The sequence below is a fragment of the Hymenobacter terrigena genome, assembly GCF_054776515.1.
The window spans coordinates 401,286-458,161 of the sequence record NZ_BAAHBU010000001.1 but is presented as its reverse complement, the minus strand read 5'-3'; the positions used below and the strand labels follow the sequence as shown (position 1 = coordinate 458,161).

General features: G+C 61.3%; 50 protein-coding genes (2 of these 50 cut by a window edge). 10 read left to right on the top strand and 40 right to left on the bottom strand.

The genetic code is table 11. The annotated features are described in order from the left end of the window. The 6 genes from ACYU7Q_RS01755 to hutU all read right to left on the bottom strand — a co-directional run. Window positions 1-2,507, bottom strand: the 5' portion of a protein-coding gene (locus ACYU7Q_RS01755) for a glucosidase family protein (RefSeq protein WP_460607714.1). The gene continues 136 nt to the left of window position 1, outside the view; only the first 2,507 of its 2,643 coding nucleotides appear in the window; the start codon lies at window positions 2,505-2,507; its stop codon lies off the left edge, out of view. A gap of 149 nt (window positions 2,508-2,656) precedes the next feature. Beyond that, window positions 2,657-3,598 (bottom strand): phosphatase PAP2 family protein, encoded by a 942-nt coding sequence (locus ACYU7Q_RS01750; protein ID WP_460607713.1) that lies wholly within the window; start codon window positions 3,596-3,598, stop codon window positions 2,657-2,659. A gap of 427 nt (window positions 3,599-4,025) precedes the next feature. Further along, window positions 4,026-4,835 carry a hypothetical protein gene (locus ACYU7Q_RS01745; RefSeq protein WP_460607712.1) on the bottom strand — a complete coding sequence of 270 codons (810 nt, stop codon included), beginning with the start codon at window positions 4,833-4,835 and terminating at the stop codon, window positions 4,026-4,028. 63 nt (window positions 4,836-4,898) lie between these two features. Beyond that, complete coding sequence (locus ACYU7Q_RS01740; RefSeq protein ID WP_460607711.1) at window positions 4,899-5,252, bottom strand: hypothetical protein; 354 nt, start codon at window positions 5,250-5,252, stop codon at window positions 4,899-4,901. A gap of 207 nt (window positions 5,253-5,459) precedes the next feature. After that, window positions 5,460-6,221, bottom strand: a complete 762-nt coding sequence (locus tag ACYU7Q_RS01735) for an NADPH-dependent F420 reductase (RefSeq protein WP_460608724.1) — start codon at window positions 6,219-6,221, stop codon at window positions 5,460-5,462. A gap of 116 nt (window positions 6,222-6,337) precedes the next feature. Continuing rightward, window positions 6,338-8,113, bottom strand: coding sequence for a urocanate hydratase (gene hutU / locus ACYU7Q_RS01730; protein ID WP_460607710.1), 1,776 nt, complete (start codon window positions 8,111-8,113; stop codon window positions 6,338-6,340). 140 nt (window positions 8,114-8,253) lie between these two features. Between hutU and ACYU7Q_RS01725 the strand changes: the two genes are divergently transcribed. Further along, window positions 8,254-8,526, top strand: a complete 273-nt coding sequence (locus ACYU7Q_RS01725; protein ID WP_460607709.1) for a hypothetical protein — start codon at window positions 8,254-8,256, stop codon at window positions 8,524-8,526. Window positions 8,527-8,539: 13 nt separating this feature from the next. On the opposite strand, the gene ACYU7Q_RS01720 is transcribed toward ACYU7Q_RS01725, so the two are convergent. Together ACYU7Q_RS01720 and ACYU7Q_RS01715 are read right to left on the bottom strand one after the other, a co-directional pair. Beyond that, window positions 8,540-10,465 (bottom strand): sensor histidine kinase, encoded by a 1,926-nt coding sequence (locus ACYU7Q_RS01720; protein ID WP_460607708.1) that lies wholly within the window; start codon window positions 10,463-10,465, stop codon window positions 8,540-8,542. 112 nt (window positions 10,466-10,577) lie between these two features. After that, window positions 10,578-11,390, bottom strand: a complete 813-nt coding sequence (locus ACYU7Q_RS01715; protein WP_460607707.1) for a DUF4097 family beta strand repeat-containing protein — start codon at window positions 11,388-11,390, stop codon at window positions 10,578-10,580. A gap of 227 nt (window positions 11,391-11,617) precedes the next feature. Here ACYU7Q_RS01715 and ACYU7Q_RS01710 point away from each other — a divergent pair, with 227 nt between their 5' ends. Continuing rightward, the gene (locus ACYU7Q_RS01710) at window positions 11,618-12,634 is read left to right on the top strand and encodes an MBL fold metallo-hydrolase (protein WP_460607706.1); all 1,017 of its coding nucleotides are present in this window, start codon (window positions 11,618-11,620) and stop codon (window positions 12,632-12,634) included. A 6-nt stretch (window positions 12,635-12,640) separates the two neighbouring features. Here ACYU7Q_RS01710 and ACYU7Q_RS01705 read toward each other — a convergent pair whose 3' ends face one another. The 6 genes from ACYU7Q_RS01705 to ACYU7Q_RS01680 form a co-directional block, all read right to left on the bottom strand. Continuing rightward, entirely contained in the window at window positions 12,641-13,552 is a 912-nt protein-coding gene (locus tag ACYU7Q_RS01705) for an arginase family protein (protein WP_460607705.1), read from the bottom strand. 54 nt (window positions 13,553-13,606) lie between these two features. Further along, entirely contained in the window at window positions 13,607-14,317 is a 711-nt protein-coding gene (locus ACYU7Q_RS01700) for a hypothetical protein (RefSeq protein WP_460607704.1), read from the bottom strand. A gap of 83 nt (window positions 14,318-14,400) precedes the next feature. Next, the gene (locus tag ACYU7Q_RS01695) at window positions 14,401-15,366 is read right to left on the bottom strand and encodes a hypothetical protein (protein ID WP_460607703.1); all 966 of its coding nucleotides are present in this window, start codon (window positions 15,364-15,366) and stop codon (window positions 14,401-14,403) included. A gap of 110 nt (window positions 15,367-15,476) precedes the next feature. After that, the gene (locus tag ACYU7Q_RS01690; protein WP_460607702.1) at window positions 15,477-16,271 is read right to left on the bottom strand and encodes a hypothetical protein; all 795 of its coding nucleotides are present in this window, start codon (window positions 16,269-16,271) and stop codon (window positions 15,477-15,479) included. Window positions 16,272-16,344: 73 nt separating this feature from the next. Next, window positions 16,345-16,884 (bottom strand): hypothetical protein, encoded by a 540-nt coding sequence (locus tag ACYU7Q_RS01685; protein WP_460607701.1) that lies wholly within the window; start codon window positions 16,882-16,884, stop codon window positions 16,345-16,347. Window positions 16,885-17,181: 297 nt separating this feature from the next. After that, a complete protein-coding gene (locus ACYU7Q_RS01680) occupies window positions 17,182-17,691 on the bottom strand; it encodes a hypothetical protein (protein WP_460607700.1) in 510 nt (169 codons plus the stop codon). Between the two features lie 175 nt (window positions 17,692-17,866). Here ACYU7Q_RS01680 and ACYU7Q_RS01675 point away from each other — a divergent pair, with 175 nt between their 5' ends. Beyond that, the gene (locus tag ACYU7Q_RS01675; protein WP_460607699.1) at window positions 17,867-18,643 is read left to right on the top strand and encodes a LytR/AlgR family response regulator transcription factor; all 777 of its coding nucleotides are present in this window, start codon (window positions 17,867-17,869) and stop codon (window positions 18,641-18,643) included. Window positions 18,644-18,666: 23 nt separating this feature from the next. On the opposite strand, the gene ACYU7Q_RS01670 is transcribed toward ACYU7Q_RS01675, so the two are convergent. Continuing rightward, entirely contained in the window at window positions 18,667-20,748 is a 2,082-nt protein-coding gene (locus ACYU7Q_RS01670; RefSeq protein WP_460607698.1) for an ATP-binding protein, read from the bottom strand. Between the two features lie 249 nt (window positions 20,749-20,997). Between ACYU7Q_RS01670 and ACYU7Q_RS01665 the strand changes: the two genes are divergently transcribed. The 4 genes from ACYU7Q_RS01665 (at window position 20,998) to ACYU7Q_RS01650 (ending at window position 24,561) form a co-directional block, all read left to right on the top strand. Continuing rightward, a complete protein-coding gene (locus ACYU7Q_RS01665) occupies window positions 20,998-21,504 on the top strand; it encodes a hypothetical protein (RefSeq protein WP_460607697.1) in 507 nt (168 codons plus the stop codon). A gap of 144 nt (window positions 21,505-21,648) precedes the next feature. Then, the gene (locus ACYU7Q_RS01660; protein WP_460607696.1) at window positions 21,649-22,383 is read left to right on the top strand and encodes a YebC/PmpR family DNA-binding transcriptional regulator; all 735 of its coding nucleotides are present in this window, start codon (window positions 21,649-21,651) and stop codon (window positions 22,381-22,383) included. Window positions 22,384-22,512: 129 nt separating this feature from the next. Beyond that, window positions 22,513-23,592 carry an acyltransferase family protein gene (locus tag ACYU7Q_RS01655; RefSeq protein ID WP_460607695.1) on the top strand — a complete coding sequence of 360 codons (1,080 nt, stop codon included), beginning with the start codon at window positions 22,513-22,515 and terminating at the stop codon, window positions 23,590-23,592. A gap of 135 nt (window positions 23,593-23,727) precedes the next feature. Next, window positions 23,728-24,561, top strand: a complete 834-nt coding sequence (locus tag ACYU7Q_RS01650) for a class I SAM-dependent methyltransferase (RefSeq protein WP_460607694.1) — start codon at window positions 23,728-23,730, stop codon at window positions 24,559-24,561. A gap of 79 nt (window positions 24,562-24,640) precedes the next feature. Here ACYU7Q_RS01650 and ftsZ read toward each other — a convergent pair whose 3' ends face one another. The 13 genes from ftsZ to mraZ form a co-directional block, all read right to left on the bottom strand. Further along, on the bottom strand, window positions 24,641-26,134 hold the full coding sequence (gene ftsZ, locus ACYU7Q_RS01645) for a cell division protein FtsZ (protein ID WP_460607693.1): 1,494 nt from the start codon (window positions 26,132-26,134) through the stop codon (window positions 24,641-24,643). A gap of 110 nt (window positions 26,135-26,244) precedes the next feature. Continuing rightward, window positions 26,245-27,648, bottom strand: coding sequence for a cell division protein FtsA (ftsA, locus tag ACYU7Q_RS01640; RefSeq protein ID WP_460607692.1), 1,404 nt, complete (start codon window positions 27,646-27,648; stop codon window positions 26,245-26,247). A gap of 84 nt (window positions 27,649-27,732) precedes the next feature. Continuing rightward, window positions 27,733-28,491: a cell division protein FtsQ/DivIB gene (locus ACYU7Q_RS01635; RefSeq protein ID WP_460607691.1), complete on the bottom strand. Its 759-nt coding sequence runs from the start codon at window positions 28,489-28,491 to the stop codon at window positions 27,733-27,735. A 156-nt stretch (window positions 28,492-28,647) separates the two neighbouring features. Continuing rightward, a complete protein-coding gene (gene murC / locus ACYU7Q_RS01630) occupies window positions 28,648-30,045 on the bottom strand; it encodes a UDP-N-acetylmuramate--L-alanine ligase (RefSeq protein ID WP_460607690.1) in 1,398 nt (465 codons plus the stop codon). A 61-nt stretch (window positions 30,046-30,106) separates the two neighbouring features. Next, window positions 30,107-31,204, bottom strand: a complete 1,098-nt coding sequence (gene murG / locus ACYU7Q_RS01625; RefSeq protein WP_460607689.1) for a UDP-N-acetylglucosamine--N-acetylmuramyl-(pentapeptide) pyrophosphoryl-undecaprenol N-acetylglucosamine transferase — start codon at window positions 31,202-31,204, stop codon at window positions 30,107-30,109. A 60-nt stretch (window positions 31,205-31,264) separates the two neighbouring features. Next, window positions 31,265-32,437 (bottom strand): FtsW/RodA/SpoVE family cell cycle protein, encoded by a 1,173-nt coding sequence (locus tag ACYU7Q_RS01620; RefSeq protein ID WP_460607688.1) that lies wholly within the window; start codon window positions 32,435-32,437, stop codon window positions 31,265-31,267. An 89-nt stretch (window positions 32,438-32,526) separates the two neighbouring features. Next, the gene (gene murD, locus ACYU7Q_RS01615) at window positions 32,527-33,891 is read right to left on the bottom strand and encodes a Mur ligase family protein (RefSeq protein WP_460607687.1); all 1,365 of its coding nucleotides are present in this window, start codon (window positions 33,889-33,891) and stop codon (window positions 32,527-32,529) included. 2 nt (window positions 33,892-33,893) lie between these two features. After that, window positions 33,894-35,114, bottom strand: a complete 1,221-nt coding sequence (mraY, locus tag ACYU7Q_RS01610; RefSeq protein WP_460607686.1) for a phospho-N-acetylmuramoyl-pentapeptide-transferase — start codon at window positions 35,112-35,114, stop codon at window positions 33,894-33,896. A gap of 24 nt (window positions 35,115-35,138) precedes the next feature. After that, on the bottom strand, window positions 35,139-36,611 hold the full coding sequence (locus ACYU7Q_RS01605; RefSeq protein WP_460607685.1) for a Mur ligase family protein: 1,473 nt from the start codon (window positions 36,609-36,611) through the stop codon (window positions 35,139-35,141). A gap of 83 nt (window positions 36,612-36,694) precedes the next feature. After that, complete coding sequence (locus ACYU7Q_RS01600; protein WP_460607684.1) at window positions 36,695-39,184, bottom strand: penicillin-binding protein; 2,490 nt, start codon at window positions 39,182-39,184, stop codon at window positions 36,695-36,697. Further along, entirely contained in the window at window positions 39,181-40,110 is a 930-nt protein-coding gene (locus tag ACYU7Q_RS01595; RefSeq protein ID WP_460607683.1) for an FtsL-like putative cell division protein, read from the bottom strand. The genes ACYU7Q_RS01600 and ACYU7Q_RS01595 overlap by 4 nt, the downstream gene beginning before the upstream one ends. A gap of 9 nt (window positions 40,111-40,119) precedes the next feature. Further along, the gene (gene rsmH, locus ACYU7Q_RS01590; RefSeq protein ID WP_460607682.1) at window positions 40,120-41,043 is read right to left on the bottom strand and encodes a 16S rRNA (cytosine(1402)-N(4))-methyltransferase; all 924 of its coding nucleotides are present in this window, start codon (window positions 41,041-41,043) and stop codon (window positions 40,120-40,122) included. 9 nt (window positions 41,044-41,052) lie between these two features. Further along, on the bottom strand, window positions 41,053-41,526 hold the full coding sequence (mraZ, locus tag ACYU7Q_RS01585; RefSeq protein WP_460607681.1) for a division/cell wall cluster transcriptional repressor MraZ: 474 nt from the start codon (window positions 41,524-41,526) through the stop codon (window positions 41,053-41,055). A 316-nt stretch (window positions 41,527-41,842) separates the two neighbouring features. Between mraZ and ACYU7Q_RS01580 the strand changes: the two genes are divergently transcribed. From ACYU7Q_RS01580 to ACYU7Q_RS01570, 3 genes are all read left to right on the top strand, one after another. Further along, window positions 41,843-42,286 carry a hypothetical protein gene (locus ACYU7Q_RS01580; protein ID WP_460607680.1) on the top strand — a complete coding sequence of 148 codons (444 nt, stop codon included), beginning with the start codon at window positions 41,843-41,845 and terminating at the stop codon, window positions 42,284-42,286. A gap of 149 nt (window positions 42,287-42,435) precedes the next feature. Further along, a complete protein-coding gene (locus ACYU7Q_RS01575) occupies window positions 42,436-44,781 on the top strand; it encodes a TonB-dependent receptor (RefSeq protein WP_460607679.1) in 2,346 nt (781 codons plus the stop codon). A gap of 93 nt (window positions 44,782-44,874) precedes the next feature. Beyond that, window positions 44,875-45,255 (top strand): heavy-metal-associated domain-containing protein, encoded by a 381-nt coding sequence (locus ACYU7Q_RS01570; RefSeq protein WP_460607678.1) that lies wholly within the window; start codon window positions 44,875-44,877, stop codon window positions 45,253-45,255. 192 nt (window positions 45,256-45,447) lie between these two features. On the opposite strand, the gene ACYU7Q_RS01565 is transcribed toward ACYU7Q_RS01570, so the two are convergent. The 12 genes from ACYU7Q_RS01565 to ACYU7Q_RS01510 form a co-directional block, all read right to left on the bottom strand. Continuing rightward, window positions 45,448-46,056 carry a hypothetical protein gene (locus ACYU7Q_RS01565; RefSeq protein WP_460607677.1) on the bottom strand — a complete coding sequence of 203 codons (609 nt, stop codon included), beginning with the start codon at window positions 46,054-46,056 and terminating at the stop codon, window positions 45,448-45,450. A 285-nt stretch (window positions 46,057-46,341) separates the two neighbouring features. Beyond that, window positions 46,342-47,082, bottom strand: a complete 741-nt coding sequence (locus ACYU7Q_RS01560) for a fatty acid desaturase family protein (RefSeq protein ID WP_460607676.1) — start codon at window positions 47,080-47,082, stop codon at window positions 46,342-46,344. Continuing rightward, window positions 47,082-47,411 carry a DHCW motif cupin fold protein gene (locus tag ACYU7Q_RS01555; RefSeq protein WP_460607675.1) on the bottom strand — a complete coding sequence of 110 codons (330 nt, stop codon included), beginning with the start codon at window positions 47,409-47,411 and terminating at the stop codon, window positions 47,082-47,084. The genes ACYU7Q_RS01560 and ACYU7Q_RS01555 overlap by 1 nt, the downstream gene beginning before the upstream one ends. Window positions 47,412-47,428: 17 nt before the next feature. Continuing rightward, on the bottom strand, window positions 47,429-48,280 hold the full coding sequence (locus ACYU7Q_RS01550; protein ID WP_460607674.1) for a 4-hydroxy-3-methylbut-2-enyl diphosphate reductase: 852 nt from the start codon (window positions 48,278-48,280) through the stop codon (window positions 47,429-47,431). Between the two features lie 142 nt (window positions 48,281-48,422). Next, window positions 48,423-48,899, bottom strand: coding sequence for a hypothetical protein (locus ACYU7Q_RS01545; protein WP_460607673.1), 477 nt, complete (start codon window positions 48,897-48,899; stop codon window positions 48,423-48,425). A gap of 247 nt (window positions 48,900-49,146) precedes the next feature. Beyond that, entirely contained in the window at window positions 49,147-49,989 is an 843-nt protein-coding gene (locus ACYU7Q_RS01540; protein WP_460607672.1) for a phytoene/squalene synthase family protein, read from the bottom strand. A gap of 9 nt (window positions 49,990-49,998) precedes the next feature. Continuing rightward, complete coding sequence (locus ACYU7Q_RS01535; protein WP_460607671.1) at window positions 49,999-51,486, bottom strand: phytoene desaturase family protein; 1,488 nt, start codon at window positions 51,484-51,486, stop codon at window positions 49,999-50,001. Window positions 51,487-51,607: 121 nt separating this feature from the next. Beyond that, entirely contained in the window at window positions 51,608-52,162 is a 555-nt protein-coding gene (locus ACYU7Q_RS01530; protein ID WP_460607670.1) for an RNA polymerase sigma factor, read from the bottom strand. Window positions 52,163-52,386: 224 nt separating this feature from the next. Beyond that, entirely contained in the window at window positions 52,387-53,286 is a 900-nt protein-coding gene (locus ACYU7Q_RS01525; RefSeq protein ID WP_460607669.1) for a MerR family transcriptional regulator, read from the bottom strand. Window positions 53,287-53,304: 18 nt separating this feature from the next. Beyond that, window positions 53,305-53,778, bottom strand: a complete 474-nt coding sequence (locus ACYU7Q_RS01520; protein WP_460607668.1) for a sterol desaturase family protein — start codon at window positions 53,776-53,778, stop codon at window positions 53,305-53,307. 128 nt (window positions 53,779-53,906) lie between these two features. Further along, window positions 53,907-54,713, bottom strand: coding sequence for an enoyl-CoA hydratase/isomerase family protein (locus ACYU7Q_RS01515; RefSeq protein WP_460607667.1), 807 nt, complete (start codon window positions 54,711-54,713; stop codon window positions 53,907-53,909). Between the two features lie 220 nt (window positions 54,714-54,933). Then, window positions 54,934-56,876: the 3' portion of a ComEC/Rec2 family competence protein gene (locus tag ACYU7Q_RS01510; protein ID WP_460607666.1), read on the bottom strand. It continues 337 nt past the right edge of the window; 1,943 of the gene's 2,280 nt are visible here — the last part of the coding sequence; its start codon lies off the right edge, out of view — the gene reads right to left on this strand; it ends in the stop codon at window positions 54,934-54,936.

Sequence of the window (56,876 nt, the reverse complement as noted above, 5' to 3'; positions counted from 1 at the left end):
GTCTGGTGGATTTCGGTGTTGCCGTGGGCGGGGCGGCGGCCGTTTTCATCCTTGAGAAAGAGGCGGGCGAGGCGGCCGGAAAGCGCATCGGCTACCTGGGCCAGGGTGTGCAGCTGGCCCGAGCCGGTGGGGTATTCTATCGTGAAATCGTCGCCGTAGTAGGTGTGGTAGCGCTGCAGCGACTCGATAATCAGGTAATTGACCGGAAACCAGACCGGCCCGCGCCAGTTGGAATTACCGCCGAACATGTCCGACTCCGCCTCGCCGGCCACGTAGGACACGGAGAAGCTGTCCTCGTCGCCGACGTGGTAGTGGTAGGGATGGTCGAGGTGGTAGCGGGAGAGCGAGCGGATGCCGAATTCGGAGAGGAATTCGGTTTCATCCAGCATGCGGGTGAGGATGCTGCGCAGGCGCTTGCGACGCATGAGGCCCATGAGGTGGCGAGTAGCCTGGCCGGGCACTTCCCAGCGGCTCACCAGTTCGGCCAGGCGCGGGCGGCGCTTGATGAGGGCCAGGGCGCGGGCGTGGAATTCGGGCACGGTGGCGAGCAATTCATCATCGATGACTTCGACCGCGAAGAGCGGGATGAGGCCCACCATGGAGCGGATGCGCAGGCGGGTGCGCGAGTCGTCGGGAGCGTGCAGCACATCGTAGTAAAACCTGTCCTCATCGTCCCAGAGGTTGAAATGGCCGCCGCCCCCGCGCGTCATGGCATCGGCGATGTGGAGAAAGTGCTCGAAGAACTTGACGGCCATTTCCTGGTACACGGGCGTGGTTTGGGCCAGCTCCAGGGCCATGCGCATGAGGTTGAGGGAGAACATGGCCATCCAGCTGGTGCCGTCCGATTGCTCGATTTTGCCGCCGGTGGGCAGCGGGGCCGAGCGGTCGAACACGCCAATGTTGTCCATGCCCAGGAAGCCGCCCTCGAAGATGTTGCGCTCGTCGCGGTCCTTGCGGTTTACCCACCAAGTGAAGGTCATCACCAGCTTCTGGAACACGGCTTCGAGGAAGGCGGTGTCGCCCTGGCCGTCGTGCAGCTTGCGGTCCATCTGGTACACGCGCCAGGTGGCCCAGGCATGCACGGGGGCGTTCACGTCGCTGAAATGCCACTCGTAAGCGGGCATCTGGCCGTTGGGGTGCAGGTAGCCGTCCTGGCAAAGCAGGCGGAGCTGCTGCTTGGCAAAGTCGGCATCCACCATGGCCAGGGGCAGGCAGTGAAAGGCCAAATCCCAGGCGGCGTACCAGGGGTATTCCCACTTGTCGGGCATCGAGACGATGTCGGCGTTGTGCAGGTGGCGCCAGGTGGCGTTGCGGCCTTCGAGGCGCTCGGGCGGCGGCGTAGGGCGGGCGGGGTCGCCGTCGAGCCACTGGCTGACGTCGTAGTAATAGTACTGCTTGCTCCAGAGCATGCCGGCGAAGGCCTGGCGCTGCACATTGCGGGCGTCGGCGTTGGTGAGGCCCTCTTGGATGCAGTTGTAGAACTCATCGGCCTCCTGCCGGCGCAGAGCAAATAGCTGGTCGAAATCAGCGAACGGGGCGGCGTGCTCGGGCTGACTGAGGCGCAGCCGTACGGTTTGAGGCCGGCCGGGCTCGACCACAAACTGGTAGCGGGCGGCGGCCTTGGTGCCGTGCTGGGCGGGGTTCACGGCCGTGGTCTGGCCCTCCACGATGTATTCGTTGATGCCGTCTTTGAAGTAGCGGCCGGCCTTGTTTTTCTTCTTGCGCTTCTTGCCGAAGAGCGTGGGACTGGTTTCGTTTTCGCAGAAGAGCAGCTCGGCGGGCTGGTCACAGTAGAGCTGGTAGCGGCCAAGGTCGCGGTGCTCGGCGGCCATCGCATCGGGCTGAATGCGGCGGATTTCGGGGCGGTGGTCGTCGTAGCCCAGCGTCCAGGTATTGCGAAACCAGAGCTGGGGCAGCACCGTGAGCGGCGCGGCTTCGGGACCGCGGTTGTGGATGGTGAGCTGGACGAGGATGTCCTGCGGACCGGCTTTGGCGTATTCAATGAAGACGTCGAAATAGCGGTTTTCGGCGAAGATGCCGGTGTCGAACAGCTCAAATTCGGGCTCCTGGCGGGTGCGAGCAGCGTTTTCGGCCCGCAATTCCTCATAAGGGAAAGCGGCCTGCGGGTACTTGTAGAGCATCCGCATGTAGGAGTGCGTGGGGGTGCTGTCGAGGTAGTAGTACTGCTCTTTCACGTCCTCGCCGTGGTTGCCCTGGCCGTTGGTGAGGCCGAAAAGACGCTCCTTGAGCTGGTTGTCGGCCCCGTTCCAGAGGCCGATGGCAAAGCAGAGGCGCTGCTGGTCGTCGGAGAGGCCGCCGAGGCCTTCCTCGCCCCAGCGGTAGGCGTAGGCGCGGGCGTGGTCGTGGGTGATGTAGTTCCAGGCGTCGCCGTGGGGGCTGTAGTCTTCGCGCACGGTACCCCACTGGCGCTCGGTGAGGTAAGGGCCAAATTGCTTCCAGTTAGCAGTTTTCTCGCGGGCTTCGGCGAGTCGTATTTGTTCTTGCATAGCAGGTCGGGGCGAGCAGGGCCGGGCGCGAAAAACGCGGCGCGGGCGCTACTGGCGAGGTTAGCGGGAAATCGGGCTTACGGGATTGGGCGGGCGGGCGGCCATGTAGCACGGACTTTAGCTTCGCTGACTTTCAGTTGTAGTCCGCGCTACAGCGACCGCATCAGCCGGATGCCGCCATACGCGTAGCCGTTCAGATTCAGCCCCTGCACGGGCACCATGGAAACGCCCGTGCCGTGCAGCCGCTTATAGAAATGCAGCGTCACCAGGCCCACCGCCGCCCCTACCCCCACGCCCACGGCCGAATCGGTGAAGCGCTGCGGGGGCACGTTGGCGGGGTCGAAAACCGTGTCGTTGCGGTGCAGGCGGGGCACTACTACGCCCACGGTGGCCCCCACGGCGTAGCCCACCAGGTTATCAGACAGGAAGTGCTTGCCGGCCCGAATGCGGAAGTAGGCCACCACGGCGGGCACGGCGGCAGCGGTGCCCCACACGTAGGGTTCGGCTTTGGAGCCGGGGTTGAAATCGTGAAAAACCTGGGCGGCGAAGAAGGTGGCGGTGGCCGTGTGGGCGGTGTGCCCGCCAAAAAACGAATCGGTGGCCACGGGGCCGTGGCGCAGCTCGCCGCCCTCGGGGCCGTAGAGGTAGGGCCGGTAGCGGTACACCGTGCCCACAGTGAGGGTGAAGAGGGCGGCGGTGCTGCTCAGGGTTTCGAGGTAGAGGCCAGCCACCTGCCCGTAGCGGCCGTGCACGTTGGGCTGGAAGGCCAGCAGGGCGGGCACCAGCGCCAGGGTGCCGTAACAAAAGCCGTCGCTCACAAGCTGGGCGCGGGGGCTGAACCGGCCCGCCGAAAACCGGTCGAGGGCCGGGATATTGGCGGGGTCCAGGGCGGCCAGGTCGGCGTCGGTGGCGGTGTGCTTGTGCTGCACCAGCAGCAGCCCGGTGCCGCTGAGGCCCAGCAGCCCGGCCGTGAGGGGGGCCTCCACGGCGAAGCGGGTGGTGTAGGGCGAGGGGGCCTGCTGGGCGCGGGCGGCGGGGCCGGCGCTCAGCCACAGGGCGCCGGCGAACACGAGCGGCGGACAGGACTTCATGGAGCGAAGGTGGGACTTATTGCTGGGAATCAGCTCAACAGCTTCAATACCTACCTATACTCCGTTCTCGAACCTCACGGATAAGAACATTAAGGCCGGCAACGCCCTCTGGGAATACATCGTGGACGTGCTGGGCACGGGCGCGCTCATGTACAAGGAAACTACAAGGAAACGAATCCGAAAAAAGCAAAAACCTACACCGTGGCGACGCTGCTCAAGCGCATGCGCAACGAGCACAGCGGCGGGGAAGAGGGGGCGTAAGCGGGTTGGAATGGAAAACAAACGGCCCCGCTGCGGTTGCAGCGGGGCCGTTTGTTTTGACTACCCTAGATAGGTGGACTTGGCAGAAACTGCCAAGCCACCTACAGCACCTCGCTCCTCCCAAATTATAAAAATATCATTTGTGGAAGACTAGGGAGTTGCTTTGTTAACGAAGTAGAGGGTTAGGCTGTCTCTTTGCATTTGATTTAATTGTCATGGTTTGCCCATCACAGTTTTCAAACAATTCATTTCGCCACTCTACACCGTTGAAATCAGTCAGGTCATTGGATTCAAGACCTTGGAAATAACGTTTTTCGTTGTGAATCAACCCAAATGAACGTGCACTTAAGTTACGGTACAAACCTACTAACTGCGGTGCACCTCCGCAAGTTTTATTTTTAGTATTGATTAGAAACTCATAGAAGCAATGAAATACTGCCCTACTTACTTTGCCATCACCAATATTATATCTCAGATATCTATCCAAGAACTCTTCATCTCCTGAGCCAATTACAAATATTTTTTCTGAATAACCTTTAAAATCAGAATTTTCGACCGTCCATTGACCAGTCGTCTTTAACCAGCGGATTTTTCTACAAAAGAAATTCTTATCAGATATTCTTGAAGCATGTATTATTTGAATACTATCATTTACAATATCTTTAACTTGACTAGGATACTGTTGGAATACCTGTTTTATTTTATTGTAAAACGCATTAAATTTTTCTTCAAAATCCCACGCTTCATTGAACAACATTCCTGAATCAATAATATTGACAATCTGATTCAAAACAATCGATGGAAATAGAACGTCACCAGAGTAAGCAAATATATCAGGGTAGTTCACACAGCCGAAGACCTTCCTTGCATAATCGAAAGACGAACCGTTACGCCAACTAATTCTACTATCTGACAACAAATAAATGGATGATGGGCCTCGAGAGTCATATGCAATCCAAGATACTACTAAGGTCATGTTTATTAAATTAGATACTGTGGGTTCAAAAGACTCTATCAGCTGTACACATTTTCGCAGTTACTAATTTCTAATCATACGGCCATCATATTTATCGTGACATGATTTACATAGCAATAGCACACTGTGTCTGCTATGACGCCTTCTCAACTCTTGTTCAGCTTCAAACAAATCTAAGCAACCATTCTTAGCCAGCAAATTAAAGACTTCTTCAACAATCTGCGCTCTAGACAATGTTGATACGTGAGCCGCTTCAAGTTGCTGCTCTCCCCTAAATTCACACGGCTCTTCTGGAACACCTTCGCATTGATTATTTGCTTCCATTTTCCATGGTTTTGAAACACTCTGAACAAGGTTCCGAACAAACGGCCCCATGTAACGTTTGAATTCCTCAATTGTACCGACAAATTTTGCCATGGCCGTAGCTTTTTGCATTCACTTAAGAAAAGTGCCACTAATCTATTAAGAGCAGCCCTAAGCTACACCAGTTTCTCAAGAAGCAGCTAAGGGGCGCAAGGCTAGCAGGGGCCGTGAAACACCGCAACTACCAGCGGCCAGCGCTGCACTAGGGACACAAAAAAAGCCCTGCCGAGCGGCAGGGCTTTTTCATTTTCCGGCAATAGCTTATTTCAGCGAGATGCCTTGGACGGCCATGGCCTGTTCGGCCTTGGCTTGGTTGGCTAGGTACTCGGCGTGCTGGGCTTCGGTGCGCTTGCTGCCGAGGCTGGCGTAGTGCTCGCGCAGTTTGTCGGCGGGCATATCGGTGCCGTAGGACGGGGTGCCGGGCTGCTGCCGCCACGACTCGTGCAGGGTGCCGGCGTCCACGGCGTCGAAGCCCAACTCTTCTACCAGGGCCATTACTTTTTGCTTGGCCGCGGCATCGTCGCCGGCTACGGGCAGGGCAATGCGGCCGGGCGTGCCGGCGGGCACGCCCTTGTTCTGGAGGTGGTCGGCGTAGATGTTGTTGAACACCTTCACTACAGGGCGGCCCAGGTGCTGCTGCACCCACTCGCTTTCCGTGAGGTCGCCGGTTTCGAGCTCGGCGATTTTGCCGTCGCGCAGCATGGGGTAGTAGTTGCTCGTGTCAATGATGGGCACCTCGGCCGGCACGCCCGCGAAGAGGTCTTTGGGCAGGTCGGGAATGTTTTTCAGCGGGATGGTGACTACGATGAGGTCGGCGCCCTTGGCCGCTTCTTCGGCGGTGACGGGGGTAGCGCCGGTTTTCTGGGCCACATCGCCCAGCGTTTCAGGGCCGCGCGAGTTGGCGATTTTAACCGAGTGGCCGAGGCTGACGAGCCGCACGGCGAGGGCGCTGCCGATGTGGCCGGCTCCGATGATTCCAATGTTCATACTGTGAAAGTTTAGGAGGTTCGTACGGCCACGAATTGCGGCCGCAGGTAGCTAAACAGCTTCGGCGGCAACTTGCTTTTTCTGGCGGATAATTGCCAGTGAGGAAGGCTATAAAAACGTCATGCTCATCTGGCGAACCCCGCCTCTACTCCCTACTGCATCGAAGGAATCTTCGCGCCGCGCTCGCGGGCCACGTCCTGGGCTAGCTCGTAGCCGGCATCGGCGTGGCGGAAGATGCCCATGCCGGGGTCGGCGGTGAGGACGCGGCGCAGGCGCTCGGCTTTTTCGGGGGTGCCGGTCGCTACTATCACCATGCCGGAGTGGGTCGAGTTGCCGATGCCCACGCCGCCGCCGTTGTGCAGGCTCACCCAGTCGGCGCCGCTGGCGCAGTTGGCCAGGGCGTTGAGCAGGGGCCAGTCGGCCACGGCGTCGGAGCCGTCCTTCATGCCTTCGGTTTCGCGGTTGGGCGAGGCCACCGAGCCGCAGTCGAGGTGGTCGCGGCCGATGACGATGGGAGCCGAAACTTCGCCCCGCGCCACGAGGTCGTTGATGACGAGGCCGAATTTCTCGCGCTCGCCGTAGCCCAGCCAGCACACCCGCGCGGGCAGGCCGATGAAGGGCACTTTGGCCTGGGCCTTCTCAATCCAGCGGGCCAGCAGCTTGTTGTCGGGGAAGGTTTCGAGCAGGGCGCGGTCGATGCGCAGAATGTCGGCCGGGTCGCCGCTGAGGGCGGCCCAGCGGAAGGGCCCCTTGCCCTCACAAAACAGCGGGCGAATGTAGCCAGGCACGAAACCGGGGTACAGAAACTGGCCGTTTTCGTCGCGCACGTTCAGGCCGCCTTTTTCGGCCTGGCCGCGCAGGTTGTTGCCGTAGTCTACGGCGATGGTGCCGCGCCGCTGCATCTCCAGAATGGCCTCCACGTGCTTCACGATGGACGCCAGGGCCTGGCGCTTGAACTCTTCGGGGTTGGCTTCGCGCAGGGCCAGCACCTCCCCTATTTCGCCTTCCGGGATGTAGTCCATCAGGTCGTGGGCCGAGGTTTGGTCGGTCACGATTTCGGCCTGGAAGCCCAGCTCCAGCAGGCGCGGCAGGATGGTGGCCGCGTTGCCGGTGAGGCCGACGGACCATCCTTTGCCGTCGGCTTTGGCGCGTTCGCAGAGCTCCAGGGCGTGGGTGAGGTCGCGGGCCTGCTCGTCCACGTAGCCTTCGCGCACCTTCTGCTTCACCCGCTCGTCAATCGGCTCGATGACGAGGCAGGCGCCGTCGTTCATGGTCACGGCCAGGGGCTGGGCGCCGCTCATGCCGCCCAGGCCGGCCGTGAGGGTAATGGTGCCGCGCAGGCTGCCGCCGAAATGCTGGTCGGCCATGGCGGCAAACGTCTCATAAGTGCCCTGCAAAATGCCCTGGGTGGCAATGTAAATCCAGGAGCCGGCCGTCATCTGGCCGTACATCATCAGGCCCATTTTATCCAGCTCGTCGAAGTATTCCTGGGTGCTCCAGGCGGGTACGAGGTTGGAGTTGGCGATGAGCACGCGGGGGGCGTGGGGCCAGGTTTTGAGCACACCCACAGCCTTGCCCGATTGCACGAGCATGGTTTCGTCGGCTTCCAGTTCCTTCAGCGTTTTCACAATGGTCTGGTATTCCTTCCAGTTGCGGGCGGCGCGGCCGGCACCGCCGTACACAATCAGCTCATCGTAGACCAGCGAAACGGCGGGGTCCAGGTTGTTTTCCAGCATCCGCAGAGCGGCTTCGGCTTCCCAGGTTTTGCAGCGCAGCTCGGTGCCGTGCTTGGCCTTCACGGTTTCTTCGGGCTTGAACTCGTAGAACATCGGGCGCTTGCCGTCGTGCTTGGGCAAGGGCGCGCCGGTGGCGGTGGAGAGAGAATTGGCTTCGAGGTTGAGCTCGGGCGTTTGGGTGGCGAGGGTCATTGGGTGGGTTTTTGGGTGGTGCGGCGAAGATAGGAAAGTGGCGATAAGCAACGGCACCGAACGCTAATTTTACCGGTTGTAGGGGCGGGGTTGTCCCCGGCAGGGCTTGTCCCCGCCCCTACAACGTTCAATCACTCCCCATGAGCACCGACTATAAACCCATCGACTGCAACTTCTACGACCTGCTGGAAGCCGCCGCTACCCAGCGCCGGCGCGTTGATTTGCAATACTTCAACGACTTGCGCCAGCTCTGCCTCGGTTCCGGTGTCATCGACACGCTTTTCATCCGCGACAAAGTCGAATTCATGCGCCTGAAATCGGGCGAAGAAATTCGGCTCGACCACCTCATCCGGCTCGACGACACCCCCGCGCCGCTCTACGCCGACTACCCCGATTTCAGCTGCGGCTGCTAAATACCACGGAGAATCAGGCTGCGGCGGCGGGCAATGTCATCGTTAATTCCGTGAACTGGCCTTCCTCGCTTTCCAGGGTGAAGGTGCCGCCGTGGCCTTTCGTGATGATGTCGTAGCTCATCGACAAGCCCAGGCCGGTGCCTTCGCCGGTGGGCTTGGTAGTAAAAAACGGCTGAAACACCTTTTGCTTCAAGGCGTTCGGCACACCGATGCCGTTGTCCCGGATGTGGATTTCGACCCGCTGCCCCGCCCGCTTCGTGCTGACGCTCACCTCGGGCTGGTAGCCGGCGGGGTGGCCTTCCTGCTTTTTCTGCACCGCGTAGAAGGCATTGCTGAGCACGTTCAGCAGCACCCGGCTCACCTCCTGCGGCACGGCCAGCACGCGCCCCAGGCGGGGGTCGAGATGGGTGGTAAGGCGGGCCTGAAACGTCTGGTCCTTGGCGCGGGCGCCGTGGTAGGCCAGCTGCGCGTACTCCTCGGTCAGGGCGTTCAGGTCGACGGATTCCTTCTGGCCCGTGCTGGTGCGGGCGTGCTCCAGCATGCCGCGCACGATGGCGGAAGCGCGGCTGCCGTGCTGCCTGATTTTTTCAAGGTTTTGCTGCACGTCGTCCAGCAGGTCCTGCTCCAGGGCGGGGTCGCGGGGCTGCTGGTGCTGGCACTCGCGCAGCTCGGCCACCAGCTCGTTGCTGACTTCCGAGAAGTTGTTGACGAAGTTGAGCGGGTTCTGAATCTCGTGGGCGATGCCGGCCGTGAGCTCGCCCAGGCTGGCCATTTTTTCGGATTGGATGAGCTGGGCCTGGGTGGCTTTCAGCTCGGTCAGGGTGTGTTGCAGGGTTTCCTTCTGCTCGCGCAGCTGGCGGTTGGCCACCCGCCGGGCGCGGTTGGTGCGGATGAGCACAAACGCCACGCCAGCCAGCAGCGCAATGCAGGCCACCAGCGCCACCACAAATTGCTGCTGCCGGCGGGCGGCCTGCTCGCGCACCAGCCGCTGCCGGGTGAGCCGCTGAATCTGGGCTTCTTTTTTCAGCAGGTTTTGCTTGTATTCCAGCGCGGCCAGGCGGCGGGTGGTGGCCTCCATGGTCAGGCTGTCCTTGTAGGCGCTGTACTGCAGAAAGTAGCGGTAGGCCTGGGCGTAGTCGCCCTCTTTGGCGTAAGCCTGGCTGAGGGCCTGGCTGCTGTCGCGGCGCTTGCGGCGGGCGGCCAGCTGGCGCACCACCTGCGGCGGGCTGGGCTCACGAATGAGCAAGGTATCGAGCCAATGGTCCATCCGGCCCAGCTCCACCCGGATATCGTGGCCGTGCCAAGGCGCCTGCATGGGCAGCTCCGCCCCTTTGGCGGCCGCCCCCAGCCTTCCCCGCACCCGCTGTTTTTCGAGCCGGGCAATGGCCGCAGCATCAAAAGGGCTAAACTCGCTGTCTTTCAGAATCCGAACTACTTTCGGCCCGGGCGCGCTGCGGCCCATGGCCTCGCCCAGGGCTCCCAGCAGCGGCCCATACGCCCCGGCCGCCGGGGGCGCCAAGCGGCCGGAGCGCCGCTGGAGCCGGCTGATTTGGTTCATGGCCCAGCCGGCTTCTTTCAGGTCGCGCAGCTGCCCGGCCAGCGCTTCGGCTTGCTTCAGCAGCGCGTCGGCCTGCGGGGATTCCTCCTGCAACTGCAAGCTCGCCAACTGAGCCAGGGCCACCACCTGGCCGGGCAGGTACCCCAGCCGGCGGGCCTCGGCAAGCAGCGAATCCGTCGCCTCGGCCGAGGTGACGGGCACACTCAGCGCCGCCCTTAGCCGCAGCACTTCTTTCGGCAAAGGCATGGGCGCACGTGGGGGCACCGGCGGCCGTTCGGTGCTGTCGGCATCGGGCACGTCCTGCGCTCGCGCGGGAATTCCCCTCAGCCCCAGCATGAGCATCAAAAGAAACCAGCCACTAACGCGACGAAGCTGCTGCATGGGAAGGAGCGCGAAACGCGCCTGAATAAACCTACACGCTATTACCAGTAAATATATTAATTTATATTTTCTTGTATTTTGCGTCGTAGAAGCGGTTCCCGGGCGGTGGCCGCTAGTCCCGCTCCTGGTCCACGCTGATGCCGCCGTTGGTGGTCACGGCGCGCACCGGGGCGCCGCCCTGGCCGAGGCTGGCTTCCACTTCCTTGTGGAACATGCCCGATTTCGTCACCGGCAGCTCGGTGCGGATGCCGCCCATGTTGGTGCTGGTGTAGAGCCGGGCCGAATACGTGCGGGGCAGCTTCCAGTGGATGCCGCCGTTGGTAGTGCTCACGTCCAGGCCTTTGCCGTCCCACTTGCTGCCCGTGAGGGTGATGTTGACGCCGCCGTTGGTGGTTTCGCCTTTCACCTGGCCGCCCAAATTGGCGAGGTTCACGCCGCCGTTGGTGGTTTCGAAGGTGATGGCCGCGTTGAGGTTATCGAGGCTGATGCCGCCGTTCACGGTGTTGAGGGCCAGGGCGGTGGTGCGGGGCACGAAAATTTCGTAGCTCACGCTCCAGTTCTTGTCTTGGTTGGGGTCGGTGGCGCGCAGGGTGTTGTTGGCGGTGCCAATGGTGATGCGCTTGACGCGGGCCGTGGCCTCTTGTTCCGAAGTGGCCCAGGCCTGCACGCGGGCGCGGATGCGGACATTGGGCCCGTCCCAGCCGTGAACGGTGATGCCGCCGTTGGGGTCGGCGTTTACGCTCAGGGGCTGGCCGGCGGGGGCGCTCATGGTCAGGTCGCGGGTTTCGCAGAAGCCTTTCATCAGCTTGTCGCCCCGGTTCCAGGAGTTGTTTTCGCAGGTGGTTTTGAACTGGGGCTCGGTCGTTTGGGCGGTGGCGGCGAAGGTGCCGCACACCAGAGCGAGTGCAGAAATCAGGTTTTTCATGGGGTTGGGAAATGAAGATTGGAATGACGAAAAAAAGATGCGCTACGAGCCGGGCCAGTTGCCTGCGGAGGCGGCCAACACGATGATTACCGGGCTTTGGCCGATACGTTACATGGCCCAGCCAAACTATTTTTTACCCGGCCAACAAGGCGCTCACGGAGCCGAAAACATATCCCGACGGGGAAATCTGCGTACAGATTTGCTCCACCAACCTTTTCCCCTGCCCCATGGATACTGTAGCCGCCGGCGTCACCCAGCTTCGCATTCAGCGCTTTGTCAACGTTTATTTCGTCGAAACCGGCACCCCCGGCGAGTGGGTGCTCATTGATACCGGCCTGCCCGGCAGCATGAAAACCATCCTCGCGGCCGCCAATAAGCTCTTCTACCCCGGCTCCCACCCTGAGGCCATCATCCTCACCCACGGCCACCTCGACCACCTGGGCTCGGCCAAGGAACTGGCCGACCACTGGAATGTGCCCGTCATCGTGCATCCGCTGGAGCTGCCCTACGTGACCGGCCAAGCCCTGTACCCGCCCCGCGACCCCACCGTGGGCGGCTCGCTGGCCTTCATGAGCCGCTTCTTCCCTACTCAGCTGCCCAACCTGACCGACCGCGTGCAGGCCCTCGACGCCGACGACCCCAGCACGCCCTTCCTCATGAATTGGAAGTGGTTTCATGTGCCCGGCCACGCGCCCGGCCAGCTGGCCTTCTTCCGCGAAGCCGACCGCGTGCTGATTGGCGGCGACGCCTTCGCCACCACCGACCACGACTCGGTGCCGGCCGTGCTGCTGGGCGTGCCCAAAATCAGCCGCGCCGGCACGCCGTTCAACTACGATTGGGAGGCCGCGCGCAAGTCCGTGCAAACCCTGGCCGCGCTGGAGCCCAATGCCATCGGCTGTGGCCACGGCCCGGTTATCACTGGCCCGGAGGCGGCCACTGGCCTGCACCAGCTGGCCGATAATTACCCCATTCCCACCCACGGCCGCTACGTAAATGAGCCGGCGCGCACCGATGCCAGCGGCGTGGAGCACCTCCCGCCCGCTCCCAAAGACACGCTGCCGCTCAAAGCCGCCATCATCGGCGGTAGCCTGCTGGCGGCCGGCGCAGCGTGGCTGCTCACCGGCGGGCGGCGCAAAACCAAGAAGTCAAAAGCTTACAAGAAGGCCTACAAAGCCGCCAAAAAATCGGGCAGCTATAAGTCCTTTACTCCCCCACCGCTCTACCGGGGTGGCGTGGGAAGCTAAACGCAGCTAGTTTTTCAACTGCCCCGCCACGCCCGTCAAATAGGCGGTGATGATGGTGGCGGCTAAGCGGGCGGTCTGGTTGTCGCGGTCGTAGAGCGGATTCAGCTCCACGATTTCGAACAGCCGGACCGCTTCTTTTTGCCCGGCCAGAAACGCGGCTTCAACTGCCTGCCGGGGCGTAAAACCATCGGCGCTGGGGGCCGAAACGGCCGGGGCGAAGGCTTCGGCGCAGCCATCAATGTCGAAGCTCACGAAGGCGGGGCCAGCCGTAGCGGCGCGTTGCAGGGCACGGCTAACGTACAGCTCCATGCCCGCCTCTTGCACATGGGCCAGGGGCACGATATGAGCCTGCTGCTGGTGCAGAAACTCAATATCTTCCCGGGTATTGAGGTTGGAATGCAGACCAATTTCGGTGAACCGCTCGCCCGGCAAAACCCCCTCGCGCAGCAGCCGCCCAAACGGCGTGCCGCTGCTGATTTCGGCCTTGTCTTTCACGTCGGCGTGGGCATCGAAATTGATACCGCCCACCGGCTGCCCGTCATTCGCATCAAACAGGCCACGCACAGTGGAGTAGGTGCCGTCGTGCGAGCCGCCCAGCACCACCACGCGCGGGTACTGGCGCAGCAGCTGGCCCAGCCGCTCCCGGATGTGGGCGTGGTTCCGGGCGTGGTCGGGGTGGCGCAGGGCAAGGTTACCGGCATCGGCAATACGCAGATTATCAAGGCTGATATCGTGCTCCAGGTTGTAGGTTTTGTGGTAGCGGCGCAGCTCGCGGCGCATGGCGGCGGGGGCACCGGCCGCACCCGCCCGGCCGCCTTCCAGCACGGTACCGAAATCGAGGGGCAGGCCCACGAGGCAGACGTCGGCTTCGGGCAGTTCGGCGGCGGGGCGGATGAGGTCGCGAAGGAATGTAGGCATGGGGCCAAAAGTACGGAACCGGCCTGACGGGGCAGCCGGAGCGGCACTTCCGGACTACTGCCGCGAATAGGCCATGCCGTTGAAATTGAACAACGTGACCTTGCCTTTGCCGTCGCCCACCGGGTAGGCCACGTCGCGCACCGTGTGGCCCTGCGCATCGGTGAGGGTCAGAAACCAGCCATCGAGCCGCCAGTGGCCGGCGTTGGCCGAGGTGCCCCCGGTTTCGGCCACGCTGCGGTCCGTCACGGAGGCAACAGTGGCTACGCCACTGCCCTGGTAAGTGCCGTCGGCCTTGAAGATGAGCGTTTTCGAAACCGTGGCCTGCCCCATCGCCGAAGCAACCGTGGAGGTACCGCCTTCAAATTTTCCCACCAGCTGGCTGGGGCTCTTGAACGAACCCACGGCCGAGAAAATGCTCGCCCCGCTCCAGCTGAAGCCGCCGCCGAGCATGTTCATTTCGGCTGTTTCGGGCTTGGGATAGCCGTTCCAGGCTATGGACAGCGTTTTGCCCGTCACCGAGTAGCGGCCCTTCGATTTGGCAGGCGTGGCGGCCAGCTCGGCCGCACTCAGGCCTACAGGGTTTTCGTAGGCCAGGCCATCGGGGCCGAAATAGTAACTCATGGTCATAAAGTTGCCCAGCACCGACTTCGTCACGAAAAACAGGCCCACCGGCTTATTGCCGACCATATGGCCGGCCACCGGCGCCGGGCCGGGTGCCACGGCCGAATGCGCCTGAGCACGGCCCGCACTTAATAAACTCAGCACGACGACACGAAAAATGAGGGGATGAAGCCGGAGCATAAGCGTAGGATTATAATTATCAGCAACTAAGCAGAACTGTTGGATTTCTAGCGGGCCGTGGTTTTGTAAGTAGTACCGTTGAAACGGAAGTAATAGGCCTTGCCCGTTTTTTCGTCCAGGCTGGTGGGAAAGGCCAGGTTGCGAATGGTGCCCTGCCCATCGGTCAGGGTCAGAAACCAGCCGTTCAGGCTCCAGCGGCCCGCTTGCCTGGAAGCCGACGAAACGTTGGTGACCGAGCCGGTATTCGCTTCCAGGTGCCCATCGGTGAGGTTGTCGCGGGTGAAGGTGCCGTCGGCCTTGAAATTGAGCGTGCGATACACCGCCAGCGAACTGGCGGTGACACTCACGGCGGCGTTGCGCCCCTCAAACGTGCCCAGTAGCTGCCGGGCACTGCTGAACGGCCCTACGCAGACGAACCCGCCGTTCCAGCTGAAGCCGGTTGGGTCGGAGTGGTAGTTGAAGGTTGAAGGCGGGCCGGCGGCCCAGCGTACCGTCATCTGGCTGCCATTCACCGCGTAGGTGCCGCGCAAACGGGGGTCGACGGCAGCCAGGCCCGCAGGCGAAAAATTGGCCGGGTCCACATACACCTCGCCGGCCGGCGTGAAGTAGTAAACTTTTTCATTATTAAACACATCCATAAAGAAAAACAAGCCTACCGGTCTACCGCCCGTGGTCCGGCCGGGCAAGGGTGCCACGACAGGCGCGAGCGCAGCGGCGGGGTTGGCGGCCGGCTGCACCCGGGCCGCAGCAGGTGCCGGGCCGGGTGCAGCCGGGCGTGGGACGGCAGCCGCTGGGCGCACGGCCGCACCAGGGGCCGCGCCGCCCACGGCATTCCGGCGGGCCAGTGCCTTGGTCATGCCGTCGGAGTCGTCCACGCTCATGTAGGCCTCATAAGCTTGCTGGTAGGCAGCGGCGGCAGCGGCTTTGTTGCCGGCGGCTTCCAGCTGCTGCGCTTTGGCAAAAACCGTTGCGCCGGGCGGGCCCTGGTAAGCGGGCTGAGCGGCAGCATTCATCAGGCCAAGGCTTAATAGGCCTAAGCTTAGCACGGCTGGCCGCCAAACGCTTCGGAAGGAAAGCTGGGCCGGGTTGGGTTGATATTGCATCTTTTCGGTTTTCGGCTTGCTTACAGGCGCTTGTAGGCCACGTTGTTGAAATAAAATCGCGTCACCTGCCCGGTTTTTTCGTTGGTTTCGATGGGGAACGCGACGCCACGTGTGGTGCGGCCGGCGGCATCGGTGAGGGTGAGCGTCCAGCCGGCCAGAGCCCAGCGGCCCGTCGCCTCGCCCGAGCTGCCGACGTGGGCATTGCTGCCACTGGTATTCGTGGTGAACGAGGAAGCGCTGCTGCCGCTGTAGCTGCCATCGGCCCGGAAGGTGAGGCCGCTCACGGCCGCCGCCGAGCCACTGCTGCTGCTCACCGAGTTGCCGCCCTCGAAGGCGCCCACCAGCTGCCGGGCATTGGCAAATGGCCCCATGCCCACGAAAATGCCCATATCCCAGGAAAAGGAGTTGGTGGAGGGATTCTCAAAACTGGCCTTTGAGGTGTTGCCATCGGCCCATTTCATCAGCAGCTGCCCGCCGGCCACGCTGTAGGTGCCGCGGGCGTTGGCGGGCAAGCCGGCCAGACTGGCCGGCGTGAAATCGACGGGGTTGTTGTACACCTGCCCAGCCGGCGTGAAGTAATAGGTAGCCTTTTCCAGCGAGTGAAACGCCATGATGTAGCGCGTCATGAAGAACAGGCCCACCGGCTTCCCTCCCACCACTTTGCCCGCCAATGGCGCGGCCGAAGCAACGGGCGGCGTGGAACAGGCCACGGCCGGCCCCGCCGCGGCGGCTCCTGGCCCGGCCCCAATCGAAAACACCGCGCCAAACAGCGCACCGCAGCGCACAGCGCTACGCCAAAAGACGAGGAGTTTCATGAGCTTGCCGGGGAGTAAAGTTTGCTAAATGCAATGAGCCATTTTTTTAAAAAACAATACCTTACCAGACAAGCTAGCTACCCAGCTTCACCGTGCCATCGTCGTTGAATGTGCGCTTCACGGACTCGGAGCCCTTCACCACCAGGCCAAATACTTCGCGGCCACCGCTGGCATCCTGGTTCAGTATCATGCTCAGCGACAGGGCGGGCTCGCTGTAGCCGAAGGTGCCGCCGTAGGTTACCGGCTTGCCTTTCGAATCGGTATAGGTGAACTCGATGTTCTTGCCCTTGATGGTGTACCGCCCCGTTTCGTCGAAGTGGTAGTTGCCGTAGGGCCCCGGAATTTGCAGCTTCTTCTCGTAGCTGCCCGCGGCCCCCAACGTGAGGGTGCCGCTTACCCCGCGCGTGTTGGTGGGCTGCTGGCTGTGAGCGGGGTCGTACACCAGGTACACCATGTAGGTATAGGTGCCGAAGAACTTGGGCGGCAACCCTGTGGGTGCCACCGACTGGGAAGCCGCCGGAGACCCGCCAGGCTTTTTTTTAGGCGCTACGGACTGGCAACAGGCCACACCAGCCATCATTGATAAGAGCAAGGTAATTAGCAACTTGTTCATAAAAATACAAGTAGGCAATACTGTTTAGTAATTAAGGAAATGCCGGCCTGAATACCCAAATTATTGAATAGCTGCGGTGCTGAAGCTTCGGTTAAGCGTCATTTTTGTGCGGCGTCGAATTAATCAGGCAGGGCGGCCAGGAAACAGCGGTGGTCTGCGGCCGCCAGTTTAGCAACCAGCCGCCCCAGACCACTACAGGAATTACTTGCGCGCCCCGGCTGGTAATCGGTAATCAGTCAGCCCGCGAATACAACACGGGAAAGAGGCAGGCTTTGCCAGTCCAGAGCCAGCTATTCGCTACTCAATTTCAATATCGGTGGCCACGTTGGCCTGCATCTCGTAGCCGGGCGGGATGGTGGCATCCTTGCCTTTTTTGAGCAAAAACAGCGGGCTCAGGGCCACGGCCAAGCCAATGGTAGCGCCCTTGGTGTCGCTGCCGGCCTGGCCCACGGCGTTGCTGCTCAGGGGCACCATCTGGCCGTCCACGGCCTGCACCACGCTGGGCTTGATGCTCAGGCTGCCTTCCTTGCCCATGCCTTTGCGATGTTCGGCCCCCACTACCTGGGCGCTGCCGGCGGCCCCGGCCTTAATTACGGTGCGGCCCTTTATCACTACATCGAACTTCACGCGCAGCGAAACGCTTTGGCCTACTTGGGCATCTTTTGAAGAAAGCGGGCTGGTGGTTTCAAGGACCACTAAGGTGCCGGTTTTGAGCACGGTAGGCTTGGGCGCTTCGGCCCGGCCGGCCAGGGCCAGCAGCATGAAGGCCGGCACCATCATTTTGGAGCGGGTAAGGGAAGGGAACATAGAGCAGGAAAAAGAGTGAAACAGTGGGCAGAACCAGTGTAAATGCCCGTTATTGGCACAAAAAGTAGCCGCGCGCTACCTTGCGTCGATAACAAAGTCGAGTAAGGCCCGCGGAAAGTCGACGTACTTGCCACGTAGTCGATAAACCGTACGCCGCGGTGCTCGCTTCTCGCTCATGCTCGCTTCTCACCCCGCCCCCTTCAGCTGCCTGGTTCTCGACGACGACCTGCTGGTGCGCGACCTGGCCGCCGGCTTCGTGGAGCAAATTCCCTCCCTGGCGCTGGCCGGCAGCTACGACGACCCACTGCCCGCCTTCGAGCACCTGGCCCGCACGCCCGTCGACCTGCTCATCACCGACATCGAGCTGCCCCGCCTCAACGGCCTCGACCTGGTGCGTGCCTTGCGCCAGCCGCCGCTGGTCATATTCATGACCTCGCACCCGCAGTACGCCCTGCCCACCTACGACCTCGACGCCGTTGATTTCCTGGTGAAACCTCTGCGGTTCGACCGGTTTCTGCGGGCCATCGACAAGGCCCTGCTCCTGCTGCGCGCCCGCGCCGCCAGCGCGGCGGTGCCCGAGCCCTCTCCGCCACCACTTGGCGATACCGACGCCTTTTTCATCCGCACCGAGCTTCAGTATTTAAAGCTCCACTACGCCGATGTGGCTTACGTGGAAGCCATGCGCGACTTCGTAAAAGTGCACCTGCTCGACGGCATGGTGCACATTACGCTGGTCAGCCTCAAGCACATGGAGGAGCAACTGCCGGCCGCATTGTTCGTGCGCACGCACCGCTCCTTCCTGGTCAATGCCCGGCACATTAGCGCCGTCACCGCCCAGGATGTGCGCGTGGGCAAGGTCGATGTGCCGCTGGGCCACACCTTCCGCGACGGCGTGCTGGCGCAGGTGGTGCAGCAGCGGTTGCTCAGCCGCCATCCCGGAAAATCTTCATAGGCAATTAGCGGCCAACATTTTGGCTAATGTCGGACCGCTGTTTCAGCCATCACCGGCACTTCTGCCAGCGGCAGGCCGAGCGTGAACGTGCTGCCCTGGCCGGGGCCGGCGCTGGCCATGCACAGCTGGCCGCCGTTGCGCAGGGCTACGTCGCGGCTCAGCTTGAGGCCCAGGCCGGAGCTGCGGGGCTGGCCCGCCCCGGCAGCGCGGCGCTCCAGCGTTTCGGCCGGCACCTCCTGGCGGGGCGTGGGCACGGGCAGGCCCACGCCGGTATCGGCCACGGCCAGCTGCCAAGTGCCGGCCACTCGCTGGGCCGAAACCAGCACGGTGCCGCCCGCCGGCGTGAATTTGATGGCGTTGGAAAGCAGGTTGCGCAGCACCAGGCGCACGGCCGACGGGTCGGCCCAGACGTGCTCTTCGCCGGACAGGTTGTGCTGCAAGGTCACCTGGCCCGCCTCGGCGGTGGGGCTCAGCAGTTCGAAATTCTCTTCGACCACGGCCGCCAACGCCAGGTTCTCGGGCTGCGGCGGGGCGGTGGCGCGCATTTGCAGCGCGGCCCAGTGCAGCAGGTTTTCGAGCAGGGCCAGCGTGTGGTCGAGGGTGCGGGTGAGGCGCAGGGTGTACTGGGCCATTTTTTCGGGCGGCAGCGGCGGGCCGCTCAGCAGCCCCACAAAGGCGTGCAGCGAGTGCAGCGGCCCCCGCAGGTCGTGGCCGATGATGGAAAACAGCTGGTCTTTGGTCGCGTTCAGGACGGTGAGCTCAGCGCGCTGCTGCTCAATCTGCTGGTTTTTGCGGCCCAGTAGGCGGTTAAGTCGCCACAGCGTCAGCCCGACCAGTGCGGCGGCTAAAAGCCCCAGCCCCAGTCCCCACAACTCCCGCTGCTGCTGGCGCAGGCGCAATTGCTGGGCCTCTGCGGTGCGGGCCAGCACCTGGGCGTGGTCTCGCTCCTGGCTAAGTTGGAAATCGCCCTGCAAGCGCCCGATTTCTTCGGCTTTAGCCTGGCTGAACAAGGTATCGTGCGCGACCTGGGCCTGCTCGGCGTAGGCCAGGGCCTGGCGGTAGTCGCCGCGCTGCTTGAGGACGTGAGCCAGGGTTTTGGTGGCTTCGTATTTCGCGTTGGCACTGCCGATGCGTTGGGCAATGGCCAGCGCCTGGCGCGCCCGGGCTTCGGCTTTAGCGGGCTGGTGGAGGCGGTCGGCCATGTCGGCCAGCTCGTTCAGCACATACACCGAATTATCCTGGTCACCAGCAGCTTGCAGGAGCTGCAAGGCTCGTTCGCGCACGCGTTGTGCTTCGGGCAGTCGGTGCGCTTGGTCGAGCCAGTCGCCAAACGAGCTCAGCACTACGCCCAGCTGCGCCTTCTCGCCAAAGCCTTCGGACACCCGAATAGCCTCCCGAAACAGCCCTTCGGCCTTGGGCGAATGCAGGGCCATGTAGCCGTTGGCGAGGTTGGTGAGGCAGTCGGCCAGCGCGCCGGGGTTGGGCTGGTGCCGCACCAGCGGCAGGGCCTGCTCCAGATAATCTATTCCGCGCTGGTATTCGAACCGCCGCAGGTACACGTTGGCAATATTATTCAAGCAATTGACTTGCAGCAGGGTATCGCGCAACACCCGGGCCTGGCGCAGGGCAGGCAGCAGCGCGGCCAAGGCGCGGGGAAAGTCGCTGCGGCTGCTGTAGATGATGCCTAGGCCGTTGCGCGTTTGGGCTTCGCTGCGTACCTCGCCCCGGGCGTGGTAGAGACGCAGAGCTTCTTCGCAGGCGCGCAGGGCGCCGGGGTAATCGTCCTGCTCGTTGGCGGCCTGGCCCAGGGCCAGCAGCAAATCGGGCAAGGCGGGCTGGCCGGGGGTGTTGCGGGCCAGGGCCACGCCCTCAGTGAGGTAGGCGCGGGCGCGGGCCAGGGTGCCGTGCACCAACTCGGCCTTGCCCAGCATGCGCAGGGCCAGTGCTTCGCCCTCGCGGAAATTCAGGCGGTGGGCTAAGTCTTTCGACTGCAGCAGCAAGGGCTGGGCTTCGTCGAAATGCCCTTCGCGGAGCAATTGCTGGGCCTGATGGCGCAGGGCACGCACCTGCGCGGTATCGGCCGGCGGCGGGCCCGCGGCCAGCAATGTCAGCAGCGCGGCGGCTCCGATACTGCGGCACCACCGAAAACAGTAATTGACACTCCCCCCAACCACCCGCTTGAATTCAGTACCAAGGCTTTCCATCCCGCATAGTTAAATAGAAATCCGGCAATTACAAATATGCTTTTCCGGGCACTGTCTTTGTCAGCTGGCTACTCGCTCTCAGCTGGTCCAAGCCCCGCCGGGGCCTACCTTCGGCGCACTTTTTCGGACGCTACTCATTCCTTCGCCTTCATGCTCTCCCGTTTTTGGCTGCTTTTGCTTGTCGCCCCTACTCTGCTTCCGGTTTTGCCCGCGAGTGCCCAGTCGCCGGCCCAAACTACCCCGGCATCATCGCCAACTTTTTACACCACCTATAAATACACGGCCTACACCGTGTACGACACTACCAGCCTCGACCCGCCCACCCAGGTAAGCGGCGTGGGCGGCACGCTCACCCTACGGCCGGCCGGTACCTACGAAAAGCGTTTCACCATCCCCGGCAACAACGGCCCAATGCTGTTCAAACAGGATGGCACGTTTGCCCTGGCCGGCGACAGCATCCGCTTTGCCTTCCGCGACCAGAAGGGGGCCGATGTGCAGCGCGGCACCTTCCGCTTCGACCCCGCCACCCGGCACCTCACCATCACCATCCTCGGCTACCCGGCCGGCAACCGAGGCGTGTACGAGTTAGTGGCCGCCGAGCCTGCGCCTCCCGCATCGGCCCTGCCCACCAAAACCGGCAAAAAGCGCCGCCGTTAGCTTGGTTCGAGCCCGGCATTTGGCTCCCCCCGCGCCTTCTGGCTAACTTGCGGCCCGTTTCACCGAAACCCACTTCGCTGAAGCCCGCGCAGCCCCGGTTGCGCGCCTCCAATCCTCATTCACTCAGTTACTCAGTCACAGCAAATGGGACGCGCATTCGAATTTCGCAAAGGCCGCAAAATGAAGCGGTGGGATAAAATGTCGAAAGACTTCACCCGCATCGGCAAGGAAATCGTGATGGCCGTGAAGGAAAACGGCCCCAACCCCGACACCAACGCCCGCCTGCGCGCCGCCATGCAAAACGCCAAAGGCGTGAACATGCCCAAGGACCGCGTGGAAGCCGCCGTGAAACGCGCCAGCAGCAAGGAAGAAAAGGACTACGCCGAAGTGGTATACGAAGGCTACCTGCCCCACGGCGTGGCCGTTGTCATCGAAACCGCCACCGACAACCCCACCCGCACCGTGAGCAACGTGCGCCTCATCTTCAACCGCAACGAGGGCACGCTGGGCACCGCCGGCAGCAGCGACTACACTTTCACCCGCAAAGGTGTATTCAAACTGGCCGCCGAAGGCCTCGACCGTGACGAGTTGGAGCTGGAGCTGATTGATTTCGGCGCCGAAGACGTGTACGAAACCACCGAGGAAGACGAGCACGGCGCCGAGCACAAGTTCATTGTGGTCGAAACTGCCTTCACCGATTTCGGCCAGATGCAGAAGGCCCTCGAAGCCCAGGGCCGCCACGTGGTCAGCGTGAACCTGCAGCGTGTGCCCAACACCACCGTCGCCCTCACCGACGAGCAGCTCGACGAAATCATGACCATCATCGAGAAGTTTGAAGACGACGAGGACGTGCAGGCCGTGTACCACACCGTGGGCTAGGGCTGTATTAAATTGTCATGCTGAACGCAGTGAAGCATCTGGGCAAACGGTAATTAACCGGCATTGCTCAGATGCTTCACTGCGTTCCGCATGACAGGCCCTCCGTTCACCACCCCGATTCCTTCCACCATGCCGCCTACCGCCCGCCCCCTCGCCTACCGCCCCGGGCTGGATGCCGTGCGCGCCGTGGCCATTCTGCTGGTCGTCGTCGGCCACTGGACGCTGCCGTCCTTCCCCATGAGCCTCATGGGCAGCATGACGTTTTTTGTGCTCAGCGGCTATTTTATTTCGGGCATCGTCTGGAAGCAGCAGGTGTACGTGGGCGCGCCCGGACGCTGGCCGCGGCGGCTGGGTGTGTTCTACCTGCGCCGGCTGGTGCGCACGCTCCCGCCCTATTACCTGTCGCTGGCGCTGGGGTTTGCGCTGCCGCTCGTCACGCTGCACCAATACCCCGGCTGGTTTGTGGTGCCGGTGTCCAACCTCTTGTTCTACCGCTTGCAGCATTGGGGCGAAGGCGTGGGCCACTACTGGACCATGGCCGTCGATGAACAGTTTTACCTGCTGTGGCCGGTGCTGCTGGCCGTGGTGCCCAAGCGGGTAAGCTGGCTGACGCTGGTGGCCGTCGCCGGCCTGCTTTTCCGCATCGCCTGGAGCACTTGGGTGCGACCCGACCTGGCCTTCGCCCTGCTCCCTGGCTGCCTCGATTTGTTCGCCGCCGGCGCCATCCTGCGCCACGTCGAGCAGTTGCCGATGGTGCGGCGACTGGCCCGTTTCCAATGGGTCGTGCTGGCCTGGCTGGCCTGGGCTGCCCTTTGGGCCGCGCTCTACCTCACGGAGTCGCACTACGCCTGGCTGCTCATCTACGCCAGCGCCGGCTGCCTGCCCGCCGCCCTCACCCTCAACTGGGCCCTGCACCAAGCCACCCGCCCCGCCGATGAAAACCGCCTGCTTACCGCCCTACGCTGGGTGGGCCAGCGCAGCTACGGCTGCTACCTCTACCACTTGCTGTTGCCAGTGTTCTACCAGCGGGCCGTGTTTCGGCTGTTTCCGCTCACGGGTGAGCACGGCGTGAGCCTACGGGCTTTCTGGCTGAGCCCAGGGGCAATGGTAACCGTTCTGCTGCCCTTGCTGCTGATAATGGCCGCTGCCTCGTGGCGCTGGCTCGAAGCGCCGCTCAACCGCTGGAAAGAACGGCTGGCTTATTCCTGATAATGCCATTGCGGTTTTTTCGCAATCTGATACCGGTTTCAAACCCGATTACGGTCCAAGCTTTGCCGAAAGCCACCCGGCAAAATCTCCTACATTTGGCTTAACAAGTCCTTCCTCCGTTTTAAATCAGCCCCCATGCTCAACTACCTCATCAACTCTTTCAAGCGGAAAATGGCCCGCCGCATCACCCAAAAGCACCCCATGGTGCTCGATACGTTCGCCATTCCCGGCATCGGCAACGGGCAGGTACAGTTCGCCAACTGGGAAAATCCGCTGGTTGAAAAGAAGGTGTTCACCAAGGAGACGGTTGACTTTTTCAAGAAATTCCTCCACCCCGGCGACTTCGCCATCGACATCGGGGCCAATATTGGCCACACCACCGTGCAAATGGCCCTCGCCACCGGCTCCAGCGGCCTCACCCTCGGCTTTGACCCCAACCCCTACGTCTTCGAAATCCTGCAACGCAACGCCACGCTCAACTCCGAGCTCGTGCGCATCGGAGCCCACAACCTCGCCATCTCCGAGCAGGACGACGAATTCTACTACAACTCCTCCGAAGCCTCCTTCAACAACGGCGGCATTTCCAAAACGCCGAACAACAAACACGGCAAATACTCCCTCAGCACCAAAATAAAAGGCGTCAACCTGGAGTCTTTTCTGGAAAAAGAATACCCCGATTTTCTCCCGAAGCTCACGCTAATTAAAATCGACACCGAAGGCTACGACAAGGAAATAATTCGCTCTATTTCCAGCCTCATCACCAAATACAAGCCGGTAATTATTTCCGAATGCTTCGGCAAGAATTCCGACGAAGAGAAATTCGAGCAATTCAATTTGTTGCAATCCCTCGGCTATTCGTTGTTCTATTTCACCGACTTTGTTGCCACCACGCAAATCATTCCCATCAAGCGCAAGGAAGAAATGTTGGAATACAAACACTTCGATTTCTACGCAACGCCGAACGCGTAAATTTCAATAATTACGTCAAATAAAAAGGCCGCCGCTGAAATTTTAGCGGCGGCCTTTTTATTTCACTTAGACTAATTAATTAGTCCACGTTGTCGTGCAGAAACCGGTTATCGCCCAGCAGCTCGTTATCATCCGATAAGTTGAAGCGGGAGATATTCTGGGCTGAGCTGGGCTCCACGTTTTCCAGCTTCACCTGGCGGCGCAGGTAGGCAGGCGTGTCATATTGGCTCACGGCTTCCGGCGGCAGGCCGTTGCTCAGCTCCTGCAGGCGACGGCGACGCTCCAGTGCCTGCGCATCCATCGCCGGGCGCGGGCGGTGGGCCTCCGGGCCAGCCGCTGGAACTGGCGCATTCGACGTGAGCACGGGCTCGGCCGGGGCGCTAGCCGGAATGCCGGCCAGCGGCGGCATGTTGTGTGCCGAAGGGCCGTTCAAATCGAACGTAACGCGGGCGGGCTCCGGCGTGCCAAAACTGGGCACGAACGGGGCCGAAGTAGCGGGCGTAGCAGGAGCCGTTTCGGGCCGCGGCGTTTCGGCCACCGGAACTGGAGCCGCTACCGGCTCGTGCGAGGCACCACCACCCATTGCAGGGGTCGTGATGGAGTGCGCGTCGCGGGCAAAACCGGTAGCAATCACCGTTACGCGGATGCTCTGGCCCAGGCTGTCGTCGATGCCGTGGCCGAAAATCATCTCGGCGTCCTGCCCGGCTTTCTCCTGGATGTACTCCGTGATTTCCGTCAGCTCGTCCATTTCCAACTCGTGCTCGACGCCCGACATGATGGAGAGCAGGATGCGCTGTGCGCCGTGAATGTCGGTGTTGTTGAGCAGCGGCGAGTTCAGGGCTTCCTCGGCGGCGCGGCGGGCGCGATTTTCGCCTTCGGTCACGCTGCTGCCCATTACGGCGGCCCCGCTGTCCTTCATCACCGTTTTCACGTCTTCAAAGTCCACGTTCACATCGGCTGTCACCGTAATGATTTCGGCGATGGACTTGGCGGCCGTGGTCAGCACCGTATCAGCTTTGGCGAAGGCGGCCCCCATCGTCAGGTTGCCGTAAATCTGCGGCAGCTTGTCGTTGAGAATCACCAGCACCGTGTCGCAGTGCTCGCTCAGGGCCTTGATGCCTTCTTCGGCCTGCTGGCGCTTTTTCTTGCCCTCGAACATGAACGGGGCCGTCACGATGCCCACCGTGAGGATGCCCAGCTCCTGCGCCACCTGCGCGATTACGGGAGCGGCGCCGGTACCGGTGCCACCGCCCATTCCGGCTGTGATGAAGAGCATCTTGGTGCCCTGGTTCAGCAGGTCGCGGATTTGCTCCTTGCTCTCGATGGCGGCTTGGCGGCCGCGCTCGGGCTTGGCACCCGCGCCGAGGCCTTCGGTGAGGTCAACGCCAATTTGCAGCTTGTTGGGCACCGTGGAGCTTTGCAGCGCTTGGTGGTCGGTGTTGCAGATGATAAACTCCACGTCCTTGATGCCCTGCTTGTGCATGTGCTTCACGGCATTGGAGCCACCGCCGCCAACCCCAATCACCTTGATGATGGACTTGCTCTGGGCGGGAATATCGAATTTGTAATTCATAAGATTCATTTAACATTTATCAATTAACATTTAACATTTTCAGCAAAGACGCACGCATCTAAAACCAAGAACGTCAATTGTTAAATGATAAATGATAATTGTTAAATGATTTAGTAGGATTTATCGTCGTAGTCGTCAATCAGCAGCCCTTTGGTGCGGGTGATGATGTCCTTGAAGAAGCGGCTGGCGGCACCGGGCTCCTTGGGCTTGGCCGGCTGCGGCGCGGGGGCCGGAGCGGCGGGCGCAGCACGGGTTTCTACGGGCGCGGGCGCCGGAGCTACGGGAGCGGCGGCCGGTGCAGCGTAGTACGTCGGAATCACCGGCTGCTCCTCTTCGTAGCTGGGGCGCGACACCTGGCGCTCGTCGAGCGAGTGGTAGCCCGACAGCACGAGGCCCACGGTGGTAGCGTACATCGGCGATTTTACCGCTTCGATGCGGCTCTTGCCGAGGTGCTGGTTGGGGTAGCCGATGCGGGTATCGAGGCCGGTGATGTACTCAGTGAGCTGCTCCAGATTCTGAAGCTGCGAGCCGCCGCCGGTGAGCACAATGCCGGCTGACAGCTTGTCGTGCAGGCCCATGCGGTAGATTTCGGCATACACCAGCTCCATGATTTCCGACATGCGAGCCTCGATGATGTACGCCAGGTTTTTCAGCGAAACTTCTTTCGGCGGACGGTTGGGCAGGCCGGGGATGCTCACGATTTCGTAGTCGCTGGCTTCTTGGGCAATGGCTTTGCCGAACTTCACTTTCAGCTGCTCGGCCTGGCCGGGGGCCACGTTGCAGCCGGTTTTGATGTCCTGCGTGATGATGTTGCCGCCGAAGGGCAGCACCGCGGCATGACGGATAATGCCGTCCTTGAACACGGCCAAATCGGTGGTGCCGCCCCCGATATCAATCAGGGCCACACCGGCTTCCTTTTCCTCCTCCGAGAGGATGGACATGGAGCTGGCGAGGGGTTCGAGAATCAGGTCGGCGATTTCAAGGCCGGCCTTGGTCACGCACTTGTTGATGTTGTTGATGGCCGTGCTCTGGGCCGTAATGATGTGGAAGTTGCCCTCCAGGCGCACGCCTTCGTAGCCCACGGGGTCGGAAATACCTTCCTCGTAGTCCACTTTGTAGTCCTGCGGCATCACGTGGATGATTTGCGAGCCGGGCTGGGTTACCAGTCGGTACATGTCCTGCGTGAGGCGCGCCACGTCGTCCGGTCCGATGGTGTCGTGCGAGTTCCGGGTGATGCTGCCGTTGTGCTGGAGGCTCTTGATGTGCTGGCCGGCAATGCCGACGTTTACCACTCCAATGCTAATTCCGGACTGTTCTTCGGCCTGCCGAATGGCCCGTTTAATGGCGTCTACGGTCTTGTCAATATTGAGCACGATGCCGCGCGAAACGCCCTCTGACACGGCTTTGCCCATGCCCAGGATTTCGAGTTTGCCGAACTCGTTTTTGCGGCCCACCAGGGCGCAGATTTTTGTGGTACCAATGTCGAGCCCGACGACGATTTTATCTTGTTGCATAGGATGCGGTGCTGGCGAGCAGTGAAAAAGCGGTGGGTTGGGAGTGAGACTTCAGGGCTTAAAAGCCTATTTTTCAGCGAATTACTATTCGCAAATAATCTGATTTTGGTATTCGACGTTTACGCGGTGGTAGGTGTCCCACCCCAAAACTGACGGAATTTGACGGTAAAATACCATAAGCTTTGCGAATTTTTCGGAAATATTTTCGGGGAGCCCGAATTCGATACGTTGGTCGCCCACTTGCTGCGTGAACGAGAGCTTGCCACCGGGCTCAATAAACACCTCCGAAACCTGCGCTTTCCAGAATTCATGCTCGTCAACGTAGCGCAAAAACTCCAGGTAATGCCGACCGGTGCTGTCCTGGAAAAATCCAGTTGGGAGGCTGCCTCCGCCGGGCCGCGCCACGGTGGCTACGCGGGCCGTAAACAGGGGTGAAAGCGGCAGGGCGCGCCCTTCGGCGTCGACGTAGGTATCGAGGCGGGTGTCGGGGTGCGTGAGGCGGGCAATGGGCCGGTTTTGGCGCACATCGGCGTGCAGGTTGCCGGCGAGGTCGCGGTACACTTGGGCATCGCGCACGAAAGGGTGCGCCTTTAGGCGGGCTTCCAGCTCGCGCAGGCGCGGACCTTCGGGCTGGGTACCGAGGATGGGTTCTTTACCGCCCTTGGTGAGCAGGGCCGTGACGCCGCGTTCAGAGATGAAATAATTATCGAACTCGTTGGCAATGTTCACCTTCACAGCATCAACCGAGCGGTTGGACTGGCGCACGGCGGCGAAAGTGCCCAGCGCGCCCAGCACCAACAGGCAGGCAGCGGCCACGAGTAAGTTTCTAACGGTGCGTTCCAAATGGTGGAGTGGTGGGGTTGTGGGTTGGTGGTTCAGTCTATCATCCTGAACGGAGCGAAGGACCTTATCAGGTTCGCATCAACAGCGTTATTATGAACTGTTCTTGCGTGGCAAGGTCCTTCGCTGCGCTCAGGATGACAGCCGTTTACTATTTAGCTACTTCCACCGTTCAGTAAGTACCAGTTTGAGTTGGGGAACCAGCGTGTCAATATCCCCTGCGCCGACCGTGGCCAGCACGTCGAAGGACGTGTCGGTTTGGGCAGCGGTGAGGGCATGTTCTTTGGTCACGAGGGCTTTGGTGGGAGCGGTGATTTCGGCCAGGAGCATTTCGGCAGTCACGCCGGGTAGCGGCTTCTCGCGGGCGGGGTAAATATCCAATAAAAAGACCTCATCTGCAATACTTAAGCTCTTGGAAAAACCTGAAGCAAAGTCGCGGGTGCGGGTGAACAGATGGGGCTGAAAAATCACACGCAGCCGCTTGGCGGGGTAGAGCGCCCGCACAGAACGCAGGAAGGCTTCGATTTCGCGTGGGTGGTGGGCGTAATCATCTAAATAAACGTTTTCGGACGCGGTTACCACGAATTCAAAGCGGCGCTTTACGCCCCGGTAGGCCGCTACGGCGGCACGTAGCGGCCCCTCTCCAACGCCCTGCAGTTGGGCCACAGCAGCAGCGGCCAACATGTTTTCGACGTTGTGGTAGCCAGGCACTGCCAGCTCCAAGCCATTTACGGTGCTTTCGGGACGGTGCAGGTCGAAGTGGAAGCGGTGGCCTTCAACGGTGATGTTAGCGGCATAGAGTTCCGGGCCCTGCTCAGGCGTGAGGCCGTAGCGAATGACGCGGGTGCCGGGCGGCACGGCCGCAGCCACGCTGGCGTCGGCGGTGTGGTTGAGCAGCAGCGTACCACCGGGCTTAATCTGGGCCACAAACTGGCGGAACGACTCTATCAGGGCTGATTGGTCGCCGTAGATGTCAAGGTGGTCGGCATCGGTGCTCGTGACGATGGCCACGTCCGGAAACAGGGTCAGGAAGCTGCGGTCATACTCGTCGGCTTCGACCACGATGGGCGCTTCGGGCGTGGCCGGCAGCAGCAGGTTGCTGCCCAAGTTCACCGAAATGCCGCCGAGGAAGGCGCCGGCGTCGTGGCCGGCGTGGTGCAGCAGGTGGGCTACCATGCTGCTGGTGGTGGTTTTGCCGTGCGTGCCGGCCACCGCGATGGTGTAGCGGCCCTGGGTGAGCACGCCCAGCACCTGGCTGCGCTTGCGGATGTCATAGCCTTGGGCCCGCAGCCAAGCCCACTCCTCGCTATCGGCCGGAATGGCGGGCGTGAGGACCACCAGCGTCTGTTCGCGGTGTTCGCGGATTTCAGCGGGGATGTTCTCAACAGCATCGGCGTAGTGAATGGCGATGCCTTCGGCGGTGAGGGCGCGGGTGAGGGGCGTTTCGGTTTTGTCGTAGCCGCTCACCTGGTGGCCGTTGGCGCGGAACCAGCGGGCCAGGGCCGACATGCCGATGCCGCCAATGCCGAGGAAGAAAACGTAGGGAAACTGGTTCAAATTCGGGGATATTTAGGCTCTTTCGAACGTCATGCCGAGCTTAATCAAGCCCGGCAATCCGCTACTTCTTAATCAACTTCAACAGCTCGTCCACAATCGTCACGGTCGCATCGGGGCGGGCCAGCTCACGGACGCGGGTGCTGAGCTGCTGCTGGCGCTCCGCGTCGGCAAGGAGACGCAGGGCTTCGTCGTAGAGGCGGGTGGGGGCATGCTCATCGGTGATGAGGACGGCCGCACCTTTGCTGACGAGGGCCAGCGCGTTTTTGGTCTGGTGGTCTTCGGCTACGTTGGGCGAGGGCACCAGGATGCTGGCTTTGCCGGTAAGACAGAGCTCGGACACGGACAGCGCCCCGGCGCGGCTGATGACGACATCGGCGGCGGCGTAGGCCAGGTCCATGCGCTGGATGAACTCCAGGGCGTGGAGGCCGGCGGCCTGGTCGGCCCGCTGGCGGGCTTCGGGGAAGTAGAGCTTGCCGGTTTGCCAGAGGAGCTGGATGCCGGCTTCGCGCAGGCGCGGCAGGGCGGCGACGGTAGCCTGGTTGAGCGTGCGCGCACCGAGGCTGCCGCCGACCACCAGCAGGGTTTGCTTGTTGGGGTCGAGGCCAAAGAAGCGCAGGGCTTCGGCGCGGTCGCCGTGGGCAATTTCGGTGCGGACGGGGTTGCCGGTGAGGACGAGCTTATCGGCAGGAAAAAACTTCTCCATGCCGTCGTAAGCCACACAGATTTTATTCACGCGCTTGGCCAGTAGCTTATTCACCAGGCCGGCGTAGGAGTTTTGCTCCTGAATAAGCGAAGGAATAGCCCGCGAAGTAGCCGCCAGCAGCACCGGGGCCGAGGCGTAGCCCCCCACTCCTACTACAGCATCAGGCAGAAATTCTTCAATCAACTTCCCGGCCTTGCGCACCGAGCGGAATACCCGCACCGGAAACATGAGATTCTGGGGCGTGAGACGGCGTTGCAGGCCGGTGATGTCGAGGCCCACGATTTTGTAGCCCGCGTCGGGTACGCGGGTCATTTCCATGCGGCCGTTGGCCCCCACAAAGAGGATTTCGGCATTGGGTAGGCGGCGTCGCAGCTCGTTGGCAATGGCCACGGCCGGGAAGATGTGCCCGCCCGTGCCGCCGCCGGAGATGATAAAACGAAGAGGAGAATTGGTCATGGATAACGAAACGTCGGAGAGAGCGTCGTGTTGAGCGTAGCCGCAACACGACGGTGACCATTACGCATACTGCGCGCGCTGGCTGGGAATCCGGGCCGTGTCCTCCGGCTCACCGGTCATGGGGCGGATTTCGCGCTCGCCGCGGCTCACGGCCAGAATGATGCCGATGCTGATGCCGGTAAAAATCAGCGAAGTGCCGCCCATGCTCAGCAGCGGTAGCGGCAGGCCGGTGATGGGCCCCAGGCCCACGGCCACGCCCATGTTCACCAAGGCCTGCAGCACGAGGCTGAAGCTGAGGCCCGCCGAGAGCAAGCCGCCAAAGGCCCCGTAGCTGTTCATCACCGTTTTCAGCCCCCGATAGAGGAAGGCCAGGTAGAGGAATAGGATGACAAACCCGCCCAGCAGGCCATATTCTTCGATGATGACAGCGTAGATGAAGTCGGAATACGGGTGCGGCAGGATGTTGCGCTCGGTGCTTTTGCCGGGGCCTTTGCCCACAATGCCGCCCGTGGCAATGGCAATGTAGCTGTGTTCGAGCTGGAAAGGCGTTTTCTTGGTCTTGTCGGTGAAGTTGGTGACGCGCGACATCACCGTACCCAGGCGCTGGCCGGCGGCCAGGCCGGCCCCGCCCAACACCACGAAAATGCCCACCATCACGGCCATGTGCTTGAGGGGCACCCGGCCGATAAACATCAGCAGCATGCACGTGGCAAACAGCAACAGCGCCGTCGAGGCATTACTCAGGATGATGAGGCTGCAAATGGTGCCCACCCACAGCATTACCGGCAGCAGGGTCGATTTGAAGTCGTCGAGGTGCTGCTGGCGGCGGCTGAGCATGCTGGCCAGGTGCGAAATCAGGGCCAACTTGGCCAAATCGGAGGGCTGGAAGGTTTGGTTAATCACCGGAATGGTCATCCAGCGGGAGGCCCCGTTGGTTTCGCCGCCCATGAAAAACGTGAACAGCAGTAGCGGCACGCTCAGCAGCAGCGCGTAGAGCGACCAGCGCGAGTAGTGGCGGTAGTCGGCGCGGTGGGCCAGCCACATACACAGCAGCCCCAGCATAATCAGGCTGGTGTGCTTGAACAGAAAAGCTTCGGTATTGCCATTCATCTTCTTGTAGGCCAGCGTGCCGGTGGCCGAATACACCACGGCAATGCTGATGAAGGAAAACAGCAGCACGATGGCCCACAGGATGGGGTCGCCTTTGAGGTTGCGTTGCAGCCAGTCTTTCATAACGATGGGCGAATGAGTGAATGGGCGAAGGAGAGAATATTAGGCAAGGAGCAAATTGCTGAAGGAGTGAATGACGGGTTGGCAGTCACTTATTCACTTATTCGCTCCTTCACGCATTGAATGAATTGCCGGCCGCGGTCCTCGTAGTTTTTGAACAGGTCGAAACTGGCGCAGCAGGGCGAGAGCAGCACCACATCGCCGGGAACGGCCAGGGCGGCGGCGCGAGCCACGGCGGCGGCCATGCTCTGAGTTTCCTCCACGTGCGAAACGATGGGGCCAAAAGCGGTGCGCAGCTTGGCATTGTCAACGCCGAGGCAGATGAGGGCTTTCACACGGTGCTCGGCCAGGTTGAGCAGGCTGCTGTAGTCATTGCCTTTGTCGGTGCCGCCGGCAATCCAGATGATGGGCTGGTGGATGCCATCCAGGGCGTACCAGGCGGCCTCCACGTTGGTGGCCTTGCTGTCGTTGATGTAGCGGACGCCGTTGATTTCGGCCACCAGCTGCAGGCGGTGGTCGGCATTATGAAAGGTGGCCAGGGCGGCTTCAATCTGTGCGGCTTCGAGGCCGGCCACGCGGGCGGCGAGCACGGCGGCCAGGGTGTTCTGGCGGTTGTGCTGGCCGATGAGGGGCGAGTTGGTGGTATTCACCTCCACCCCGGCATCCTCGTCGATGCCGGGCGTGAGGTTGGTGCACAGCACCTCCGCGCTCACGTAGTAGCCGGCCAGGTGAATGTCGTGGCGGTGGTGCAGGCTGAAGGGCAGCTGGCGCGTTTCGAGGAAGGCCGACTGAAAATACTGGCCCGTCACCTCGTCATCGGCATTGTAGATGAAAGCGCCGTTGCTGTCCAGGTTGCGGGTGATGCGCAGCTTGGCCTGGGCGTATTGCTCGAGCGAATAGCCGTAGCGGTCGAGGTGGTCGGGCGTGATATTGAGCAAAATGGCAACCCAGGGCTGAAATTCGTGGGTGTCATCGAGCTGGAAGCTGCTCAGCTCCACCACGTAGTACTCAAACTTGTCTTCGATAACCTGCTCAGCCAGCGAGTAGCCCACATTGCCGGCCAGGCCCACGTTCAGGCCCGCCGATTTCAGCAGGTGGTAAACCAGCAGCGTGGTGGTGGTTTTGCCGTTGGTGCCGGTGATGCAGATGCACTTGGCACGGGTGTAGCGACCGGCAAACTCAATTTCGGAGATAATCGGGGTGCCTTTCTCCCGCAGGGCTTGGATAACCTGCGCTTTTTCGGGAATGCCAGGGCTTTTCACCACCTCGTCGGCGGCCAGAATTTTATCCAGCGAATGCTGGCTTTCCTCGAAAGCGATGCCGGCGGCAGTGAGCTGCTGCTTGTATCCGGGCTGAATAGGGCCGCGGTCCGACACGAAAACCGTGTGGCCTTTGGCTTGGGCCAACAGGGCCGCGCCCACGCCGCTTTCGGCCGCTCCGAGGATTACAATGTTCATGATTAGCGCAGTTTCAGGGTAACCAAGGTAATGACAGCCAGCATAATGCCGACAATCCAGAAGCGCGACACGATTTTGGATTCGTGGTAGCCCAGCTTCTGGTAGTGGTGGTGCAGCGGCGACATGCGCAGCAGGCGGCGGCCCTCGCCGTATTTTTTGCGGGTGTATTTGAAGTAGCTCACCTGTACGATAACCGACAGGTTTTCAATCAAGAACACGCCGCACAACACCGGAATCAGCAGCTCTTTGCGCACGATGAGGGCCAGCACGGCGATGATGCCGCCCAGCGCCAGCGAACCCGTGTCGCCCATGAAAACCTGCGCCGGGTACGAGTTATACCATAGAAAACCAATGCACGCCCCTACAAAAGCAGTACAGAAAATAACCAGCTCGCCGGAATCGGGGATGAACATGACGTCCAGATAATCAGCCAACAAGGCGTTGCCGCTCACGAAGGCGAAGATGGCCAGCGTAATGCCGATAATGGCCGAAGTGCCGGCCGCCAGCCCATCGAGGCCGTCGGTGATGTTGGCGCCGTTGCTCACGGCCGTAATCAGGAAGATGACGATGGGGATGTAAAGCAGGCCGTAAAGGCCGTTGAAGAAGGTGCCGGCCGTGGCGAACAGGTCGCCGTAGTTCAGCTCGTTGTTCTTCATAAACGGCACGGTGGTAATCATCAAATGCACGTCTTTGAATACTTTGCTGGCCTCAATGGCCGAGAACGTACCGTTGGGCAGCAGGTACTCGCGCACCGTGATTTCGTTGCTGTAAAACAGCACCCAGCCCACCGTAACACCCAGGCCCACCTGGCCCAGCACTTTGAAGCGGCCGCTCAGCCCCTCCTTGTTCTTGCGGAATACCTTGATGTAGTCGTCCAGAAAGCCAATCAGGCCCAGCCACACCGTGCTCAAAATCATGAGGATGATGTAGATATTGCGCAGGCGGGCCAGCAAAATTACCGGCACCAGAATGGCCAGGATGATGATGAGGCCGCCCATCGTGGGGGTGCCTTTCTTCTCGTTCTGGCCCTGCAGGCCGAGGTCGCGGATGCTTTCGCCCACCTGCTTGCGTTGCAGCAGACGAATGAGGCGGTGCCCAAATGTTTGGGCAATGAGGAGGGAAATAACTACCGCCAAGCCGGCGCGGAAGGTGGTGTACTGAAACACGCCGGTGCCCGCCAAATGGAAATGTTCGTGCAGGTAACGGAAGAGATAATAAAGCATTCGGGAATCGGTTAGCGGTGGGGCTTATTTGCCCAGCGCGGCAAAAGTTTCGGCAAGGATTAGCTTGTCGTCGAAGGGCGCTTTCACGCCGCGAATTTCCTGATAATTCTCGTGGCCCTTGCCCGCTACCAGCACAATGTCGTGCGGGCCGGCCAGGCGCACGGCGGCTTCGATGGCGGCGCGGCGGTCGGGCACGGTCTGGACTTTGGCCGAATCGGGGGCCGTGACGCCGGCCTGCATCTGAGCCAGGATTTCGGCCGGGTCCTCAAAGCGGGGGTTATCCGAAGTGAGAATGACTTTACTGGATAGCCGGGCGGCCAGGTTGGCCATGATGGGGCGCTTGGCCGCGTCGCGGTTGCCGCCGCAGCCCACCACCGTGATAATGTGCTGGCTGGGCTGGCGGATTTCGTGCAGGGTTTGCAGCACGTTTTCGAGCGCGTCGGGCGTGTGGGCGTAGTCGATGATGCCCGTGATGCTTTGCTGGCCCGATACCACCGGCTCGAAACGGCCGGGCGCAGTGGTCAGGCCCGAGAGGATGGTCAGAACTTCGGTGGGGTCTTCGCCCAGCAGCACGGCCGCGCCGTACACGGCCAGCAGGTTGTAGGCGTTGAACACGCCGATGAGCCGGAACAGGATTTCGCGGCCGTCGATTTCGAGGTGCAGGCCGTGGACCTCATTTGCTACCAGCTTGGCCCGGAAATCGGCCGAGCCGCGCAGCGAGTAGGTGGCGCGGCGGGCAGCGGTATTTTGCAGCATCACCGTGCCGTTACGGTCGTCGGCATTGGTGAGGGCAAACGCGGTTTTGGGCAGTGCGTCGAAAAAAGCCTTTTTGGCGTTGCGGTAGTTCGCAAATGTGCCGTGGTAGTCGAGGTGGTCGTGGGTGAGGTTGGTGAATACCCCGCCGGCGAAGCGCAGGCCGGTGATGCGGTGCTGAGCCACGGCGTGGCTGCTCACCTCCATGCAGGCGTGGGTGCACCCTGCGCCTACCATGCGGGCCAGCAGCGCGTTCAGGCGGATGGCATCGGGCGTAGTGTGGGTGCTCGGAATGACTTCCTCGTCAATCTGGTTCTGCACCGTGCTCAGCAGGCCGGCGTGGTAGCCCAGCTCGCGTAGCAGCTTGTGCAGCAGGGTCGCACAGGTGGTTTTACCGTTGGTGCCGGTCACGCCCACCAGCGTGAGCTGGCGCGACGGATGCCCGTAAAACGCCGCCGCTACGTGGCCCAGCGCCTCGGACGAGTCGGCTACCAGCACGTAGGCCGTGGCGGGGTTCAGCACAGCCGGCAGCTCTTCGCAGATTACGGCAGTCAAGCCTTTCTCTACGGCTCCTTCAATGAATTTGTGGCCGTCGGTAGCGGTGCCGCGCAGGGCACAGAAAGCCACGCCCGGCCCGGCTTCGCGCGAGTCGAGGGTGAGGCCGGTGATGGGCACATCGGTGGGGCCGTGCTGGGCGAGCACGTTCACGTCGGTGAGCAGGGAAAAGAGCGGCAGGGAAATCATTTTTAGAGTTAAGAGTTAAAAGTCAGGAGTTAAGAGTTGGCGGCATATTGCCTTTCACTTCTAGCTCCTGACCCCAAACTGTTTCAGGCGCGGCGCACGGTGGGCTTCGCTGGCGTGGGCTTTTTGGCGTTTTTGCCTGCAGCCGGTTGGCGACTGTCTTTTGGTGAAGCTGCTGCTTTCGATTTATCAGCAGCTTTTATGCCTCCGGTTGCTGCCGGTTTGGCCGTCGATGAGGTGACATTAGCAGGCTTGGCCGTGGGCTTGCCGGCTTTGGCATTCGGCTTCACGCCGGCCGAGCGTTCGGCTACGGCGGGCTGTACGTGGGCCTTCTCGCCGTCGGCGAAGGATTTACGGGCTTTGGCGGGCTCCATATCCATCGGCACCAGCAGCTTGTTTTCGGCGAGCTCGGTGTGCTCGGGCTCGGGCAGAGCCACGGGCGCAGCAATGCGCGGGCCGGATTCTTCCAGCGTCAGCGTAATCAGGTCGCCGCGCTTGATGGGCGAGCCCGGAGCCAGCGACTGCTCGCGCACCCGGCCCGTGCCCACGGCCTTCACGTGCAGGCCCCGGTTTTCGAGCAGAAACAGGGCATCGCGCAGGCTCAGGCCGCGGGCCAGCGGCACGCGGTTGGGACGCACGGGATTAACTACCAAAGCCACGGTCCGGGCGTGGAAGGCGGTATCGGAAGCACCGCGCACCCACTCCTCGCCGCCGGTGGCCTGAGTGTTGCCCACCAGGCCCAGCTTCTGGCACACAAGGGCCAACTCGTCCTGCATACCGGCGCGCACCAGCGGCACGTGGCTCTTGTTCAGGCGGGCCTTGGCCAGCAGGGGGCGCTGACTCAGCAGGTCGCGGGCCATACACTTATCGGCTACCTCGCGGAATACCGGCGCGGCCACGTCGGCCCCGTAAATGCGGCCGTTGCGGGGTGAGTCGACCACTACGATACAACTGTATTTCGGTTTATCGGCCGGAAAGTAGCCGCAGAAGCTGGTCGAATACGTCTTGGTGTATTGCCCGTTCTTGAACTTCCAGGCCGTACCGGTTTTGCCGGCAATGCTATAGTCTTTGGGCCGGATGCTGCGGGCCGTGCCTGCCGTCACCACCCCTTCCATCATCGACTTCAATTTAGCCAACGTGGCATCGGAGCAGATTTTGGGGTTCAGCACCTTGGTTTCGTTGTGCTGCAGCACTTGGTCAGCCTGCTTGATTTCGCGCACAATCATGGGCTGCACCTTCACGCCACCGTTGGCCACGGCATTGTAAAGGGACAGGGTTTGCAGCGGAGCCAACTTCAGCTCATAGCCAATGCTCATAGTGGTGAGCGAGGTACGACTCCAGCTTTTGTCCTTGGTATCCTTCACGTAGGGCACCGCCTCGCCAGCCATCTGGAAACCCAGCGGTTTATTGAGGCCGAATTTCTTCAGGTAATCCGTGTACTCAGTGGGATTGCCTGAGAAGTACTTATCGACAAGCTTGGCCACGCCAATGTTGCTCGACTTCTCAAACACCTGCTGCACTGTAATGCGCCCGTAGCCGTGCGAGTCCGATTTCACGGCCCCCCCCACGTACATGCGGCCGTTGCCGGTGTCCACCATGTCGTCGAGCGTCAACTCCGGGTGCGCCTCAAACAAGGCCATCATCGAAGCCAGCTTGAAGGTCGAGCCCGGTTCTGTCCGGCCCTGGTCGGCAAAGGCGTAGTTGTAGTCCTCTTTATAGGTATCGTCCGACGCCTTGCCGAGGTTGGCTACGGCCTTGATTTCGCCGGTCGCTACTTCCATCAGAATCACGCAGCCGTACTGAGCGTTGTTATCGACCAGCGACTTGTACAGGGCGTTTTCGGCCACGTCCTGCAGGTTGATGTCGAGCGTGGTTTTCACGTCGTAGCCCGGCAGGGGCTTGATTTCGGTACCGTCGTACACCGGCTTGATGCCGCCCGGCACGCGCTCAAACAGCGCCTCGCCCGATTTCCCGGCCAGGCTCTGCTCGAAGGTGTATTCCAGGCCCGCGCCGTGGTGGTCCTCGTTCACGAAGCCGATGGTGCGCTGCGCCAGCCCGCCAAACGGCCGAAACCGCTTGTCTACCTTCTCAAAAATGGCCCCGCCCCGGTTCCGCTTCTCGCGGAATACCGGCCAGGTCGCCATCTGCTTCTTCTCCTGGAAATTAATTTGACGCGAGTTGAGCCGGATATAGCGCTGCTTGGCCGTGTGCGCGTTCACCAGCCGGCGGCGGTACTCCTGCACGCTGCGGTCGCCGAAGAAGTGCGACAGATGCCAGGCCAGTGAGTCAATTCCGGCCTTAAACACGGCATCCTCCACCACGCCCGGGTCCCAGGCCACGCGGTAAAACGGCAGCGAGGTAGCCATAATACTCTCGTTATCCGAGTAAATATTACCCCGCGTGGCCGGCACTGATTGGTAGCTAATGCGCCGCTCCTGCTCCAGTGCGCGCCACTTGGCCCCTTCCTGAAACTGAATCTTGGTTGCCTTCCAGAAAATGGCGCTCGAAAATACGGCTACGCCCAAAAATGCCAGCCGTACCCGCGTAACTATCGACTTTTTAACGCTGCCTTTCATCGGGAATGAGCTTTAACAACGTGCTTGTCGGTGGGTTGCTTCTTGTGCGCACTTGTACCTTTTTGTGCTTTATTCTTGCTGTCGGGCTTAGCCTCCTTGCTGTTATTACTGCGTTTAGAAGCTGAAACTTTAGCAGCTTTAGGCGCGGCAGTAGTCCGGCGCGAAGCCTGCGGGGCCGCCGCACTGCGCGGTGCAGGCGCTACTGGCACCGAATCGCCTTCCAGCGCTTGGGGCGGGGCTATAATTTCGGGGCCACTGTCCACATCGCTGCCGTCGACCGGGCGCTTGCGACCGGCCAGCTGGTCGGCGCGCAGGGCGGCAGTCGAGTCGCGATTGGCGCGGGCAGCCAGCGTATCGGCCGTGAGCACGGGCATCAGCTCCAGCTCGGCGGCGTCGAGATGGCCGGCCGGCACGGTGATGCGGAAGGGCGGCGAGGAGCTTTCCACCAAGCCAATGGCGGCCACTTTGCGGGCCACTTCGCTTTGCTTGCTGGCCTCCATGTAGTCCGATTTTAGGGTGGTATAGTCGGCCCGCAAGTCTTCGGTTTCCTGCTTGAGGCGCTGAATGTTGCGGTTCATGCGGTTGCCATAGTGCGTGTTGCCGATGTAGAGCAGCACCAGCAGCATCACGAAAAGCAGGTGCGGCAGGAAGCGTACCGGCAGGCCCTCACGGAAAAGTCCGTCCACGCTCGTGGCGCGGTCGAGTAACGAAAACAGGCTCCACGAACTGCGCGGGGCCGTTTCTGCTTCGGGCTCGCGGCGACGCTTTTCGCGTTTGGGGCGCGGCTCGGGAGCGGGTTCGGGCTCGGGGGCCACGTACTCGGCCACGGGAGGCGCGGGCGCTACCTCCGGCTCGGGCGCGGCTACCGGACGCGGCACGTTGGCGCGGCGCGGGGCATCGGAAGGACGTAGCGTGTTAGCGGCCATCGGCAAGTTCTAGTTTCTAATTGCAACCCGCAATTTAGCACTTCGGGCGCGGCTGTTCAGCGCTACTTCGGCCGGGTCGGCTTCTTCGGGCTTGCGGTTCACGGCCTCAAAGGGCTTGCTTTCATTGCCGAAGAAGTCTTTTTCGACGGTGCCGAAGAATTTGCCCTTCGCGATGAAGTTTTTCACCAACCGGTCTTCCAGCGAATGGTAGCTCATCACCACCAGCCGGCCGCCGGGGCGCAGCACGTCGGCGGTTTGCAGCAGCATTTCCTGCAGAGCCTGCATTTCCTGGTTTACCTCGATGCGCAGGGCTTGAAAAACCTGGGCCAGATACTTGTTTTCTTTACCGCGGGGCGTGCAGGGCTGAATGGCTTGCTTGAGCTCGGCAATGGTTTCGAGGCGACGGCCGCGACGGGCCGCGCCCACGGTAGCGGCCAGCGTGCGGGCATTGGTCACCTCGCCGTACATCCCGAAAATGCGGTGCAGGTCGGCTTCCTTATAATCGTTGAGGATATCGGCGGCCGTCAGCGGGCCATCGGGGTCCATCCGCATATCCAGTGGCCCGTCGAAACGGGTTGAGAAGCCGCGCTCGGGCGTATCGAACTGGTGCGAACTCACGCCAAGGTCGGCCAGCAGCGCATCCACGGGCAATGCACCAAGCTGCTGAAGCTCAGCAAACAAATCCCGAAAGTTGGCTTTGACAAAAGTAAACTGCGGGCAGGCCAGCTTGGCGGCTTCGGCCTCTGCATCAGCGTCTTGGTCGAAGCTGTAGAGGTGGCCAGTGGTTAGCTTTTCGAGGATGCGTGCCGAGTGGCCGCCCCCGCCAAAGGTGACGTCGACGTAGCGGCCGTCGGGTTGCAGGTCCATCGCGGCCAGGCACTGGGCCAGCATCACGGGGCGGTGGTAGGCCTGGTCGTTGTCGTATTCGCTCATGCTTAATGCTTAGGCAGCAAGGCCGGCGAGCGGCGGGGTTTCAACGGATAAGAATTTCTGTGCCAACTTACTAAAGCTCTGCTGGTCTTTGATAAGAAACTCGTCGTAACGGGCCGGGTCCCAGATTTCGCAGCGGTTGCCCAGGCCCACAATGATGGCTTCCTTTTCAATACCAGCGTAGCGCAACATGCTGCGTGGCAGCATAAAACGGTTGATGCTATCGAGTTCCACCTCGGTCATTCCCCGGAAAAAATTGCGCTGAAACTGGCGATATTCTTCGTTGAATTCGTCCAGCGCCATCACCTTCTCGTGGATAACGCGCCAGGCGGCCCGGGGGTACAGCACCAGGCAAGGCTCGAAGCCGCGCACCAGCACCAGCTGGTTGCCCGACTGCTCGGGCAGATTGCCCTTCACTTTGGCCGGCAACACCAGCCGCCCCTTAGGGTCAAGCTTGCAGTCGTATTCGCCGGAGAGCAGGTTCATGGGCACGGGCCGCCGGGTGGGAAAATGGCGACATTAGCAAATGTACGGGAACCCCTGCGAAAACCAACCACGATTTACCATTTCCTACCACAAATGCAAAAAGGCCTTCCCAGCGTTTAAAACCGGTTTTTTCGGCCTTTCTATTCCTCAGCAAATTCAACGAAGCGCACCATGAGCCTGACTTTGCCAAAGTGGCGGCCATTCTTGATGGCATCGCTCCAAATGCGTACGGACTGCCGGCCCCCGGATGTTGCACCTGCGCCGGCCGGATTTCGCACGCCGGACAACCTGCGGGGGCCTTACCTTTGCGGTAGCTATGCGTTCTCATTCTCTGTTCCGTCGCCTCGTCAGTGTTCTGCTGGCCGTGCTGGTGCTTATCACCTCGGTGGGCCTCACGGTGCAGCGCCTGACCTGCCGCATGAGCGGGCAGAGCACCGTGGCCGTGTCGGTAGCCGGCCGGGCCGAGCTGCGCGGCTGCATGGGCGAGCTGGCCCCGGCCAAACCCCAAGCCAAGGATGGCTGCTGTGATTTTAGCAAGCAGGAACACAAGCTCAGCAGCCCGGCGCACGAGCTGGCGGCCAAAATCCTGGTGCCCGTTCCTCCGATGTTGGTAGCAGTACCGGCCCAAAGCTGGCCGGTAGCGCTGAACACCGCTGTTTCACTGGCAGCGGCCGGCCCACGCTGGTTTGCGGCCGATGCCTCGCCCCCACCGCTCGGCGGGCGGACGCTACTGGCCTTTGCCTGCATGCTGGAAGTCTAGGTTTTTCTGAGCTTTTCCCTGTTGCATCCGCAGCTGCGGAAACTGTCGCAGCTATTTGCAGCGGCAACTCAAGCAGAAACACCTAACTTCCAGATATTATGCGACCTATCAGCGGTATTGTTCCGCATTTCCTTATTCCTGTGCTGCTCATGTCCTTGCTCCCAGCAGGGCGAGTAGCAGCACAATCAGCGGCCATTGCGCCGGTGCGTGGCGAGGTAACTGAGGCCGGCAAGGCCACTCCCCTGCCCGGCGCGGTGCTGCGCTGGCTCTACGATGCCGCCGACGCCGGCGCACCGGTTATTACTACGACTTCAGATGAGGCCGGGCGCTTCACCCTGGTACGGCCGGCGCGGGCGGCCTCGCGGCTGGTGGTGCAGGCGCTGGGCTACCGGCCCGATACGCTGGCCGTGCCCGTGAGCGGCGCGCCCTACCTGCGGGTGGCCCTGCGCGCCGGCCAGGAGCTGGGCGAAGTGGTGGTAACGGACCGCGCCCCGGCCTATTCCTCCCTCACGCCGGCCAATGTGCAGATGATTTCGGGCCGCGACCTCACCAAATCGGCCTGCTGTAACCTGGCCGAGAGCTTCGAAACCAATGCCTCGGTGGAAGTCACGACTTCGGATGCGGTATCGGGCGCGAAGCAGATTCAACTGCTCGGCCTCGATGGCAGCTACTCGCTGCTGACTGTGGACAACCAGCCGGCCCTGCGCGGGCTGGCCGCGCCCTACCGGCTGGGCTACCTGGCCGGGCCGTGGATTGAGAACATTGAAATCATCAAGGGCACGGGCTCGGTGGTAAATGGCTACGAGGCCATTTCGGGTCAGGTGAACGTGAAGCTGAAGGAACCGGAGAAGACCGACCAGCTGCTGTTCAATGCCTACGCCAATGATTTGGGCAAGTTCGACGTCAACCTGAACGCTTCGGCCCGCATCAATCCGAAGTGGAGCACGCTGCTGCTCCTGCACACCGACCACCTCGGCAACCGCGTGGACCGCAACAAGGACGGCTTCCTAGATTTGCCGCTGGCCACGCAGTTCAACGCTTTCAATAAGTGGAAATACATCTCGGGGCACGGCATTGTGAGCGAAGTAGGCCTGGGCGCACTGCGCGAAACCCGCCAGGGTGGTCAGCTCGATTTCCGCGATACCGACGAGGCCGCCTTCACCCAGAGCTACGGCACCACGCAGGCCACCACCCGCTACACCGGCTACGCCAAAACCTCCTACACTTGGCCCTCGCGGCCCTTCCAGAGCCTGGGCCTGCTGCTGACCGGTACTGACCACAACTTTGCCTCGCGGTATTCCTACGGCTACCAGACCCTGCACACCGACCACGACCCCAACCTGCCGGCCTACCCGGTCACCAATCGCACCTCGCGGGCCTACGACGGCAACCAGCGCACCGGCCAGGCCACGCTGCTGTTCCAGAGCGCGCTGGGCAACACGGCGCACGTGTACCGTACGGGTCTAAGCTTCCTGTACGACAACTACGACGAGCGCCTGACCTCCGGCCGCAGCTACCTCACCGACACGCCGGCCGACGTGGAGGCCCGCGAACACCGCACCCGCCGCGAGCTGGTGCCCGGCGCGTTCGCCGAATACACTTACCAGAACAGCCGCAACCTGACCGTGGTAGCGGGCCTGCGGGCCGACCACCATAACCTCTACGGCTGGCAGCTGACGCCCCGCCTCAATGTGAAGTACGACGTGCTGAAAAACACAGTACTGCGTGCCGCCGCCGGCAGCGGCTTCCGCGTGGCTAACCCCATCGCCGACAACGCTGCCATGCTGTCCAGCGCCCGCGAGTTTGTCATCGGCCCCAGCCTGCGGCCCGAAAAAGCCTGGAATCTGGGCGGCAGCGCCACTCAATACTTCACGGCGCTGGGCCACCCGGCCACGTTCATTCTCGACTACTACCACACCGAATTTGTGAATCAGGTGGTGGCCGACATGTACACCGAGCCCGGTAGCATCGCCATCGATAATCTCCAGCCGGGCGGCCGTTCCTTCGCTCGCAGCCTGCAAGCCGAGCTTCAGGTGGAACCAGTGAAAGGCCTGCAAGTAAAGGGCGCCTATAAATACCTGGATGTGCGTACCACCTACGGAAATAACCTGTTGCCGAAGCCCCTCACGCCCGCTCACCGCGCTTTCCTGAACCTGGGCTACGCCAGTGCCTTCGATAAATGGCGAGGCGATTTCACAGTGCAGTGGTTCGGGCAGCGGGCGCTGGCGCACATCACCGACGAACACACCCACAGCACGGGCCAGACATACGCCCCCGCAACTGCCCCCCGTTACGCCCTGCTCAACGCCCAGCTCACGCGGGCATTCAAGCGACTGGAAGTGTATGCCGGGGTCGAGAACCTTACCAATTACCGCCAGCCCAACCCCATTGAGGGCGCGGCTAACCCGTTCGGGCCAACGTTTGATGCCGCCATGGTATGGGGGCCGGTCTACGGCCGCCTGACCTACGCGGGCCTGCGCTATCGCATCGAGTAAAGTGCGGGTAGCTTTGGCTGAAGCTTCCCGCGCAATCAATTTTTCCGGCAGCAATTTTGTTAGGTTGCCGTCACCCGCTTTCAATCTTCGACAATGAAATTCCTCCTCCCACTTTCGCTCTCGTTATGCTCGCTGCTGAGCATCTCCCCCGCCGCGCAGGCCCAGACGGCCCCTGCCGCCGTGCAGGCGGCTACCAACGGCATTGCCACGGCCCAGTTCAAAACCTCGGCTGTGTGCGACATGTGCAAAGCCCGCATCGAAAAGAGCCTCGCCTACGAAAAAGGCGTGCAAAGCGCCGTGCTCGACGTGCCCACTAAAGTCCTCACCGTGACTTATAAGGCCGACAAAACCAATCCCGCCGCCCTGCGCACCGCCGTGCAAAAAACCGGCTACGACGCCGATGAACTCACCGCCGACGCCCGCGCCTACAACCGCCTGCCCGACTGCTGCAAGAAGACCAACGCGGTTCACTAAAGCCCCCGGATTTAACTGCTTTCAACGGAATCAACAGGTTTCTTGAGGTGCTGTCCCGAATTTGGTTGAACGTAAAAGAGGCTGCTCACCTGAGCAGCCTCTTTCTTTTTTGTTCTCATGGCCACATAGTAACCACCCGGCCCGGAACCACAAAAATCCGTTTTAGCCGTTGAAATGCGTTAAATCTGGGTGTTAGTAAAAGGGTTCTGCTTCTTGCAACCGGCGGGTTATGTAAGCCCCGGCGGGCGTTACGATTCCGGCCAGAAAATGTGCGACCAGGGTATGGTGCATCTGGGCGAGAGACAGAAATTCAGCATCGGCGGTGCGGAGGTTACGCATCTGCTGCTGCCAGAGGCGCGCCAGGAAATCCACGTCGAGGTCCTCTTGGTACAGTTGCTGGGCAATGCCCTGGCAGAGGTTGGCTCGCACAAAACCGAACATGTAGGCGTTGCGCTGCGCCTGCCACTGCTGCCACACAGCGGGATACAGCGCTTCAGCGTCCCGAAAAAGTGCCGTGTTCCCTTGCGCCATTTTCTGATTAACCAGCACGCGCACAGCCAGCAGCTCTTCGACCGCGGTGGAGCATTGCCGACGCAATTGCTCCAATTCTGCGCGCATCTGGTCGCCGTAGCTTTTGAGGACGGCCTGCACCAGCGCTTCTTTGCCAGCCGGAAACTCGGCAAGGACGGCGCTTTCGGGTTGGTCGAGGCGGGCGGCCACATCAGCCACCGACACGGCCGCGATGCCAGCCTGGAAATACAACGACTGCGCCATTGCAACGACGTCAGAACGGTCTAGCACAACAGGCGGCTCGGCTAAGGCATTGGATGGCATGAACATGGCTAACAACAGAGAGTGGATGAGCAGCTCATAATTAATGGTGCCCGTCTATAAGACGCCTCTGAAACGTGTTTAGTGGCATTCTGCGTACGCCGCCAACGGCAGAAATCTACGGGTGGGCCACTTTTCAACCCCAACCGGCCCGGTACATCGTTCAACCGCCTTGCTGCGCCAGGCGCCAAACCGAATGACTAACGCGATTATAGAATCTCTGTAATCCAAAAAATCCGGGCCAACCCGTGGCCCCTATTTCGTCCGCCACAGCCGCCACCAGGGCAGATACGGCTGGTCGTGGTGTTCGTAGTGATAACCAAAGAAATAGCAGCTCACAAAGGCCCACAGGTGGTGCCGGAACTGGCTGCGCGACTTGTGCGGATTATCGGCCTCGTGCTCGCCCCGGTGCGGCAGGTAGGTTCCAAAAAAGAACAGCTGCAAAGTGGCCAGCACCGCCGGCATCATCCAGAAGGCGATGACGTTGACCTGGGGGAAGAACAATTTGAGGACGTTGTAGGTCGCAGCCATCAACAGGATTTGCCACCAGGTCACGTAGTTCCAGGCGAAGCGCAGAAACCACGGCAGGAAGCCCGGGTGCCGGCCGTCGTGAAAATCGGGGTCGTCCGAGGTGCCGACGTGGCGGTGGTGGGCGTGGTGCTTGGGCAGCTGTCCGGAAAACCAGTTGTAGGCAAACAACCCAGCGGCCAGCGTGCCCAGCGCGTTGTTCAGGCGCTTGTTGGGGCTTACCACGCCGTGCATGGCATCGTGCGCGGTGATGAACAGGCCGGTGTAGAGGTGAGTTTGCAGGAGCGCCAGCAGGTAGGGCGCGGGTGAGTGCCAATCGGGCCGGTAGCGCGCCAGCAAGAAGCCCAGCAGCGTGGCCCACAGCACCACAATCAGCCCGCCAATGGCCAAGCCGGCAGTGCCGACGGGCGCCGGCGCAACGCGCCGAATGGCCGCCACTGAAGGAATCGATGTTGCCAGCGTCTCCATCAATCGACAATGAAAAGAGTAGCTCCGGTAACCGTACTGCTGCGGTGAGCTTCCGCACCATCCGCCACTTGGTAGCTCATGCCCGTCGTGAGCGTGAACGTTTGCCCATCCGCCAGCTCCGTTACCAACTCGCCGGCTGTCACCAGCAGGAAGTGGCCTTTCTGGCACCAATGGTCGGCCAGGTAATCAGGGCTGTATTCAACCATGCGCACCCGTACCGGGCCAAACTGCCGGGTGCGCCACGTGGCCACGCCGGTCGTGCCCAGATGCTTTTCCCCAGCAACTTCGGCCCAGTTGGTAACCCCAAACGGCAAATCCGTTATCTGCATGGCTTAGCAAAAAGTTACTACAGGCTCAGCAGCTGCTCGCGCACCTGCTCCATCAGCCACATGGGGGTGCTGGTGGCCCCGCAGATGCCCACCGACTGCCCCGGCCGGAACCAGGCCGCGTCGATTTCGGCCACGTTGGAGATGAAATGCGTCTGCGGGTTGGTTTCCTTGCACACCTGGTAGAGCACCTTGCCGTTGGAGCTTTTGGTGCCTGATACGAACACAATCTGGTCGTACTGCGCGGCGAAGCGGCGCAGGTCCTTGTCGCGGTTGCTCACCTGCCGGCAGATGGTATCGTTGGCATTCACCTGATAGCCGCGCGTTTCCAACTGATTCTTAATGTTGTAGAAGCTGTTGGTGCTTTTGGTCGTCTGGCTGTAGAGGGTGATGTTCTCCGGCAACTCGTGGCTTAACAGTTCATCAAGGCTTTCGAATACCACGGCGTTGCCGCTGGTCTGGCCCAGCAGGCCAAGCACTTCGGCATGGCCGTGCTTGCCGTAGATGAAAATCTGCTCCTGCTTATCGTAGCTGGTTTTGATGCGGTTTTGCAGCTTCAGCACCACCGGACAGCTCGCGTCAATCAGCGTCAGGTTGTTTTCTAGGGCCATCTGGTAAGTGGCCGGGGGTTCGCCGTGGGCGCGGATGAGCACGGCCTCATCGCGCAGCTCGGCCAGCCGCTCGTGGCAGATGATGCGCAGGCCACGGGCCTCCAAGCGCTGCACCTCTTCGTCGTTGTGCACGATATCGCCCAGGCAATAGAGGTAGCCTTGCTCATCGAGCAGGTCTTCAGCCATTTGAATGGCGTAAATCACGCCAAAGCAAAAGCCGGAGTTGGGGTCAATTCGGACGCTGAGCGACAGGTTCGGCATAGGACCTCGGTAACCAGTAACCCACCCGCAAGGTTGCGTAAAATAGGCTGGGTGGCCTAAAATACGTAAGCCCGTCCTAATTCAGTTTGCACTAGGTGCGAATGTAGCCTAAGCTTGAGCTTGTGCTACGGGCGCGCAACCGCTATTCCTTCACTTTGCTTAGGCGCTGGGCCTCGTCCTCGCTCACGTGCCCGCGCCCTACCAAAAAGCCGCGCACCGTGCGGAACGCCTCCGCATCGAGCCCCGTGCCCGGGTGGTTGAGCGCGGCGTTCAGCAGCATTTCCTTGTCTTCCTCCACGTGCTTGCTCAGGCCGAGGAAAGCGGGCAGGTTGCTTTCAACCGAAAAGCGCAGAAAGCGGATTTCGGGATTTTGTGGGTCGAGGCCCACGGCCTGCTCGAAAGTTTTGGCCGCGTCCTGCACGTAGGTGAGCTTGTTGAACATCGACGCATCGCGGGCCCGGATGGCTTCGGAAGCGGCTTTGTAGCCCAGCACCAGCGCGTCACGGTCCTGATAATCAGCCAGCAGTTTGTAGAATTTCTCGCCGGCGGCTTTGTCGGCAGCTGCCTGCTCGTAGTGGCGGCGCAAAATGGCTGGTTGGTAAGGGGAAGTCGACGACACAGTATGGGAGGTGAGGTGGGATGAGCAGGAACGTAATGCTTTGGCGGCCGGATGGGCGGGTTTGAAAACCGGCGGCGCACCGCCGGCTCGCCAGGTGCTACTACGCAAATTGGCCGCCGAGGAAGACGACCCAACCCCTATAATAACCGCAAAAAACAGAACCTTGGGAATTCGCATATTCGGCAAAAATACGGCGTAAGGCCACAACACAGCTGGAATAAGGCAAATGCCGGGCCCAAAAATGGCCTCAGATGCGCGACAGCCGGTAGCGGAAGTACGAGCCCAGCAGCAGCAGCAGCTTGGTATTGTCGGGTACGCGCACCCGCTCGCCCAGGATGCGGGCGGCCGGCAGCTGCTTGATTTTATAGAAGAGCTTGAGGTAGTACACGTAAGCCAAGTACACGCCCAGCCGGGCCGAGCGCGGCAGCTGCTGGATGCCCGCGTAAGCCGCCTCGAAATCGGCTTTGATGTCGGCCTCAATCTCGGCTTTGGTGGCGTCGTTGAAGCGCGAATACACCACGCCGGGGAAGTACACACGGCCCCGGTCCTCGTAGTCGGAGCGGATGTCGCGCAGAAAATTCACCTTCTGAAACGCCGAGCCCAGCCGCCGGGCCGGCCCGCGCAGCCGCTCAAACATGGCAGCGTCGCCGTCGCAAAAAATGCGCAGGCACATCAGCCCCACCACTTCGGCCGAGCCGTAGATGTATTCCTGATACAATCCGGGATGATAATGCTGGTCCTCCAAATCGAGCGCCATGCTGTGCAGGAAGGCCTCAATAAACTCGCGGTCAATTCCATACCGATGCACGACGTGCTGAAAAGCATGCAGCACGGGGTTGAAGCTCAACCCGGTATCCAGGGCTTCATACGTCTGGCGGCGGAAATCGGCCAGTAGCGCGGCCTTGTCGTGGCCATGAAAAGTGTCCACAATTTCATCGGCCCAGCGCACGAAGCCATACACGGCGTACACCGGCAGGTGCAGCCGCTCGTCAAGCGTGCGAATGCCCAGCGTGAACGAGGTGCTGTAGCGCCCCGTGATGAGCTTGCTGCACGCCAGGCTGGTGTCAGTGAAGAGTTTAACGTGGTCCATGACGCTCTATTAGTTCTCTTTCAGCACTTCGCCCGCCACTACCTGGCCCGAAATGAGCGAGGGCGGCACGCCTGGCCCGGGCACGGTGAGTTGGCCCGTGAAATACAAATTTGCCACTTTTTTACTCTTGAGCGTGGGCTTCAATATGGCCGTCTGTTTCAGTGTATTAGCCAAGCCGTAGGCGTTGCCTTTGAAGCTGTGGTAGTCGGCGATGAAGTCGCGGTGGGCATAGCTGCGCTTGAACACCACCGCGTCGCGGATGGGGTGGCCGCAGTGCTTTTCAAGGCGGTCCATCAGCAGGTTGTAGTATTGCTCGCGGGTGGCCTCGTCGTCGGTAAGGCCGGGGGCCACGGGGATGAGCAGGAACAGGTTTTCCTGGCCTGCGGGGGCCACGGTGGGGTCGGTTTTGCTGGGCACCGAGGCGTAGTAGAGCGGCCGGGTGGGCCACTGCGGCTGCTCGTAAATCTCGCGGGCGTGCTGGGTCAGGTCTTCATCGAAGAACAGGTTGTGGTGACGCAGCTTGTCCAGCTTGCGGTTGACGCCGAGGTAGAACAGCAGGCTCGACGGGGCCATTACGCGCGAATTCCAGTATTTCTCGTCGTAATGGCGAAACTCGGGTTTGAGTACCTGCTGTTCGATGTGATGGTAGTCGGCCCCGGCCACCACGGCATCGGCGGCGAAAAAGCCATTGGCGGTGCGCACACCAGTGCTACGGCCATTTTCGACCACAATTTCCGTCACCTCTTGGTTGTATTCGATGCGGACGCCCAGCTCCTCGGCCAGGCGCACCATGCCTTCCACAATCTTGTGCATGCCGCCTTTCGGGTACCAGGTGCCCAGCGCCAGGTCGGCGTAATTCATCAGCGAGTAGAGGGCAGGCGTGTTTTCTGAGGTCGCGCCGAGGAAGAGGATGGGGAATTCCACCAGCTCCAGCAGGCGCGGGTCTTTGAAGAAGCGGCGGACGTGCTTGTGCATGCTTTGCAGCACGTCCATCCGCACCATATCAACCAGCAGTTTCGGGTCGGCAAACTCGAAGATGGAGCGGCTCGGCGCGTACACCAGCCGGTTGATGCCCACTTCGTACTTGTAAGCGGCCTGCTTCAGAAACTCGTCGAGCCGGGCGGCGCTGCCGGGTTCGTAGCGTTCGAACAGAGCGCGCAGCTCGCTCATTTTGGCCGGAATATCTACGGCTTCCGGCCCTTTGAAAATAACCTGATACGAAGGGTCAAGGCGAACCAGCTCGTAATAATCGGCTACTTTCTTGCCGAATCGGGCGAAGTATTTCTCAAACACATCGGGCATCCAGTACCAACTCGGGCCCATGTCAAAAGTGAAGCCCTGGGCGTGGAACACCCGCGCCCGCCCGCCGGGGCCTTCGTTTTTTTCGAGGATGGTGACGCGCCAGCCGGCCTGGGCCAGCGTGGTGGCCGCCGCCAGCCCGGCAAAGCCAGCCCCGATGACGACGGCGTGTTTCGTATTAGCGGTGTTTGAAGGCAAGAGCAAGCAGAAACAAAGTCAGTTAAACGGGCAGGCGAAGCACGCCCCAAAAAGAAACCGCCGGCCCAGCGCCGCAAATGCAGCAGCAGGCCGGCGGCCACCGCGCGGGCGCGGCAAAAAACTAGTCTTCCAAAGTTTCGCCAGCATCGGTAGCGGCCGAGGCGCCTACAGGAGCGTATACATGCAGGGCCGCTTTCAGGTCCTTGCGGGCAATGTGAATGCGGTTCTTGACGGTACCAATCGGAATTTGCAGCTTCTCGGCAATCTCCATGTACTTGTAGCCGATGTAATACATCATGAACGGCGTGCGGTAGTCGGTGCCGAGGCTGGAAATGGCCTCGTTGATGTCACGAACCACGAAATCGGACGTAGCGCCGTTGTGGGTGATGTAGTTCTGGTCGGTGTTGAAATACTGGAAATACTCCGTCGAATCAATGTTGGAGCTGCGCTTGGTAATCTTGTTGTAGTTGTTGATGAAGGTGTTGCGCATGATGGTATACAACCACGCCTTCAGGTTGGTACCGGCTTTAAACTTGTCCTTGTTAAGCAGGGCCTTAAGGAGGGTTTCCTGCACTAAATCTTTGGCATCATCAGCGTCTCGCGTCAAATTCATGGCGGCGGGCCGGAGGGTGAGCGAAATCTTCTGTACTTGCGAGGTGAATTCTAGCGAAGTCATGCCGTTTAGCTTTTCGTGGCCGATTGTTAAACAAATATACGAGCCAGCCGCAGAATGGACTAGCCCCGGCCGAAAATATTTTACTCGGCACGCCTACATCTTTCGCGCAGGAGCGGCAAGGTACATCAGGCTAGCATTTTGGCACTGCGCCAAGCCTGAGTTCGTATTATCGTTTTGTGAAGCCCGGGCGCACTTAGGGGATTTCTCGAACGGCAGATTGCCGCTCAGGCCGCTACCGGCTCGGTCGCCTCGGCGGCTATCATCGCGAGAAAATCGGTCATCAGCACCGGCGATACGCAGTTATCGGGCAGTTCCAGCCCCTCCTGCCGGGCCAGCGGGCCATACACCACCAGTTGGGCCGCGGGAAATAAGGTGCGCAGCTCGTGGGTATATTCGGCTACGCGGCTGCGCTCGGGCTGGGTGGTAAGCACCGTCACTACGGCATCGGGCCGGTACGCGGCATTCACGTGGGGCAGGCCGGAGTTGGGCAGGTTCTGGCCCAGGTACAGGGTGTGCTGGCCTCGGGCGCGCAGCAGGTAATTCATAAAGAGCAGGGCCAGCTCGTGCAGCTCATCGGCGGGCAGAAAAAGCACCCAGCGGCGAGCCGTGGCGGGCACGCCGGGCAGGGCATCGGTGGCAGCCAGCAGCTTCTGGCGCAGCAAATGGGCCAGCATGTGTTCCTGCGATAGGTCGACGGTGCCGGCCATCCACATCAGGCCGATGCGTTGGAGCAACGGATAGGCCACGCGCAGCATCATGTTCTCGAAACCGAGGCGGGCGGTGGCTTCGCTTAACAACTGGTTGAGGCGGGGCTCGTCGAAGCCCAGCATGGCGGCCAGCAGGGCGTTTACCTGGCGGTGGTAGTCGTGCGAATCGTCGCAACAGGCCAGCACGGCGGCGGCAATTTCGGCATCGGAGAGTTTGGCTACCTGTGAGATGCGTTGGCCCCGCCCGCACAGCGTGGTCACGTTGAGCAGGCGGCGTAAATCATCGTCGCAATACATGCGGATGTTGGTGGCCGTGCGTACCGGGCGCAACAGGCCGTAGCGCTGCTCCCACATCCGAATGGTGTGCGCCTTGATGCCCGAAAGCTGCTCTAAGTCGCTGATGGAGAAGTGGCCCATTGCCTGATTATTTCTTAATTATGCTTGCTTAGCTGCGTTTTTGCGGCGCGCCAGCTCCAAGTATTTTGGCGATACCCACAGCAGGCCGAACTCGGCCGAGCCGTCGCGGCCCGTGGTTTTGTGGTGGGTTTTGTGGGCCATGTTGAGGGCCCGCAGGTAGGTGTTCTGCGACTTTTTCCAGAAGCGCAACCGGCCGTGAATCAATACATCATGCACGAAAAAATACACCGTACCGTAGCAGGCAATGCCCACGCCTACCCAGAACCACCAGCGCCCGCCGTTGTTGCCGGTAATGAACAGGGCGGCCGAAATGGCCCCGTAAATCAGAAAGAACAGGTCGTTGCGCTCCACCGGATGCGGGTGCCGCACGTGGTGCGAGCGGTGCAAAAACCACAACGGCCCGTGCTGCACAAACTTGTGCATAAACCACGCCCAGAATTCCATGAATCCGAAGGTGGCGACGGTGATGCCAATGGCGGCCAGTGCTGTCATGCGGAGGTAACCGAAACGGGAAAAGGGTTGTTTGGAAATGACGCGCAAACGCCGTTCTGTCCCCAATAAATTCCGGGGGCAGAACGGCGTTTGCAATGGTCTGGGCTGCGAAGAAACGGATTTCCGCGCTACCAGCCAATCTTTTCTTTGCTGAGGAAGGCGGCAATGCCTTTGCGGCAGTCCTCCGAGCCGCGGGCTTCGGCGTTGCGCTGGGCGGCGTAGCGCAGGCCTTCTTCGAGGTCAAGCTCGGGCAATCGGGCCAGCATTTCCTTGGTTACCTCCATGCTCTGGCCCGAGTTTTCGCGGCACAGGCGCTGGGCGAAGGTATGCACGTTCGCGGCCAGCTCTTCTTTGGAAGCCAGGAAGGTGATGAGGCCCATGTCGAGGGCGGTTTGGGCCGAAACAGGGTCGCCGGTGAGCAGCAGCTGCTTGGTGCGCGACTCCCCTATTTTGCGCAGCAAAAACACGCTCACAATGGCTGGCAGAAAGCCGATTTTCACTTCGGTGTAGCCAAACTTGGCCTCGGGCACAGCAAAAGTCAGGTCGCAGATGGCGGCCAGGCCGCAGCCGCCGGCCAGCGCGTGGCCCTGCACTTGGGCAATGACGACTTTCTTAAGGGTATAAATCTGGTGGAAGAGCTGCATGAGGTGCGTGCTGTCCTCCAGGTTATCGGTGTAGCCAAAGCCCTGCAGCTCCTGAATATAAGCCAAATCGGCCCCGGCGCAGAATACTTCCCCGGCCGAGCGCAGCACAATCACCTTGGCATCATCGTCATTCTCGGCGAACTCAAACGCCTGTTTCAGCTCGGTTACCACGTCGGCGTTCAGGGCGTTGCGCTTGTCGGGCCGGTTGAGGGTGATGTAGCCAATGCGGTCCTGAGCTTCGTACTGAATGTAGCGAAGGGCTTCGAGTTCGGGGGTGAGCAGGTTTTCCATAGGGGCGGTATTGGCGCGGACGGATGGTTACAATTGGGATGCCGCCGGCCGGAGAAAGGTGGCATCTTCCTGAGCAATTAACGCAAAAAATGTCTGGACGGACTACCTTGCTCGACCAAGCGCCCGGTAGAACCGTTGAAAGTCATTGACAAATGGTTTATTGACCATTCCAGCCCTAACTCGGGGCGCCGGGGTCGGCGGTTGCCTGCGTGGTCCTGCCTTACTGGGCGGCCAGCGGCGGCGTGCACCGGAAAGCTCCCCGTGCCGTGACGTCCCAGGTGCGGAAGCCCTGGGCGCGCAGCAGGGAATCCTGCCGGGCCACATACCAGATTTTGCAGCTCGAATCGAACACCACCCGCACCCGCGGGCCAAATACGGCAGCCACGGTTTCGGGCGTCAGGTGGGCGTTGCGACGCAGCACCAGCACATCGACGGGCGCGGGCCGGGTGGCGGTGGAAATGCGGTTGGAAACGAAAGCCACCCGCAGGCCGCGCCAGTGGGCCAGCACCACGGGACCGGGCTTGAAATACAAGGTTGAGTTGGCGCTATCCGGGTCGGGCAGGCGCTGCACGGGCACGGTGCAGCCACGCCAGCCCACGCGGTAGGCCGTGCGCCGCGCTGCCCGCCGAATGATGCCCGGCAGCAGCCGGTAGGTGCGCTCGGTTTCGGTGAGCGGCAAGGAATCAGGCGTGATAAACTCGGCCGCCGCACCCTGCCAGAACCCCACCGCCGAGCGACGCGGAATGCTGTACACGATGAATTCTTCGGTGGGCGCTACGGCGCGGGCCTCGGCTACGCGGCTGCCACCGTAGCAAAGTAGCAGCAGTGCCATCCCGCGCAACCAGCCCAGCCGACGGGTGTTGAGCCAAGCCAGCCCGGCCCCGATTATCCCGAAAAGCAGGACGGTTTGCAGGGCCGAAACGTGAATGTCGCGCACCACCCAGCCACTGAGCCAGCGGCTTATCAGGAAGATGTATTCGTTGAAAGCCCAGACCATCCATTCAAATAGCTGCGCCACGGCGCGGGGCAGCAAGTCGAGCCACCACGCCGCACCGGCGGGCAGCAGCAGGCCAATTGTGGCTATTATGCCCTTCACCGCTAACAATGCCAGCCCCACATACACGGCCCCGCTGGAAATGGGCACGGCCACAAGGTTGGAAAACAAAAAGCTGAACGGGAATTGATGGAAGTAATACAACCCCAAGCCAAACGTGGCCACCTGCGCCGCCAGCGACAGCGCCACGGCCTGCCACACTTTATCCAGAAACCAGCCGCTGCCGCGCCAGGCCCACTGCACCGCCTTGGGCTGCCAGGGCCGGCGCCGGGCGTAGAAATAGCCCTCCACATCGAGCCAGCCAGCGATGCGGGGTTGCACGTACACAATGCTCAGCACCGCCAGAAACGAAAGCTGAAAGCCCACATCGGCCACCAGAAACGGGTTCCAAACCAGCAAGCCAAACGCGGCCACGCCCAGCGTATTGAAGATGGAATCCTGCCGCCCCAGCGCTCGACCGATGATGATGACCGTGAACATAACCGTGGCCCGCAGCACCGATGCCGACAGCCCCGTAAGAAAGGCGTAGCTCCAAATCACGGTCAGCCCCACGAGTGACGACCACAGCAAGAAGCCTCTCACCCGGCCAAACAGCTTGCGCAGTACCCACGACATGGCCGCAAACAGCAAGCCCACCTGCAAGCCGCTCACGGCCATGATGTGCGTGGTGCCCGTGGCCGTGTAAGCTTGCTTGGTGGCCAAATCCACGTCGTCCTTGATGCCCAGCACCAGCGCTGAGGCAATCGCATACTCGCGCTTGGCGTGGATGTAGTGCCGGAAAACCGCGTCGAGTTGCGCGGCCGCCCGCATGCTGAGGGCCACCAGTGCATCGGGCGGCGCCAGCCGCAAAATCCGGTATTGGTCGGGGTGAATATATTGCTGGTGATACACTTGCCGGTACTCGAGGTAACGGGCGTAGTCGAATTCTCCCGGGTTGAGCGGGGGCTTGCTGGGGTCGGGGTGGCCGCGAATGAGCCACACCTCGCCGTACTGCGGCTGCGCGATGCCCGCCACCCGGGGCAACGATACCCGCACGCCACCCGTGGCCCGGCGCCAGCGGCCGGCCACGCGCACGGCCTGCACTTTGAGGGTGGTGGCGTAGGTGGCGG

What these genes read in the sequence shown, in the direction of transcription:
- ACYU7Q_RS01665 (WP_460607697.1), top strand. Translation starts at nt 20,998, where the DNA reads ATGCTCTCCCGTTTTTGGCTGCTTTTGCTTGTCGCCCCTACTCTGCTT.
- ACYU7Q_RS01745 (WP_460607712.1), bottom strand. Translation starts at nt 4,835, where the DNA reads ATGACCTTAGTAGTATCTTGGATTGCATATGACTCTCGAGGCCCATCA.
- ftsZ (WP_460607693.1), bottom strand. Translation starts at nt 26,134, where the DNA reads ATGAATTACAAATTCGATATTCCCGCCCAGAGCAAGTCCATCATCAAG.
- ACYU7Q_RS01520 (WP_460607668.1), bottom strand. Translation starts at nt 53,778, where the DNA reads ATGACAGCACTGGCCGCCATTGGCATCACCGTCGCCACCTTCGGATTC.
- ACYU7Q_RS01560 (WP_460607676.1), bottom strand. Translation starts at nt 47,082, where the DNA reads ATGGAGACGCTGGCAACATCGATTCCTTCAGTGGCGGCCATTCGGCGC.
- ACYU7Q_RS01705 (WP_460607705.1), bottom strand. Translation starts at nt 13,552, where the DNA reads ATGCCTACATTCCTTCGCGACCTCATCCGCCCCGCCGCCGAACTGCCC.
- ACYU7Q_RS01525 (WP_460607669.1), bottom strand. Translation starts at nt 53,286, where the DNA reads ATGGGCCACTTCTCCATCAGCGACTTAGAGCAGCTTTCGGGCATCAAG.
- ACYU7Q_RS01685 (WP_460607701.1), bottom strand. Translation starts at nt 16,884, where the DNA reads ATGAACAAGTTGCTAATTACCTTGCTCTTATCAATGATGGCTGGTGTG.
- murG (WP_460607689.1), bottom strand. Translation starts at nt 31,204, where the DNA reads ATGACCAATTCTCCTCTTCGTTTTATCATCTCCGGCGGCGGCACGGGC.
- ACYU7Q_RS01720 (WP_460607708.1), bottom strand. Translation starts at nt 10,465, where the DNA reads ATGCAGCAGCTTCGTCGCGTTAGTGGCTGGTTTCTTTTGATGCTCATG.
- ACYU7Q_RS01570 (WP_460607678.1), top strand. Translation starts at nt 44,875, where the DNA reads ATGAAATTCCTCCTCCCACTTTCGCTCTCGTTATGCTCGCTGCTGAGC.
- ACYU7Q_RS01710 (WP_460607706.1), top strand. Translation starts at nt 11,618, where the DNA reads ATGGATACTGTAGCCGCCGGCGTCACCCAGCTTCGCATTCAGCGCTTT.
- ACYU7Q_RS01715 (WP_460607707.1), bottom strand. Translation starts at nt 11,390, where the DNA reads ATGAAAAACCTGATTTCTGCACTCGCTCTGGTGTGCGGCACCTTCGCC.
- ACYU7Q_RS01655 (WP_460607695.1), top strand. Translation starts at nt 22,513, where the DNA reads ATGCCGCCTACCGCCCGCCCCCTCGCCTACCGCCCCGGGCTGGATGCC.
- ACYU7Q_RS01600 (WP_460607684.1), bottom strand. Translation starts at nt 39,184, where the DNA reads ATGAAAGGCAGCGTTAAAAAGTCGATAGTTACGCGGGTACGGCTGGCA.
- ACYU7Q_RS01750 (WP_460607713.1), bottom strand. Translation starts at nt 3,598, where the DNA reads ATGAAGTCCTGTCCGCCGCTCGTGTTCGCCGGCGCCCTGTGGCTGAGC.
- ACYU7Q_RS01605 (WP_460607685.1), bottom strand. Translation starts at nt 36,611, where the DNA reads ATGATTTCCCTGCCGCTCTTTTCCCTGCTCACCGACGTGAACGTGCTC.
- ACYU7Q_RS01650 (WP_460607694.1), top strand. Translation starts at nt 23,728, where the DNA reads ATGCTCAACTACCTCATCAACTCTTTCAAGCGGAAAATGGCCCGCCGC.
- ACYU7Q_RS01595 (WP_460607683.1), bottom strand. Translation starts at nt 40,110, where the DNA reads ATGGCCGCTAACACGCTACGTCCTTCCGATGCCCCGCGCCGCGCCAAC.
- ACYU7Q_RS01695 (WP_460607703.1), bottom strand. Translation starts at nt 15,366, where the DNA reads ATGAATGCTGCCGCTCAGCCCGCTTACCAGGGCCCGCCCGGCGCAACG.
- ftsA (WP_460607692.1), bottom strand. Translation starts at nt 27,648, where the DNA reads ATGCAACAAGATAAAATCGTCGTCGGGCTCGACATTGGTACCACAAAA.
- rsmH (WP_460607682.1), bottom strand. Translation starts at nt 41,043, where the DNA reads ATGAGCGAATACGACAACGACCAGGCCTACCACCGCCCCGTGATGCTG.
- ACYU7Q_RS01675 (WP_460607699.1), top strand. Translation starts at nt 17,867, where the DNA reads ATGCTCGCTTCTCACCCCGCCCCCTTCAGCTGCCTGGTTCTCGACGAC.
- ACYU7Q_RS01680 (WP_460607700.1), bottom strand. Translation starts at nt 17,691, where the DNA reads ATGTTCCCTTCCCTTACCCGCTCCAAAATGATGGTGCCGGCCTTCATG.
- ACYU7Q_RS01530 (WP_460607670.1), bottom strand. Translation starts at nt 52,162, where the DNA reads ATGACTTCGCTAGAATTCACCTCGCAAGTACAGAAGATTTCGCTCACC.
- ACYU7Q_RS01515 (WP_460607667.1), bottom strand. Translation starts at nt 54,713, where the DNA reads ATGGAAAACCTGCTCACCCCCGAACTCGAAGCCCTTCGCTACATTCAG.
- ACYU7Q_RS01555 (WP_460607675.1), bottom strand. Translation starts at nt 47,411, where the DNA reads ATGCAGATAACGGATTTGCCGTTTGGGGTTACCAACTGGGCCGAAGTT.
- ACYU7Q_RS01550 (WP_460607674.1), bottom strand. Translation starts at nt 48,280, where the DNA reads ATGCCGAACCTGTCGCTCAGCGTCCGAATTGACCCCAACTCCGGCTTT.
- ACYU7Q_RS01660 (WP_460607696.1), top strand. Translation starts at nt 21,649, where the DNA reads ATGGGACGCGCATTCGAATTTCGCAAAGGCCGCAAAATGAAGCGGTGG.
- murD (WP_460607687.1), bottom strand. Translation starts at nt 33,891, where the DNA reads ATGAACATTGTAATCCTCGGAGCGGCCGAAAGCGGCGTGGGCGCGGCC.
- ACYU7Q_RS01725 (WP_460607709.1), top strand. Translation starts at nt 8,254, where the DNA reads ATGAGCACCGACTATAAACCCATCGACTGCAACTTCTACGACCTGCTG.
- mraZ (WP_460607681.1), bottom strand. Translation starts at nt 41,526, where the DNA reads ATGAACCTGCTCTCCGGCGAATACGACTGCAAGCTTGACCCTAAGGGG.
- ACYU7Q_RS01540 (WP_460607672.1), bottom strand. Translation starts at nt 49,989, where the DNA reads ATGGACCACGTTAAACTCTTCACTGACACCAGCCTGGCGTGCAGCAAG.
- ACYU7Q_RS01580 (WP_460607680.1), top strand. Translation starts at nt 41,843, where the DNA reads ATGCGTTCTCATTCTCTGTTCCGTCGCCTCGTCAGTGTTCTGCTGGCC.
- hutU (WP_460607710.1), bottom strand. Translation starts at nt 8,113, where the DNA reads ATGACCCTCGCCACCCAAACGCCCGAGCTCAACCTCGAAGCCAATTCT.
- mraY (WP_460607686.1), bottom strand. Translation starts at nt 35,114, where the DNA reads ATGCTTTATTATCTCTTCCGTTACCTGCACGAACATTTCCATTTGGCG.
- ACYU7Q_RS01690 (WP_460607702.1), bottom strand. Translation starts at nt 16,271, where the DNA reads ATGAAACTCCTCGTCTTTTGGCGTAGCGCTGTGCGCTGCGGTGCGCTG.
- ACYU7Q_RS01620 (WP_460607688.1), bottom strand. Translation starts at nt 32,437, where the DNA reads ATGAAAGACTGGCTGCAACGCAACCTCAAAGGCGACCCCATCCTGTGG.
- ACYU7Q_RS01740 (WP_460607711.1), bottom strand. Translation starts at nt 5,252, where the DNA reads ATGGCAAAATTTGTCGGTACAATTGAGGAATTCAAACGTTACATGGGG.
- ACYU7Q_RS01575 (WP_460607679.1), top strand. Translation starts at nt 42,436, where the DNA reads ATGTCCTTGCTCCCAGCAGGGCGAGTAGCAGCACAATCAGCGGCCATT.